The 41,421-nt window shown below is 59.3% G+C and carries 40 protein-coding genes and 2 pseudogenes; 32 read left to right on the top strand and 10 right to left on the bottom strand.

What is annotated here, in order from left to right:
- Positions 1-72: 72 nt before the first annotated feature.
- Positions 73-618 (top strand): Y-family DNA polymerase, encoded by a 546-nt coding sequence (locus HJ536_RS19705; RefSeq protein ID WP_228028831.1) that lies wholly within the window; start codon positions 73-75, stop codon positions 616-618.
- Here the strand turns inward: HJ536_RS19705 and HJ536_RS19700 are convergent.
- Together HJ536_RS19700 and HJ536_RS19695 are read right to left on the bottom strand one after the other, a co-directional pair.
- Positions 615-1,840, bottom strand: a pseudogene (locus HJ536_RS19700) (IS3 family transposase). The gene HJ536_RS19705 and the pseudogene HJ536_RS19700 sit on opposite strands and share 4 nt — an antisense overlap.
- A gap of 38 nt (positions 1,841-1,878) precedes the next feature.
- A complete protein-coding gene (locus HJ536_RS19695) occupies positions 1,879-2,121 on the bottom strand; it encodes a hypothetical protein (RefSeq protein WP_177159109.1) in 243 nt (80 codons plus the stop codon).
- Between the two features lie 373 nt (positions 2,122-2,494).
- Here HJ536_RS19695 and HJ536_RS19690 point away from each other — a divergent pair, with 373 nt between their 5' ends.
- Positions 2,495-3,121, top strand: a complete 627-nt coding sequence (locus tag HJ536_RS19690; RefSeq protein ID WP_177159108.1) for a class I SAM-dependent methyltransferase — start codon at positions 2,495-2,497, stop codon at positions 3,119-3,121.
- A gap of 53 nt (positions 3,122-3,174) precedes the next feature.
- Here the strand turns inward: HJ536_RS19690 and HJ536_RS19685 are convergent, their stop codons facing one another.
- Positions 3,175-4,929, bottom strand: a complete 1,755-nt coding sequence (locus HJ536_RS19685) for an FAD-dependent oxidoreductase (RefSeq protein WP_177159107.1) — start codon at positions 4,927-4,929, stop codon at positions 3,175-3,177.
- A 163-nt stretch (positions 4,930-5,092) separates the two neighbouring features.
- Here HJ536_RS19685 and HJ536_RS19680 point away from each other — a divergent pair, with 163 nt between their 5' ends.
- Positions 5,093-6,043, top strand: coding sequence for a LysR family transcriptional regulator (locus HJ536_RS19680; RefSeq protein WP_177159106.1), 951 nt, complete (start codon positions 5,093-5,095; stop codon positions 6,041-6,043).
- Here the strand turns inward: HJ536_RS19680 and HJ536_RS19675 are convergent, their stop codons facing one another.
- Positions 6,044-6,688 carry a TetR/AcrR family transcriptional regulator gene (locus tag HJ536_RS19675; RefSeq protein WP_177159105.1) on the bottom strand — a complete coding sequence of 215 codons (645 nt, stop codon included), beginning with the start codon at positions 6,686-6,688 and terminating at the stop codon, positions 6,044-6,046.
- Positions 6,689-6,969: 281 nt separating this feature from the next.
- Here HJ536_RS19675 and mhpA point away from each other — a divergent pair, with 281 nt between their 5' ends.
- The 9 genes from mhpA to HJ536_RS19630 all read left to right on the top strand — a co-directional run bounded on the left by mhpA (position 6,970) and on the right by HJ536_RS19630 (position 15,749).
- Complete coding sequence (mhpA, locus tag HJ536_RS19670) at positions 6,970-8,610, top strand: bifunctional 3-(3-hydroxy-phenyl)propionate/3-hydroxycinnamic acid hydroxylase MhpA (protein ID WP_177159104.1); 1,641 nt, start codon at positions 6,970-6,972, stop codon at positions 8,608-8,610.
- Between the two features lie 173 nt (positions 8,611-8,783).
- The gene (locus tag HJ536_RS19665; protein WP_177159103.1) at positions 8,784-9,848 is read left to right on the top strand and encodes a maleylacetate reductase; all 1,065 of its coding nucleotides are present in this window, start codon (positions 8,784-8,786) and stop codon (positions 9,846-9,848) included.
- Between the two features lie 41 nt (positions 9,849-9,889).
- Positions 9,890-11,155, top strand: a complete 1,266-nt coding sequence (locus tag HJ536_RS19660) for an ABC transporter substrate-binding protein (protein WP_177159102.1) — start codon at positions 9,890-9,892, stop codon at positions 11,153-11,155.
- A gap of 58 nt (positions 11,156-11,213) precedes the next feature.
- Complete coding sequence (locus tag HJ536_RS19655; protein ID WP_177159101.1) at positions 11,214-11,933, top strand: ABC transporter ATP-binding protein; 720 nt, start codon at positions 11,214-11,216, stop codon at positions 11,931-11,933.
- Positions 11,930-12,643 carry an ABC transporter ATP-binding protein gene (locus tag HJ536_RS19650; RefSeq protein ID WP_177159100.1) on the top strand — a complete coding sequence of 238 codons (714 nt, stop codon included), beginning with the start codon at positions 11,930-11,932 and terminating at the stop codon, positions 12,641-12,643. The genes HJ536_RS19655 and HJ536_RS19650 overlap by 4 nt, the downstream gene beginning before the upstream one ends.
- A complete protein-coding gene (locus HJ536_RS19645) occupies positions 12,640-13,503 on the top strand; it encodes a branched-chain amino acid ABC transporter permease (protein ID WP_177159099.1) in 864 nt (287 codons plus the stop codon). Before HJ536_RS19650 ends, HJ536_RS19645 begins: the two co-directional genes overlap by 4 nt.
- Before the next feature lie 9 nt (positions 13,504-13,512).
- Positions 13,513-14,535, top strand: coding sequence for a branched-chain amino acid ABC transporter permease (locus HJ536_RS19640; protein WP_177159098.1), 1,023 nt, complete (start codon positions 13,513-13,515; stop codon positions 14,533-14,535).
- Positions 14,536-14,570: 35 nt separating this feature from the next.
- The gene (locus HJ536_RS19635; protein WP_177159097.1) at positions 14,571-15,407 is read left to right on the top strand and encodes a dioxygenase family protein; all 837 of its coding nucleotides are present in this window, start codon (positions 14,571-14,573) and stop codon (positions 15,405-15,407) included.
- A gap of 9 nt (positions 15,408-15,416) precedes the next feature.
- On the top strand, positions 15,417-15,749 hold the full coding sequence (locus HJ536_RS19630; RefSeq protein ID WP_177159096.1) for a hypothetical protein: 333 nt from the start codon (positions 15,417-15,419) through the stop codon (positions 15,747-15,749).
- 233 nt (positions 15,750-15,982) lie between these two features.
- Here the strand turns inward: HJ536_RS19630 and HJ536_RS19625 are convergent, their stop codons facing one another.
- Positions 15,983-16,693: an IS6 family transposase gene (locus HJ536_RS19625; RefSeq protein WP_177159095.1), complete on the bottom strand. Its 711-nt coding sequence runs from the start codon at positions 16,691-16,693 to the stop codon at positions 15,983-15,985.
- Between the two features lie 57 nt (positions 16,694-16,750).
- Here HJ536_RS19625 and HJ536_RS19620 point away from each other — a divergent pair, with 57 nt between their 5' ends.
- Positions 16,751-17,824 carry a siderophore-interacting protein gene (locus HJ536_RS19620; RefSeq protein ID WP_228028830.1) on the top strand — a complete coding sequence of 358 codons (1,074 nt, stop codon included), beginning with the start codon at positions 16,751-16,753 and terminating at the stop codon, positions 17,822-17,824.
- Positions 17,825-17,893: 69 nt separating this feature from the next.
- On the opposite strand, the gene HJ536_RS19615 is transcribed toward HJ536_RS19620, so the two are convergent.
- Entirely contained in the window at positions 17,894-19,138 is a 1,245-nt protein-coding gene (locus tag HJ536_RS19615) for a DUF3500 domain-containing protein (protein ID WP_177159094.1), read from the bottom strand.
- A gap of 158 nt (positions 19,139-19,296) precedes the next feature.
- On the opposite strand from HJ536_RS19615, the gene HJ536_RS19610 reads away from it, so the two are divergent.
- From HJ536_RS19610 to HJ536_RS19580, 7 genes are all read left to right on the top strand, one after another.
- A complete protein-coding gene (locus tag HJ536_RS19610) occupies positions 19,297-19,986 on the top strand; it encodes a GntR family transcriptional regulator (protein WP_177159093.1) in 690 nt (229 codons plus the stop codon).
- A 20-nt stretch (positions 19,987-20,006) separates the two neighbouring features.
- Complete coding sequence (locus HJ536_RS19605; RefSeq protein ID WP_177159092.1) at positions 20,007-20,837, top strand: IclR family transcriptional regulator; 831 nt, start codon at positions 20,007-20,009, stop codon at positions 20,835-20,837.
- Positions 20,838-21,041: 204 nt separating this feature from the next.
- Positions 21,042-21,767 (top strand): dienelactone hydrolase family protein, encoded by a 726-nt coding sequence (locus HJ536_RS19600; protein ID WP_177159091.1) that lies wholly within the window; start codon positions 21,042-21,044, stop codon positions 21,765-21,767.
- A gap of 12 nt (positions 21,768-21,779) precedes the next feature.
- Positions 21,780-22,562 carry an SDR family oxidoreductase gene (locus tag HJ536_RS19595; RefSeq protein ID WP_177159090.1) on the top strand — a complete coding sequence of 261 codons (783 nt, stop codon included), beginning with the start codon at positions 21,780-21,782 and terminating at the stop codon, positions 22,560-22,562.
- A complete protein-coding gene (locus HJ536_RS19590; RefSeq protein ID WP_177159089.1) occupies positions 22,546-22,938 on the top strand; it encodes a nuclear transport factor 2 family protein in 393 nt (130 codons plus the stop codon). Before HJ536_RS19595 ends, HJ536_RS19590 begins: the two co-directional genes overlap by 17 nt.
- A gap of 44 nt (positions 22,939-22,982) precedes the next feature.
- A complete protein-coding gene (locus HJ536_RS19585; protein ID WP_177159088.1) occupies positions 22,983-23,867 on the top strand; it encodes a fumarylacetoacetate hydrolase family protein in 885 nt (294 codons plus the stop codon).
- Between the two features lie 19 nt (positions 23,868-23,886).
- Positions 23,887-24,300 carry a RidA family protein gene (locus HJ536_RS19580; RefSeq protein ID WP_177159087.1) on the top strand — a complete coding sequence of 138 codons (414 nt, stop codon included), beginning with the start codon at positions 23,887-23,889 and terminating at the stop codon, positions 24,298-24,300.
- Positions 24,301-24,380: 80 nt separating this feature from the next.
- Here the strand turns inward: HJ536_RS19580 and HJ536_RS19575 are convergent, their stop codons facing one another.
- On the bottom strand, positions 24,381-25,469 hold the full coding sequence (locus HJ536_RS19575) for an autotransporter outer membrane beta-barrel domain-containing protein (RefSeq protein WP_177159086.1): 1,089 nt from the start codon (positions 25,467-25,469) through the stop codon (positions 24,381-24,383).
- A gap of 376 nt (positions 25,470-25,845) precedes the next feature.
- Between HJ536_RS19575 and dctP the strand changes: the two genes are divergently transcribed.
- From dctP to HJ536_RS19520, 11 genes are all read left to right on the top strand, one after another.
- A complete protein-coding gene (gene dctP / locus HJ536_RS19570) occupies positions 25,846-26,868 on the top strand; it encodes a TRAP transporter substrate-binding protein DctP (RefSeq protein ID WP_177159085.1) in 1,023 nt (340 codons plus the stop codon).
- A 63-nt stretch (positions 26,869-26,931) separates the two neighbouring features.
- Positions 26,932-27,549 (top strand): TRAP transporter small permease, encoded by a 618-nt coding sequence (locus tag HJ536_RS19565; protein ID WP_177159084.1) that lies wholly within the window; start codon positions 26,932-26,934, stop codon positions 27,547-27,549.
- On the top strand, positions 27,549-28,847 hold the full coding sequence (locus HJ536_RS19560; RefSeq protein ID WP_177159083.1) for a TRAP transporter large permease: 1,299 nt from the start codon (positions 27,549-27,551) through the stop codon (positions 28,845-28,847). The genes HJ536_RS19565 and HJ536_RS19560 overlap by 1 nt, the downstream gene beginning before the upstream one ends.
- 186 nt (positions 28,848-29,033) lie before the next feature.
- The gene (locus HJ536_RS19555; RefSeq protein WP_177159082.1) at positions 29,034-30,053 is read left to right on the top strand and encodes a VOC family protein; all 1,020 of its coding nucleotides are present in this window, start codon (positions 29,034-29,036) and stop codon (positions 30,051-30,053) included.
- A 44-nt stretch (positions 30,054-30,097) separates the two neighbouring features.
- Positions 30,098-31,393, top strand: coding sequence for an FAD-dependent monooxygenase (locus tag HJ536_RS19550; protein ID WP_177159081.1), 1,296 nt, complete (start codon positions 30,098-30,100; stop codon positions 31,391-31,393).
- A 29-nt stretch (positions 31,394-31,422) separates the two neighbouring features.
- Positions 31,423-32,493 carry an amidohydrolase family protein gene (locus HJ536_RS19545; protein ID WP_228028829.1) on the top strand — a complete coding sequence of 357 codons (1,071 nt, stop codon included), beginning with the start codon at positions 31,423-31,425 and terminating at the stop codon, positions 32,491-32,493.
- Between the two features lie 197 nt (positions 32,494-32,690).
- The gene (locus tag HJ536_RS19540; protein WP_177159080.1) at positions 32,691-33,719 is read left to right on the top strand and encodes an MBL fold metallo-hydrolase; all 1,029 of its coding nucleotides are present in this window, start codon (positions 32,691-32,693) and stop codon (positions 33,717-33,719) included.
- A 121-nt stretch (positions 33,720-33,840) separates the two neighbouring features.
- Complete coding sequence (locus HJ536_RS19535) at positions 33,841-34,716, top strand: fumarylacetoacetate hydrolase family protein (RefSeq protein ID WP_177159079.1); 876 nt, start codon at positions 33,841-33,843, stop codon at positions 34,714-34,716.
- A 1-nt stretch (position 34,717) separates the two neighbouring features.
- The gene (gene hpaH, locus HJ536_RS19530) at positions 34,718-35,521 is read left to right on the top strand and encodes a 2-oxo-hept-4-ene-1,7-dioate hydratase (protein WP_177159078.1); all 804 of its coding nucleotides are present in this window, start codon (positions 34,718-34,720) and stop codon (positions 35,519-35,521) included.
- Between the two features lie 10 nt (positions 35,522-35,531).
- Entirely contained in the window at positions 35,532-36,332 is an 801-nt protein-coding gene (hpaI, locus tag HJ536_RS19525) for a 4-hydroxy-2-oxoheptanedioate aldolase (RefSeq protein WP_177159077.1), read from the top strand.
- On the top strand, positions 36,325-37,806 hold the full coding sequence (locus HJ536_RS19520) for an NAD-dependent succinate-semialdehyde dehydrogenase (protein WP_177159076.1): 1,482 nt from the start codon (positions 36,325-36,327) through the stop codon (positions 37,804-37,806). Before hpaI ends, HJ536_RS19520 begins: the two co-directional genes overlap by 8 nt.
- A gap of 91 nt (positions 37,807-37,897) precedes the next feature.
- Here HJ536_RS19520 and HJ536_RS19515 read toward each other — a convergent pair whose 3' ends face one another.
- The 3 genes and pseudogenes from HJ536_RS19515 to HJ536_RS19505 all read right to left on the bottom strand — a co-directional run bounded on the left by HJ536_RS19515 (position 37,898) and on the right by HJ536_RS19505 (position 39,360).
- On the bottom strand, positions 37,898-38,608 hold the full coding sequence (locus tag HJ536_RS19515) for an IS6 family transposase (RefSeq protein WP_177159075.1): 711 nt from the start codon (positions 38,606-38,608) through the stop codon (positions 37,898-37,900).
- 118 nt (positions 38,609-38,726) lie between these two features.
- Positions 38,727-38,834: pseudogene (locus HJ536_RS19510) on the bottom strand (IS5/IS1182 family transposase); the annotation flags it as partial.
- A 268-nt stretch (positions 38,835-39,102) separates the two neighbouring features.
- Entirely contained in the window at positions 39,103-39,360 is a 258-nt protein-coding gene (locus tag HJ536_RS19505) for a hypothetical protein (protein WP_177159074.1), read from the bottom strand.
- A gap of 611 nt (positions 39,361-39,971) precedes the next feature.
- On the opposite strand from HJ536_RS19505, the gene HJ536_RS19500 reads away from it, so the two are divergent.
- Positions 39,972-40,394, top strand: coding sequence for a hypothetical protein (locus tag HJ536_RS19500; RefSeq protein ID WP_177159073.1), 423 nt, complete (start codon positions 39,972-39,974; stop codon positions 40,392-40,394).
- Positions 40,395-41,421: the final 1,027 nt, after the last annotated feature.

Here is a 41,421-nt window from a genome sequence, read left to right as displayed (position 1 = left end):
TCATCTACTGGTTATGAATCCTGCCCCTAGCGCTTATGTCAGACAGGAAGGCACCAAGAGACCGGAGAAACGATGGAATACCCCACGGGCACCAACGATCTGCCTAAAGTCGAGCGCCTCTATCTCGACTTCGACAGTTTCTTTGCTTCTGCGGAGCAACATTTCAACGCTGATCTTCGAGGGCGACCCGTTGGTGTTGTCCCGCTGGATTCCCCGCACACAAGTTGTATTGCCGTTAGCCGAGAAGCAAAGGCACGAGGGGTCAAATTTGGAACCTCGATCCGAGAGGCGCGCAAGCTCCTCCCGGATATGGTCTTCGTGATTGCACGCCATGATGCCTACGTTCGGCTTCACAAGCGCATCCTTGTGGTGATCGAAGAAATCCTGCCGGTCGCTCATGTGCGATCGATCGACGAGGTGGTTTGCACCCTGACGACCTCTGAGGCGCTGCTGGGAAAGGCGCTAGCCGACCGGATCAAAGCCGCATTGGCGGAAGCCTTCAGTCCCGCGCTGACATGCTCTATTGGCATGGCCTCTACAGAGCTACTTGCCAAGATTGGCGCAGAGATGAACAAGCCAAACGGTTTCGCTCTGATTGAGGTGCCCCAAGTTTCCTAGACGCCTGCCTCGTTCAGTTTCTGCTGTCTAATTTCGAAGTCAACGGGTGACAGCATTCCGTTGTTCGTGTGCTTGCGTTTCGGGTTGTAAAACATCTCGATGTACTCGAACACGTCCTGCCGTGCGGCTTCGCGGGTTAAGTAGGTGCGGCGGCGGATCCGTTCTCGCTTTAGAAGCTGGAAGAAGCTTTCCGCGACAGCATTGTCATGGCAGTTGCCGCGCCTGCTCATACTGGCTTCCAGATCGTGCTGGCGAAGAAACAACTGCCATTCCCGGCTGGTGAACTGGGAGCCCTGATCGGAATGAACTGTTACCCGCCCCGCTGGCTTGCGCCGCCAGACGGCCATCAACAGGGCTTGGAGCGCAAGGTCCGTCGTCATACGGGATTGGGCGGACCAGCCGACGGTGAGCCATTGATGCGCCATTGGTTTGAGCACAATGGCGAACGCGTGAGAACAGATCAATGACAATGCAGAGATACAGCCAGCCCTCATGGGTTTTGATATAAGTGATATCGGTCACCCAGACCTGGTCAGGTTGCGAGGTGTGGAATTGCTGTTCCAGCTTGTTCTCAGCCACGATTGCAGGCTTGCCGCCATATCGGCCGGGGCGCCGCTTGTAGCCGACCTGGGCAGCGATCCCGGCCAGTGATGCCAGGCGCGCCACCCGGTTCTCTGAGATGCGCTCGCCCTGATCGCGGAGATCGTCCGTCAGCTTGCGATAGCCATAAACCTTGCCGCTGTCGGCCCACGCTTGCAGGATCATCTCGGTTTGACGGATGTCTTCCTGCGCACGGCTGCTCAACGGGTTCTTGAGCCATGCGTAGAATCCGGAGAAATGTACCCGCAGAACCCGACACATGGCGCGGATGCCAAACTCTTCGCGATGCGCCCGAATAAAGGCGTACTTCATTGGGACTCGCGCGCGAAGTACGCGCTCGTCCATGGTCCTCGGACCAATGGCGGACAATCAACTCGCCCTTTCGTAGAATATCGCGCTCCTCGGTCACCCTCGCCAACTCTCGCTTCAGGCGACGGTTCTCGGCTTCATGCTCGACGCCGGGCTTCTTTGGAGCGGGATCCCCGAAGAGCTTCATCCACTTGTAAAGGGAATGCGTACTGACCCCCAATCGCAGGGAAACCTCCCGAACCGGATAGCCCCGCACCGCAATCTGATGCACTGCATCCCGCTTGAACTCGTCGCTGTAATTGCTTGTCCCCATATCGGCCTCCTTGCCTCATAGTTAAGGGCGCAAAGCGTCTACAAAAAATTTAGGGGCACCTCAGTGTTGAACGCTTCGATAGACGACTTAAGCGAAGATGCTTCGCCCCGAGCACCTCTAATTTCGCCCTCTTTCTCCGAAACCTTCCCTTTCAACGCGGCCTCAACAGTATCCACCTTTTCTTGCGCGATCTTCACCTTCTTCCGGGCACGCAGCCAAAGCACCATCAGTAGGAAAGGAAGCAAAAGCCATACAACCATGGCGATCACAAATGGGTCCACAGCAGACCTCCTTGATTATCAAATTCTTTGGGGAAACAGGGAACATCAATGGCTTGCCACTCAACCCGAGCGAGCAACCACCATCTAAGAATGCTTAGCAACCTATCACAGAGCGACTGCTAATACAGGAAAACCATAGGTGTAGCAATGAGATAAGCGCTCCGTATTCGCTCGAAGGCAATCATTAACAGGCTGCTGAAAAACTTTGCTGTGAGGAACGGTTCCCTCTACGCGGATGCTGGGTGAGACTGCTTCAAGGGCCTGAACTGATGACACTTTGCAACCGAACGCTGCGAGACGAAGAGGGTATTGGTCCGATCGTGCCGCGACGTTCGATCAAGAACCGAGCCGCTGCATCGCTGACGGGGTCGAGATGCTGGCGTGGCGCAATTTGTTCACGCGGCATTTGGGGGCCGCGCGAGGAAGGCGTCTCTTGGATCTGGCGTCGGGCACCGGCGAGATCGCGCGGCTGTGTCGGAATCTCGGTTTCAATTTCACGGGTCTGGATTGGGCAGAGCCGATGCTGGAGCGCGCGCGGGCGAAATTGCCCGATGTCACCTTTATCCAAGCCGATGCCGAATGCACGATGCTGCCAGCGGCCAGCTTTGACGTGATTGTCACGCGGCATCTGGTCTGGACGCTTGTTGACCCTGGAGCCGCGTTTGCCGAATGGCATCGGTTGCTGGCCCCAAACGGCGTGCTGCTGGTGGTCGACGGCGACTTTGTCCACCGCAACTGGTTTGCACGGCTTTTGGCACCGAAATCTGCAACCAGCCAGCGCGCATCTCGCCATCAGGAAATCCTGAACCGCGTTTACTTTTCCAAAGGCGCGCGGGCCGACGCAGTGACGGCTCTGCTGTCGACCGCAGGGTTCAGAGAGATCAGCGTCGACTATAATTTGCACGGAGTACATCGAGCGCAAGCGCGCGCACTGGGGTGGCGCAAATCCCTGCTCAGGAGGTCCGAGCATCGCTACGTGATTACGGCGCGAAAGCATTAAAAGCATTAGGCGATGGCTTTGCCAACAAATGTGCTTCCGAAGCTATCTCACAATCATCGATCAAGGATTTGCTTTAATATCCGAATAAGTTCTTCCTCTGGCTTGGTCGGCAGCGCCATGCACCGCCAAGCGACATGCTGATCGGGTCGCACGACGAGGCAACCACTGTCAGAAATTTCGCTTGCGCGCGCCCAATCGCCACTGTGGTCCAGATAGGACTGTCGAGGACCAATAACATGAGTTTGCACCGTTATTCCGAGTGACTCGCCAACGACTTCGGCCGCTCTGGCCCATGGTTCACCGCCCAATCCAGTAATCAGCGTAAAGTGCCCCTTCCCACATAGATCAAGAGACGACACCCGCATTCCATTGGTGTCAAAGACCCACGCATGGGGCACGCGAGCACCCGGCCAAGTTGTTGGCTGATAGTGTAGATCGGCGTCAAGCTCCATAGCCGGTTCTATCTGGCCATCGGCCACAATCGCGTCAGACCGATAACGCTGGTTCATCTCAACGCCGTGGGCGTCGAACTCGTATTTCTTAAACGCAATTGCGCGCCGGATCGCATCGCGCTGCGTTTCTGCGGCAGAGCTACCGTCGCATCGGGCTTCGAGGTTTTTCTGCATCTGAACGGGATCGACCCCTTCGCCCATGCCCAAGGCCTCAAAAATCGGTCCGGTTTCTGTGATCGATTGGTTTGCGCGGGTGACGATCTGTTTAGCAATTGGAGTTCGCTCTTTATCATAGCTTTCCAGCAGCCTTTCCCCTGCTTGGCCCTTTAAAACCATTGCCAATTTCCATGCCAAATTGAATGCATCCTGAATGGATGTATTCGAACCGAGACCGTTCGAAGGAGGATGACGGTGGATCGCATCCCCCATGCAGAAGACACGTCGTTCAAAAATTCGAGTGGCGTAGTAATTGTTAACGGTCCAAGTGTTGGCGCTAACTAACTCGATCTCTAGCTCCGGATCACCGATCAGCTGGCGGGCGACGCCAGTGGCGAACTCTTCGGTGACTTCCGGCTCTGGCCCGTTGATGTCGTAGCCCCAGACGATCAGCCATTCGTTCCACGGGCGGACCATGCGTACCAGCCCCATACCAATCCCGCCTACATCCGCGCCGGGTTGCATTACCCAGTAAAGAACTGATGGACGATGCGCGACGTATTTCGACAAATCCGCGCGGAAGAGGATATTCATGGATCCGCCCACGGCCATTTGCCCCTCGAACGGTAGGCCCGCGTGTTCCGCAACCAGCGACTTACCACCGTCGGCGCCGACAAGATATTTTGAGCGGATACTCAATTCCTTGCCGGTCAGGCGATCAAGGCAGATGGTCGTCACACCCTCTGCATCCTGTTCATGACGCAGATATTCCGTGGACATCCGCGCCTGCGTGCCACGCGAACAGGCGGTTTTGAACAGTAGCGGTTCCATATAGGTTTGCGGCAAGTCGTTCATTCGACAGGGCGAGGACATTTCGTGCTCAGCCTTGGACAAAGGGTGATTTCCCCACGCCTTCATGCGCCCGATTTCTTCGCCGGCCAAGCTTTCGCAGAAGACGTTCTCGCCCATCAAATCCTGATGAGTTGCATGCATATAGGCTTCTGTCTCGACTTCAGTCCCCAGATCGCGCAGCACCTCCATCGTGCGCTGGTTGGTGATATGGGCGCGCGGTGTGTTGGCGAGCCAACGATAACGATTCACCACCATGTTCTCGATGCCATAGCTGGACAACAGCGCTGCCGTGGCCGAGCCAGCCGGTCCGGTTCCGATGATTAGTACATCGGTTGAAATATCTGCCATGAAGTCCTCCCTAGAATACCTTTCGGATATAAAACCCTTGGGATATTGCTGCGATCCGGCCTCCCAACCGGTGAAACACGCATCCATAGCCCAATACATTCGAGTTTAGTGCTGAAGAAAAAGGTGGTTTTCCAAAGAACATTCCCTAACATCGCTTTTTGTTATGAAGTTGGATAGCGAACACCTTGAGATACTGGCGATGATCGTCGAACGGGGAGGATTAACCGAAGGCGCAGAGGCCTTGGGTAAATCGCAGCCGTCGGTATCTCGCACCATTTCCAATTTGGAAAAAAGGTTAGGCATGCCTTTGTTCGAACTTGGCCGCCGTCCCCTGCAGCCGACACATTTTGGACGGGCTTTGGCTGAGATTGGGTTGCGTATTCACAATCTGAACAAAGAAGCACAGAGGTTGGCGTACCACTTCAGCAAGGGGTACGCGGGACATATCCGCATCGGGGGCACGCCAATCTTCATGGACGGGGTAATTTCCCACATGCTGGCCGATTTTCAGGAGCGGGCTGACGGTGTTCAATTCGACCAGAGCTACGGTTATCTAGACAGCTTGCTTGGAAATTTAAGGAATAAGACGCTAGATATGGCGATCCTACCCTTGCGCGATGACCAGACCCCGATGGATTGCGATTTCCGTCCCCTGATTCCCGGACGGAACGTCATCGCTTGTCGCTCAGGCCATCCGCTGGCCCGAAAAGGGCCGATCACGCTAAAAGAAATTGACGCATATTCTTGGGTCGCGCCTCCTGCCAACAGTCCTTTATTTCGTGATCTAAAGGGAGCTATTACCTCGATAGGGTCCGAAAATTTCAAGTTCACGTTCTCGGGCGGGACTTTGGCGTCGATCCAGTCATTTCTTGTCCGAACCGACTGCCTGACTGTGCTGCCCTATTCTGTGGTGTACCTTATGAAAAGCGCAGGGCAGATTGTGTCCTTACCAATTAAAGTCTCTCATCCGGACCGAAAACTCGGCATACTGACGCGCAAGGGCGAGGATCTGACGCCGATGCTGAAGACTTTCATCTCTTTCCTTGAAGAGCAGTGCGAAAATCTCGAATGTCGCATGGCTAGGGAAACACGCATCGCCCAAGGGCGCCCCTGATCACTCACCCTCAATATAGGGGGGAAGGTCAGGCAAGGGACGCGCCGCCAACTCAGACGCTGCATCCAGGTCCAATCCCGTCATACACAAAAGACGCGCGATAATCTGATTTTTAGCGGCCCGCGGAACCTCACCCTCGGTGATAGCCAGACTGGCGCCGATGATCGTGTGGGTCGTCATGCGCCAGACCAGTTCGGGATTTGAAACCCGAAATCTGTTCGCCGTTGACGCCATACGCAGATCGCGGATCGCGAACGGCCCCATGGTGCGGAAGATCGCGTCAGCAATCACCTCGGATCGGTGCAACATCTGCTCCCAGCGGGGGTCAGTGGTGGCAGTATCCAGCACCTTCCGGATTCCGAACGCGTAGACATGCGCGGGATCTTCGAATGTATCGGTGACCTTTTCAATGCGAACTGCCAACTCGTGCATCAGTGTTTCCAGCACGGCAACCGCCAGTTCATCCTTGGACCCGAAATAGTTGTAGACCGTGCCTGCGCCCACATCTGCGCGCTCCGCGATCTCTAACATTGTCGCAGCGTCGACGCCCTTGTCCGCCATCACGTCACGGGCTGCGCGGATCAGGGCTGCTCGGTTCCGGCGCTGCCTGCGGGCGACGCGGCCTTCGGGTTTGGGCTCTGTCATGGATGCTCTCTGAACGGATTCGAAGCTGAGTCTTATTCACTTTCCGAAGGTGATTCAATTCAGGGCGCTGCGCAGCGCTTTTGCGCGCCGGAGATTGTGCGCATCGGAAAAACTTCAACGGATCAGAGGGATAGGTGTCTTTGCAAGCGCAAAATTAATGACGGATTTTCAAAGTTGACGAACGTTCATTTTTAGCTCAGCCTTAGATCAGCACCGGATTTCCGGAGGAGGAGAAGCTGGCCGCAATTATCGCGGGGGCTGACGCTAGGGAGGAAAATACTATGACTGCATCGACCCATTCGGTCGGTTTCGACACCGACGTCGCCATCGTTGGCGCAGGGCCCGTAGGCACATTGCTTGCCATTTTGTTAGGCCAGCGGGGCAAGAAAGTGACCCTGATCGAACGGTGGTCCAAGCACTATCCGCTGCCTCGTGCTGTGACCTTCGACCACGAGATCGCGCGCATTCTCGCGACCCTTGGCATCAACGCTGAGGAAGACGAAGCCATTAATTACCACGACGAGCTGTACTACTGGCGCAACCGCGACGGGAAAAACCTGCAGATCGTGGATTGGCAGAGCCAGTCTGCATCTGGCTGGCGCGTCCGTTACTGGTTTAACCAGCCTTATCTTGAACGTCGCTTCCTTGAGATCGCAGCCGAGCTACCGACGGTAACTATTCTCCGAGGTTACGAGGGGAACGCTATGGAGCAGGACGCAGAAGGTGTCACACTCTCCATCAAGCAGAACCCCGAAGAATTTGGCCCCGATGGTGATCGAAAGACTCTGCGTGCCAAATTCGTAGCTGGAACTGATGGCGCCAATAGCTTTGTGCGCGAAACTTTGGGGATCGAAAACGAGGATAAGGGTTACTTCTTTGACTGGCTGATTCTCGATATGATCCCCAACTTCGACTATGTCGCTTCGCGTCCCGACCAACCCGCGCAGTGGCAACTATGCGACCCCAAGCGCCCCACAACCATCGTACCGGGTGGACCGGGCCCTGTCTCGGGTGGTCCTGATCGGCGTCGGTGGGAGTTTATGGTCCTTCCAACCGAAGACGCTGCAGAGATGCAGAAACCCGAAAACGCTTGGAAATTGCTAGAGCCGTGGGGCATCACCCCTGACAATGCAGAGCTTGAGCGTGCCGCCGTCTACCGTTTTCAGGCCCGTTGGGCGAAAACATGGAACAAAGGCCGCTGCCTTATCGGCGGCGACGCAGCCCACCTCATGCCCCCTTTTGCTGGTGAAGGCATGTGCGCGGGTGTCCGTGATGCCGTCGCGATGGCCTGGCGCCTGAACGGTATCCTCGAGGGCAAGCTGGAGATGGATGTTCTGGACACATACACCTCTGAGCGAATTGAACACGCGAAGCACTACATCAACTTCAGTCAGGAATTGGGTCAGATCATCTGCATCTCGGACGAAGATGCCGCGGCCGAGCGGGACGCCGCTATGATTGGCGCCCTCGCTGAACGCGACAACGCGCCTGTGCCAACAGACATTTGTCGTTTAGGCCATGGAATTTGGGATGATGCCAGCCCCCATGCCGGAGAGCTTTCGGTTCAGGGCGTGGTCGAGGCAAATGGGCACACTGACCGGTTTGACCAGATCGTAGGTCAAGGCTGGGTCCTACTAGGATACGACACTGATCCCACTGAAGCTCTGGCAGACGATCAACGCGCTCAATTGACTTCGCTCGAGGGGATCACCGTCCGTATCAGCCCTGCTGGCACGACCGGAGATGTGGTTGATACCGAGGGCACATTCGCCGCTTGGCTGTCAGAGATCGATGCGAAATACGTCCTGATCCGCCCTGACTTTTACGTGGCGCTGACCGCAAACTCACCAGAGGCACTCCGAACCAAGTTTGCCGCGATCATGGATCGTTTGCACATCACTGCTCCTGTCGCAGCGGAATAAGACCCGGACTCCGCGCTGTCCCCTATCCAGCGCGTAGCCTGCAAGCGGCGCAAGATAACCTAATGTTATGTTATTCGCGCCGCTTGCGATCCATGCCCCGATATTCGGGAGATAACGTCGATTTCGAGGAGAGAGCCTGACGCGTGTGTCCGCGCAGGCAAGCGGGAGGGCATATGGCCGACGCATCGAATTTTATTTGTACATTCAACCCAGCGCGCATTGTTTTCGGCGTGGGCAAACGAGCAACCATCGCCGAAGAACTTGAGGCACTAGGAGTCAGCCGTGCGCTGGTCCTTTCTACCCAATTTCAGAAGCAGGACGCCGAGGCGTTGGCTGCCGAACTCGGAGAGAAAGCAGTCGGCGTATTTCCTGATGCAGCCATGCACACGCCTGTTCATGTCACTGAAACTGCAATGACGATCTATAATGATTTGGGAGCGGATGGCGTCATCGCCTTGGGTGGTGGATCGACCATCGGTTTGGGCAAGGCGATCGCTTATCGCAACGACTGCCCGCAGCTGGTGATCGCCACGACATATGCGGGATCAGAGGTGACGCCTATCCTAGGGCAGACCGAAAACGGAGTGAAAACCACCGTGCGGGCCGCCTCGATCCTGCCGGAAACAGTGATCTATGATCCCGAGCTGACGCTGGGATTGCCCGTAGGAATGTCGGTGACTTCTGGCTTGAACGCCATGGCTCACGCGGTCGAGGGCGTCTATGCGCAGGATCGGAACCCTGTTGCAACCATGATGGCCGTGGATGGGGTGCGTGCACTGCGCGATGCCTTGCCGCAGATCGTAGCCGACCCGAAAGACGCCGCCGCTAGGTCAGAGGCGCTCTATGGTGCCTGGCTGTGCGGAACCGTTTTGGGATCGGTCGGCATGGCGCTGCATCACAAACTTTGCCACACGCTGGGGGGCTCGTTCGATCTGCCCCATGCCGAAACACACTCGATCATGTTGCCCCACACTGCAGCATTCAACGCAAGCGCGGCGGCCGAAGCGATGCAGCCTTTGGCCGATCTATTCGGTGGCGATATTGGAAAGGGTCTGTGGGAGTTCGCCAAGGGCCTTGGTGCGCCGATGGCGCTGAAGGATCTGGGTCTGAAGGAGACAGACTTGGATAAGGCAGCCGATCTAGCCGTCAAAAATCCCTACTGGAACCCGCGACCTGTAGAGCGGGATGCCATCCGCGCCCTTCTGGGCCGCGCATGGGAGGGGGCTGCGCCAGAATAGGCCACCCAACATAACGAAAAGTCATCTTAGGGAGGAGAAAGATGCTTTCACGACGTTCATTCCTGAAAACCGGCGCGGCGGTGACCGCAAGCGCCATCGCACTGCCCGCATTCGCAAAAGGCACAACGATCAAGATCGGCTATGTCAGCCCGCAATCTGGTCCACTATCGGCCTTTGCGCAGGCCGACGCCTATGTGATCGAAAGCTTCATCAAGGCCGCGGCTGCCGAGGGTATCTCGGTAGAGGTGATCGCCAAGGACAGCCAGTCGAACCCCAACCGTGCCGCCGAAGTGGCGCGCGAATTGATCGTGCGTGATGAGGTGCACATGATTTGCGTGGCCTCGACCCCCGAAACGACCAACCCCGTCTGCACCATCGCCGAGGCTGAAGAAATCCCCGTGATCTCTTCTGTCGCGCCGTGGCAGCCGTGGTTCATCGGCCAGCAGGGCAACCCCGCCGATCCGGCCTCGTGGCAGGCGTTCGACTACGTGCATCACTTCTTCTGGGGGCTTGAGGACAACGTTCAGGTCTTCATGAACATGTGGGACAAGTTTGACAGCAACAAGTCCGTCGGGGCCCTGTGGCCCAATGACGGGGATGGCAACGCGTGGGCGTCTGAAGTGGGAATGCCCTCTGCGCTGGCCGCAGCGGGCTACAAGCTGACCGATCCGGGCCGCTATCAGAACCTGACCGACGATTTCAGCGCGCAGATCAACGCCTTTAAACAGGCGGAGGCCGATATCATGGTCGGCATCCCTATCCCGCCGGATTTCACCACCTTCTGGACGCAGGCCAAGCAGCAGGGGTTCAACCCCAAGATGGTGTCGGTCGCTAAGGCGCTGCTCTTCCCTGAAAGCGTCGCTGCGTTGGGCGAACTCGGTCACAACATGACCTGCGAAGTCTGGTGGTCCCCGAACCATCCCTTCAACTCCAGTCTGACGGGCCAAAGCTGTGCCGATTTGGCAGGCGAGTTTGAGGATTATGCGAAACGCCAGTGGACCATGCCCTTGGGCTTTGTCCATGCCCTGTTCGAGGTAGCGCTGCATGCAATTAAGCGCGCCGAAGACCCCACTGACGGTGATGAAATGGCCGAACTGATCGGAGCCACCAGCCTTGATACCGCGGTGGGTAGGATCGAATGGAACCGCGACAACGTTCCGCCCGTTGCCCAGAAAAACATCTCGAAAACACCGCTGGTGGGCGGCCAATGGCGCATCCAGGACGACGGTAAGTTCGATCTGGTGATCGTCGAAAACGGTCTTGCGCCTGAAATCCCTCTGACAGGCGAACTCCAAACCCTGTCCTGAGGCCCACGTGCCAGCGGGCCCTCCATCCCGCTGGCACACCTTGATTAAGAGGCAACAGATGTCCCTTTTGAAACTCGACAACGTGTCGAAGTCCTTTGGTATGCTCAAAGTTACCGACAGCGTGTCCTTTGAGGTCGCCAAGGGCGAGGCGCTTGGCATCATCGGGCCGAACGGCGCCGGTAAATCGACCCTGTTCAACCTGATCACCGGTAACATCGCCCCCGACGAAGGCGCGGTTTATCTGGATGGCGTGGACATGACGCGCAAACCCGCCATGAGCCGCGTTCAGGCCGGAGTGGGCCGGTCCTTCCAGATCCCGCAGCCCTTTACCCATCTGTCGGTTTTCGAGAACCTTCTAGTTGCGGCAAATTTCGGCGGTGGACATCACGGCCATGCGGCGGATGAATTCTGCATGGATATTCTGGAGCAAACCGGCCTTGCGGGCGTGGCCGATGCCACCTCGGGCAGTTTGTCGCTGCTACAGCGGAAACGTTTGGAGCTGGCCCGCGCCATGGCGACCTCGCCCAAGGTCATTCTACTCGACGAAATCGCGGGCGGGCTGACCGAAGGCGAATGCGTGTCACTGATCCAGACGATCAAATCCATCCACGCCAGCGGCACTTCGATCATCTGGATCGAGCATGTGCTGCACGCGCTCACCTCGGTGGTGGAGCGGCTGATGGTGCTGAATTTTGGCAAAATGCTGATGATCGGTGATCCGGCCGAGGTGATGGACTCGCCGCAGGTCAAAGAAATCTATCTGGGGATCGAAGTATGACCGGACCCGTCTTATCTGTTGAAAACCTGACCGCCTACTATGGTGATTTCCAGGCGTTGTTCGGCGTTGATCTGGCCCTACAAAAGGGGCAGGCGCTGGCGATCATTGGCGCGAACGGGGCCGGTAAATCCACCCTGATGCGAGCGATTACCGGCATCCTTCCCAGTCCGCGGGATGCGATCCGCCTGAACGGCCAGCCCATCGGGCATCTGTCTGCGCCAGAGGTGCTAGAGGCCGGAATCTCGATGGTCCCCGAGGGACGCAAACTGTTCCCATCCCTCTCGGTCGAGGAAAACCTGTTGATCGGCGCTCATGTGCGGACCGGCAGCAAATATTGGACGCTGGACGGCATTTACGATCTGTTCCCCATATTGGCCGAGCGTCGCTACAACCCCGGCACAGCCCTTTCGGGGGGGCAACAGCAGATGGTGGCCATTGGCCGCGCGCTGATGTCGAACCCCGATGTGCTGCTGTGTGATGAGATTTCACTGGGCCTCGCTCCGGTTGTGATCCGCGATATCTATGCCTCTTTCCCAAAAATTCGAGAAAGCGGGGCGTCTGTTATCGTGGTGGAACAGGACATCGGGCAGGCCCTGAAAATCGCCGACCACGTCTGCTGCATGATGGAAGGCCGCGTGACCCTGTCGGGCGCACCGCACGAATTGTCCCGAGACGCCATCCACGACGCCTATTTCGGAGTAAGCGCATGATCTGGCTGGATACTATTGTACAAGGCATCCTGCTGGGGGGGCTCTATGCCCTGTTTGCGGCCGGTCTGTCGTTGGTCTTCGGGATCATGCGGCTGGTCAATCTGGCCCACGGCGATCTGATCGTGCTGGCGGCGTTCCTGATCCTGACGGTTGTCTCGGCCTTGGGGCTGAACCCCTTTGTCGGCGCGTTGCTGGCAATGCCGGTGATGTTCGGAGCAGGGTGGTTGCTGCAAACCTATGTGCTGAACCGCGTCCTTGGTGACGATATCTTGCCGCCGCTGCTGGTGACCTTTGGCCTGTCGGTCGTGATCCAAAACGGTCTGCTGGAAGGGTTCTCTGCCGACAGTCAGAAGCTATCCGCCGGACCGATCGAGGCCGCATCCTTGCCCCTAGGTCCCGTGACCGTGGGAGTGATGCCGCTGCTGACGCTGATCTCTGCTGTTCTGGTGATCTTCGCCCTGAACCAGTTGTTCTATCGCACCCGACTGGGCCGCGCCTTTCGCGCCACCTCGGATGATGCGGTGACCGCAGGGCTGATGGGCATCCGCCCGCGCAACGTCTTTGCGATCGCCACTGGTATCGCCATGGTCGTGGCCACCATTGCCGCGCTTTATTTGGGGATGCGGGCCAACTTTGACCCCACCATTGGCCCCGCCCGCCTGATCTACGCGTTCGAGGCAGTGATTATCGGCGGCCTCGGGTCCCTTTGGGGCACGCTTGCGGGCGGCATCGTGATCGGGGTGGCGCAGGCCTTGGGCGCGGCGGTGAACCCCGAATGGCAGATCCTGTCCGGCCATATCGCCTTTATCCTTGTGCTGCTGGTGCGTCCGCGCGGCCTTTTCCCCCGCGCTAATGACTGAGGAACACTGATGACACCTTCGATGAAATCCTCGGCCACCAAGATCGTGGCTCTGATCGCACTGATCGGGCTGGCGCTTGTGCCGGTGATCGGCAGCCGTGCGATGGTGCAAGACCTGTTCATGGTGCTGACCATGCTGGTACTGGCACTGAACTGGAACATGCTGGCTGGCTTTGCGGGCCTTGTGTCCGTCGGCCAGCAGGCCTTTGTGGGCATCGGCGCCTACGGCATGTTCGCCGCCGTGATCCTCTGGGGGCTGGACCCGCTGATCGGGATCGTGGTGGGCGGCGTTGTGGCTGTGGCCCTGTCGATCCCCGTGGCCTTCTTTGCCTTTCGCCTGAACGGTGCCTATTTCGCCATCGGCACGTGGGTCGCGTCCGAGACCGTGCGCCTGCTGGTGGCCCAGTGGAAGGCCCTTGGCGGTGGCACCGGCACATCCCTACCAAAAGGCACCACCAAAGAGATGTTCGGCGTCGATGTGGTCAAAGACCTGATCGGTGGCTCATCCAGCGCGGCGGCAGATGCGCTGACATACTGGCTGGCACTGGCGCTGGCGGCAGCAACCCTGCTGGCGGGCTACATGTTCCTGCGCTCGCGCATGGGTCTTGGCCTACAAGCAATTCGCGACAATGCCGAGGCTGCAAAGTCCGTGGGCGTAGACCCCACCCGCCTGAAGGCGCTGGTCTTTGTCCTTTGCGCTTTTGGTACTGGCATTTGTGGCGCGCTGCTGTTCATCCAGATCACGCGGGTGACGCCGGATGCGGCCTTCTCGGTGGTGGATTGGACCGCCTTTGTGATCTTTATCACCGTGATTGGCGGCATCGGCACGCTGCCCGGTCCCATCATTGGGGTGATCGTATTCTACGTGCTGCAGCGGGCGCTGGCTGATTACGGCACCGTCTACCTGATCGTTCTGGGGCTTATCGGTATCAGCGTCATGCTGTTCGCCCGAAAGGGGCTGTGGGGCGTGTTCAGCGGCCGCACAGGAATTGAACTCTTGTCTCTACGCCATCCCGCACCCCGTCGCCCCTGACTCCATTCTATCCGTCTGAATTGAAAGGATATCCAATGACCAAATACTTCTCCGAAGAGGGCTCGGTTCAGGCCGTCAACGCCCGCATGGGCCCCGAGATCAACCCGCGTCTGGCCACCGTCATGGCCGCGCTGATCAAGCACCTGCACGCCTTCGCCAAAGAGACCGAACTGACGCAGGAAGAGTGGGAATTCGGGATCGATTTCCTGACCAAGACCGGCCAGATTTGCAGTGGCGAGCGTCAGGAATTTATCCTGCTGTCGGACGTGTTGGGGTTTTCAATGTTGGTCGACGCGATCAATAACCGCCGCCCCGCTGGCGCCACCGAGAATACGGTCTTCGGCCCATTCCACGTGGCCGACGCGCCGATCCGCCAGATGGGGGAGTGTATCTCGCTGGATGGCAAAGGAGAAAGCTGCCGCTTTGTGGGACGTGTCATTGACGTGCATGGCGAACCGATCGAGGGCGCTTGTGTTGATGTTTGGTCCGATAATTCGGACGGTTTCTATGACGTGCAACAGCCCGACGTTCAGCCCAAGTGGAACAACCGTGGCCGCTTCATGACCAAGTCCGATGGCGCCTACGAGTTTGTCGGGATCAAGCCGGTATCTTACCCGATCCCCGACGATGGGCCTGTGGGCAAGATGCTGGGATCGCTGGGGCGTCACCCTTACCGTCCCGCGCATATGCATTTCATGGTCACCGCGCCCGGTTTCAAAACCATCGTGACCCACACCTTTGTGGGCGATGATCCCTATATTACCGATGACACTGTGTTCGGGGTGAAGGAAACGTTGGTCGCTCCGTTCGAGCACATCAAAGGTGACACGGAATGGCGGTCGCCGTTCGATTTCGTCATGGTTGCTGAATAAGGGACTGATATGCCGCTACTTTCTATCACCGTGGATGAGACCGTATGGCAAAACCGCAAAGACGATATGACGTCCGCATTGCCCAAGATCCGCGAGATGCTCTGCAATAAGCTTGATGTCGGACAGGAATTCGCCTCTCTAACCCTTACACCAGTGTTCGGACTCACTGATCAGACAAAAGTAAATGGTGATCTGCGAGTTCTTGGCAAAGAGTCCCGCGGACCAGAGGTCCTTCAAGACGTCGCCACGACGCTACAAACCATGCTCAGTGAGGCTGCAGCCGACCACGCTAGTGTTCGGATCACGACCATGGATCCTGCAAAATACATGGCGAAACGCTGAACGAAAGAAGGGTGCCGATCATGGCACCCTTTGACTGAATTGACGGCTTTGTCAGGTTGCAGACCGCCCGATCGCCGGATAGCGAAGGGCTATGCTGAATTTATCCGACCTGTCCCGTATCAAGGGCTTCCGATTTCCGCGCTCCGTGATCGGCTACGCCGTCTGGGCCTATCATCGGTTCAGGGATTGCCAACTTGTTTTCACCTGTTTGAGAGAGGCGAGACATCTGCCTGTCAGGCGGTCATTTCGGCAGCATAGCCTCTCCAGAGGTCGAAAGCATCGGACCTTGCGTGGCGGTATGAGACGGCGGAGAGTTGATAGCGTCGTGGGCGAAAAACGATGTTGATCTGATCATGGGCAGCCAGAAATCTTTGTGCCTGCCGGGGAGATTTAAACCGCCCCATCAACTTCTCGCGTTTCCGTGTTGGCCTGTGTGATCCTTCGATCCGGTTGTTCAAGCCCTTGTGCGCGCGATGATCTGCGCCCGGTGCGAGGTCTCGGATCGGCCTGAAATAACTGCGCAACTTGTCCGTGATGATGACACGGGGTTCACCGAACCGGTCGATCAGCCTTGCCAGAAAACGTCTTGCAGCATTGGCGTTGCGCTGTGGCTGAACGAGAATATCAAGGACGTCGCCGTTCGCGTCGACCGCCCGCCAAAGCCAGTATTTTCTGCCGTTGTTTGGGATGACGACCTCATCCAAGTGCCATTTGTCGCCCGCGGCCGGTCTGTCGCGCCTGATGCAATCGGCAAAGTGACGGCCAAAGCGGTTCACCCATTTTCGGATCGTTTCCCGGCTGACCATCACACCCCGATCGGCGAGAAGATCCTCGACATCCGCCGTGCTGAGCGCGAAGCGATGATAGACCCAGACGGCATATGCAACGATTTCACGAGGGAAACGGTAGCCTTTCAGGCGCGGCATGGAGGATGGTGTATTCATACCCAACGCCTAACCAAGCACCGCTCCGCAAACAAGTTGGCAATCCCGCTGGAAGACATGGGCTATATCACCGTCGAACCAGATGGTTCGGGACGCAAGCGGTCCAGCATCACGGCCGAAGGTCAGGCCTTTCTGACGGCCAATCAGAGGGCAGCCCAGGACCTGATGATCCGGACACCGCCGAGCGGGCGCGAGAACGCCCCCTCGCAAATCATCGCCGCGATGGACAAGCTCAAGAGCGCCCTGAAGACGCGGCTGAGCACCAGTACCCTGGATGCCTCCGGAATCGACAGCATCGCAAGGGATATTGCCATGGTGGCCGACCAGATTCTGGGAGACATCCCGGCCTCGTCCCCTGCCCAGAGCTCGTCACCCGCCCCATTCGACAGCGCTCCGGTGATCACCCGCCACAAGTTCGAAACCCGTCGCCGCGCGCTGACGGTGCAGTCGGTCGACTATCTGACGCCTCACATGATCCGGGCGGTTCTGCACAGCCCGGAGCTGTCCGATTTCACCAGCCTGGGCGCTGATGACCATATCAAGCTGTTTTTCCCCGGCGACGGAGAAAAGCCCCAGATGCGGGACTATACGCCCCGCGCCTATGACACGGACGCCTGCAAGCTGACGCTGGACTTTGCCGTGCACGAGGCCGGTCCGGCAACCGCCTGGGCGACCCAGGCCAAGGTTGGCGATACGCTGAACATCGGCGGACCGCGGGGATCCAGCGTGATCGCGCCGGTATTCGACTGGTACCTGCTGATCGGTGATGAGACCGCCCTGCCCGCCATCGGACGCAAGGCCGAGGAGCTGGGCCAAGGCGTTCAGGTCATCACGCTGGTTGCAGTGCCCGACGCGGCCGATGAGCAGACCTTCGACACCAAGGCTGCAGGCACGCACCATTGGGTGCATCGCCCGGTCACACAGGCCGCCGATCCCGCCTCCCTGCTCGCCGCGGCGCAGGGGATCACCTTGCCCGAGGGTAAGGGCTTCATCTGGATCGCCGCCGAAGCCGGGGTCGCCCGCGCGCTGCGCGATCACTTCGAGGAACGTGGACACCCCAAGGTCTGGACCAAGGCCTCTGGCTACTGGGTCAAAGGGTCTGCCGCGACCAGCGACAAATCCCTGTCCTGATCATCGCTCCCCTTGCAAGACAAAGCGCGGACCACCGGCCCGCGCTTTTTTATGTGCCCGGTATAGGCGTCAGGCCGCAGACTGGCTTTCGGCCTGTTGGTGCAGGGCCATCAGCGCCCGACCGTAATCATTGCCGTTGGGAATGCGGGTGATCGTGTGGATATGGAACTTCTCGGGGTGCGCGTTCGTCAGCCACATTCCCGAGTGGTGGTCGAATTCGATCAGCAGGACCGGGCTCTGGATCCGGTAGTAGAACGGGTCATCATCCCCGTGCCCACCGATCCAGTTCCACCAGGTCTGCTCCAGGTGCGCTTCGATCAGCGCCATCCGGGCGGCACGGGGACCGTCGGGCAGATGCTCCAGAAAGCTTTCGATGGTCCGCAGCAGCAAGGCTTGCTGCTCGGTCGAGAACTCGGAGACATTGACGCCCTCCAGCGGTACGACGCGGTTGTCCTGAAAGGCCCCACCGTAATGCCGCTGGTCAGCAAAGTTGAAACGGTCCGGCGGCATGCTCGGATCTTCCATGTCGGCATAGATCGTTGCCCGAGCCTGCTGATCGGCCGACAGCGACTGCATCAGCCGGAGCCCGAGCGCTTCTTCATCCGTGAACAGGGCATAGGCCGCCCCGTCCCCACGGTCGATCACGTTGGGTTCCACACCGCCGAACGTAGGTGAAATCACCATCTGGCGCCCCAAAATAAAGACGTTGAAGCAGGCATGGTGGCCGTAGATGTTCCACCCCCAGGGCTCTGTCCCCGAAGGCGTTCCGAACATCAGGAAATGGTAGCTCCATTCGTTCATGATGTTCAGAAGGTCGTAGATCTCGCCCAGATAGCGATTGGCATCCAGAAGCTGCAAAACCTTTTCGTACCCGCGCGCGCTGGTGCAGGAGGCAAGCAGCGTCAGGAAAGCCTCCCGCGCCTCATCGCTGAAATGCTCCAGCCGGACCCCCTCATCATTGAAGGGAATTTCGGGATTGTACCAACCACGCCATGCGTTTGAGTCGACCGGATAGGCTATGGCTGCGCGCTGTTCCGGCGTCAGAAGCGACAGCAGGCTCTCGGCAGCCTGGACTGCGGGGAGCGGGTCGAACCCTTCATCGACCAGCGAGAACAGCCCCTCCTGCACAGTGCCATCCGCCGTGATGCCCTTGAACTGTTCGGACTGCAGTCTGGCCCATTCGGCCTTCAGGCCCACGGCCTTTTCCGTGGCCAGCATTTGCGCCCCGTAGGACTCAACCGAATGCCCCCGCCCCATCAGGATGCGGGGATGGTCCTGCGGTTTCAGGAATGCATGAAAATCCTTGCTGCTCATTGGTCTGTCTCCTCCAAGGGGGTGGCGCGCGGCCGTGAACGGTGTCCTCCCACCGCTCTGAAAAATCTTCTCTAGGCTAAAAAATATATTTTTTCTTGTAAATATTTTTATATGGAATTACCATTTTTATCCAGATCGTGAGAAACTACGAGGTCTCCATGGCCGTCAGCCGAACTGCAGCCATCTACGAAGCGCTGAAAGAAGAGCTTCTCGACAGCAAGCACCCCGCAGGCAAAAAGCTGGGCATTGATCAGATTGCCCAACGGTTCGGGGCCAGTGCGGGCGCGGTGCGCGAGGCGCTGGCGCGGCTCACATCGGATCGACTGGTCATTGCACAACCGCAACGGGGCTTCGTCGTGACACCTGTGTCGCGGGCGGATCTGATCGACCTGACCCAGGTGCGGATCGACATTGAAACCCGGTGTCTGGCCAATTCCATCGAACGCGGCACGCTGGAATGGGAAGGACAGATGCTGGCGATCTGGCATAAACTGTCGAATACAGCATCGGGCAGGGACGATCCGCACCAGCATCGCAAATGGTCGGCGCTTCATGCCGACTTTCACGATGGCCTGATTGCCTGCTGCGACAGCCCCTGGTGGATGCATCTGCGCGACCAAATGTACATGCAGGCAGAACGCTATCGCCGCATGATCTTTCCGCATGTGCAGGTCAAGCGCGACATCAACGCCGAGCACGGGCAGATCCTGAATCTGGCCCTGGGCCGGGACACCCAAGGCGCCTGTGACGCCCTGGCGAAACATCTTCAGTTCACGACGGACATTCTGCTGGCGGCCCATGTGCCGGGCCTTTCGGAGGAAGAGGCCAAAGCCGACGTCCGGAGTTAAACATGGGTCGGGAGGAAACCATGGACCACCAAGGAGAAGACGGCGATGCCGGGGCACTGGCATCATCCGCGCGCAAAAGCGGCACACAATGCATTCACAGATCCTTGGGGGTCCTGCGCCTGTTGGCGGGCAGCCCGCCCGAAGGCGTCAAGCTGACGGACATTGCCAACGCGTTGGATCTGTCACACCCGACCGCCCACCGCATTCTCAAGGCCTTGGAGGAAGAGGGCGTCGTCGACCGTGTCCGCGGATCGCGTCGCTACACCATCGGGTCCGAAGCCATCTGGCTGGGGTTGCCCGCCGCGCAGCGGTTTCCCATTGCTTCCATTGCCGGCCCTGCGCTCGACCGGCTGTGCGAGACGGTCGGCGATAGCATCTTTCTGGCCGTGCGCTCCCGCAACGACAGCGTTTATGTCGACCGCCGCATCGGCAGCTATCCGATCCAGGCGACACGGCTCAGCCTGGGCGCGCGGCGCCCTTTGGGGGTTTCCGTCGCCGGGCGTGCGATGATGGGGTTTCTGTCCAAGGCAAAGGTCGACGCCATCCTCGACGAGAACGAAGGGGCCTACAGCAAGTTCAAACTGAGCCGTGATAAGGTCGCCGAAGATCTCGGCCTGGCAAGGGAGCGCGGCTACCTCCTGTCAGGCAGCCTGGTGAACCGGGAGCGCCGGGTACTGTCTGCGCCCGTTCTCGACATTGTCGGATCGCCCGTCGCTGCGGTCAGCATCATCGCCTCCGTGCACCGACTGCCTGCCGAACGCATCGACCGGGTCGTGCCGCAACTGAAGGCCGCCGTGCGGGAAATCGGCGACAGCCTCATCCAGAACGGACGCAAGCAGATCGCCTGCTGATCTGCGCATTTCGCGGTCAGTCCCCTGATCCGTCCCCTTCTTGCGGGGGGCGGATTTTTGGCGTGTCACCAGGACCAAGAAACCGTCTGCGACGAAAAACCCAAGTTTTCGCCATGTGAACAAACCCGCGCTCTCGCCTTGTCCAAAACCATCGACACAGGGGAAATCGGAGGAAATCCAAGCCCTGTGAAGGACCCCCCGGACATGAGCACGCTCGTCTCCAGAGACATTCCCTATTCCGATGGCGAGGCCGGGATGATCGGCTATTTCTGCCGCCCCGACAGCCCCGCCCCCCTGCCCGGCATCGTCATGCTGCATGGCGCGCATGGGCTGAACGATTTCATCATGGGCTGCGCCAACCAGCTGGCCGAGGCCGGGTTCGCCGTGCTGGCCGCAGATCTCTGGGGCGGGCGCAAGCAGCCGGGACACCCTGACGAGATCGGACCGATGCTGGGACAGATGCTGTCCAACCGCGCGATCTGGCAGGCACGGATGCAGGCGGCCTGCACGGCGCTGAGCGCGCAGGACGGGGTGGTTGCGGGCAGGATGGGCATGGTCGGCTATTGTTTTGGCGGAGCCTCGGCCCTGGAATTCCTGCGGATGGGCGCGCCCCTGAATGCCGTCGTCAGCCTGCATGGCGGGCTCGACATGGTGGCGGATGACTGGTCGGGCGCGACCGCCTCTCCGGATGTCTTCATTGCCACCGGCAGCGCCGACCCGATGGCCAAACCCGGCGATCTCGCCCGGGTGCAGGCGGGCCTGTCTGCGGCAGGCATCCGCTGGGACACCCATGTTTATGGTGACGTGAAACACGCCTTCACCGAACCCGATGGCCCCGGCCGCCCGCCTTTCGCCGCCTATGACGCCCGCGCCGACCGCAGGTCCCGCGCCGCCATGCTGGCCGTGTTCAACGAATCTTTGAAAGACTGAGGGAGAGAGCAGATGGATCTGGGATTGACGGGGAAAACGGCCCTTGTCTGCGGGTCGTCACAGGGACTGGGGCTTGCCTGTGCCACGGCCCTTGCGCGTGAAGGGGCCAGCGTGGTCCTGAATGGCCGCGACGCCGGGAAACTCGAGACCGTGGCTGCAAGACTGCGCTCCGAACTGCCGGACGCCGGCGTGGACTATGTGGCCGCCGACCTGACCACCGAAGCTGGCCGCGCCGCCATCCTCAAGGCATTTCCCGAAACGGATGTCCTGGTGACGAACAATGCGGGCCCGCCTCCGGGAGCCTTGGAAGACTGGGACGAAGCCGCGCTGCTGTCAGCCATGGGGGCAAACTTCATCCCCGCCGCGCTGCTGATCCGGGCCTATGTTCCCGGGATGCGCGCGCGCAGGTTCGGGAGGATCGTCAACATCACTTCGGCGATGGTGAAATCTCCGCACTACATGATGGGCCTGTCGACCTCGGCCCGTGCGGCGCTGACGGCCATGTGCAAGGCCATCAGCCGCGAGGTGGTGGCCGACAACGTGACGATCAACAACCTGCTGCCCGAGCGCATCGACACGCCGCGTCAGGAGTTCATGATCCAGCGCCGGATGAAAGCCGAGGGCATCGATTATGACGCGGCGCGCAAACGCACCGCCGAAACCATCGCCGCCAAGCGACTGGGCCGCCCCGAGGAATTCGGCGACGCCTGTGCGTTCCTCTGTGCCGCGCAGTCCGGCTTTCTGTCGGGGCAGAACATCCAGCTGGATGGAGGCTCCTATGACGGTCTCATCTGACGGGCTTGCCGCGATCCGCAGGGCCGAAGAAACCCGCAAGGCCGCTCTGGTCTCCGCAGACCCGGCGGCGTTGGACGCCATCCTGTCGGAAAACCTGGTCCACGTGCATTCGACAGCGCGCGTCGACACGAAACAGGCCCTGATCGATCACGTGGGCAAGATGGGCGGGTTCATCTCGATCGTGCGTGATGCCGTCGACGTGGCTCTCATCGGTGAGCTGGCCATCGTCACGGGTCCCACGGTCAACACGGTGCGATCGCGCGAAACCGGCGAACCGCTGGCGCTCAAAGGGTTCCAGACCACGATCTTTCGGCAGGAACAGGGCGTGTGGCGGGTGCTGCTATCGCAGCTCACCCCGGAACGCAGCCACGCTTGACCTGCACACATTACTGAATCCAAAGAACAATCGGGAGGAAAATCATGAAACTGGCTCGGTTTACACAAGGTGGAAACACACGCATCGGCAAAGTTGAAGGGGATCGTGTCGTCGATCTGTCCGGTTTGCCGGGCGTGGGCACGTCGATGCGCGCCCTGATCCGCGACCTGGAAACGCTGCGCCCCGCGCTCGAAGCGGCGACAGCGCCGTCCTACGCACTGGCCGAGGTCGTGCTGCAAGCGCCGGTCAACGATCCGCAGAAATTCCTGGCCATCGGCATGAATTACCGCAAACACGCCGAAGAGGCACGCCAGGCGGGCATTCCCGTTCCGGACAGCCAGTTCTGGTTCACCAAGCAGGTGTCCTGTGTCAACGGCCCGACCGGCGACGTGGTCAAACCCTCGTTCAGCAACCAGATGGACTACGAAATCGAGCTGGGCATGGTCATCGGCCGCGCCTGCCGGAACGTGACCCGCGAAGAGGCTCCCTCGGTCATTGCCGGCTACATGATCGTCAATGACGTGTCCGTTCGGGACTGGCAGAAACCCTCCTTCACCATCGGCAAATCCTTTGATACCTCCGGCCCGACCGGCCCCTGGCTGACCACGGCAGACGAGGTGGCCGATCCGTTGGCGCTGGAAATGGTCGGCACGGTCAACGGCGAAGAACGCCAGCGGTCGATGACCGGGGACATGATCTATGACATCTATGATCAGATCGTGCACCTGACCCGCGTGATGACCCTGATGCCAGGCGACATCATTGCGACCGGCACGCCGTCGGGGATCGGGGCTGCACAGGGCAAGTTCCTCAAATCCGGTGACGTGATGCGGATGGAAATCACCGGGCTGGGCCAGATCGAGAACCGCGTGATTGCCGATGCCGGTGCGGAGGCGCCCTCGTCTTGTGACGCGACTGTCCCTGCCTGAGTGTGCAAAGGTGATCCCGATGCGCAAGTCAGACGACATCCGGCAAAGCATCTACATCGACGGAATGCGCCACAAGAACCCGGTGCCCGTGGCCAGCCGCATCGGCCAGATGGTCTATTCCGGCGGGATTCATGGCTATGACCCGGATCTGGGCCGGACGGCGGACGGGTTTCCCCGTCAGTGCGAACTGATGTTTCGTCATGTCCACGATACGATCATCGCGGCGGGCGGCACCCCGGATGACATCATCAAGATGACCCTCTGGATGCATGACCGCTCGCATGAGACACGTGCCCTGATCAATCCCTACTGGGAAGCGTTGTTTCCCGACCCGCAGAGCCGCCCGACGCGCCACGCCCTGCAAACCTCTGAACTGGGCAGCGGCATGCTGATCCAGTGCGACTTCATAGCCATCCTCAGGCCCGAGGCCTGATCAGCATCCGGTTCTGACCAGAGGACAAAAAAACACCCGCCCCGATGGCTCGGAGCGGGTTTTTTCTGGTCCAAGAAAGATCAGAACGTCTTGGACAAGGCCACGGTCAGTACCTTGAGGTCCTTCTTGCCTTTGGTGCCATGCTCGATCCCCAGCCCGGCATCAATGAACAGGCCGTTTTTCATCATGCTCGAGACACCGGCCTTGGCATGCAGGATGTTCGGATCATCGACCACCAGATCCAGGTCATTGATGACTTCACGCTCATAGCCCCCTTCGACGTAGAATCCCGTCTGGCCAGGGCGGAAGACCGGCTGCAAAAGGCGGACCTTGGCCTGCACTGTTGCGTATTCATCGCTTTCGCCGACGGTCCCCTCGTTCGTCCGGCCAAGGCTGTTGGTGACGCTTTCAAACCGGGTCTTGGCGTAAACCGCACGGACACGCGGCCGGAACAGCCAGCCTTCAGGCACCCAAGACAGCGAGTCCTGCTCGTAATTGCCGACCATGGTCCATTCCGTGTAGAACACATCCGACCCCTGCTCTGTTTCCAGATCGGCAAAGCCCAGCGGAATGACGGTATCGCTTTCATTGTGGCGATAGATCGCGCGGCCGGCGAGCCCCCAGTGTTCGCTGAGGGTCTTCAGCAGGTCGAACTGCACCCCCCAGTTCGATGCCGTGATGCTGCCGTCATTGTGCTGGATATCCACGTCGGTCTTGCCTGTCATCACGCCGAACCCCAGCATCAGGTCCGACGACGGCATTGCCATGAGTTCGACCAGCCCGGAAGGACCGCTCGAATTCGCGTAGGTCATGTTCTCATCGGCCTGCGTGTTCGAATAGGTTCCCTTGAAACGGACCCCCATCGTGTTGCCGGGCAACGAAAAGCTGAGGGTGACGGGCATGTTCAGCTTGCGTGCACTGTCTGCATATCCCGTCCAGACGTTATCGGCAGCCGCGGCCGCAATTTCCGACCGCGCCCAGGCCTGCCGCGTCTGGAACGATCCGTAGCTTTCGTTCTGGCCGAATTCTGCGATCAGCCCGGTCGGGCCAAAGCTGCGCGCCATCTTTGCCATGAAGGGCATTCCCCCCTCCTGTGCCAGCACAGGGGACGCACCGAGTGTGACCACGCCCGTGAGCGCAGCCGCTTTCAACATGGATCCAAGGTCCATGGTTCCTCCCTTTAGGTAAGTTCGTCTCCGATTTCGGAGTGCATCTGAACGCCCGGTCCCCCTCCCAGGGACATGTTCCGGGCCTGGGGATCCTAGCAGTTTCCCATGCCATTTGACCCCGTGCAGGCCGCGCCAATGACCGCGATTTCCAGATAGTGGAAATCTTCGGGATCCCCCGAAGCCGCTCTGACAGCGTCAATCTCAATAGCTGAAATTTATGGTACCCGATGCGTTTCCAATGATCATTGCCCAACCGTGTCCGTAATGTGAAAACTCGCATGTTCTCGTGTTGATGGGCTGGGGAGAGTCCAAGCACAGTCAGGGACACACGACGCCGGCGCGTGGGGAGAAAAGCCGGACCCAAGGGAGGAAAACCATGAAACATCTCAATGCGCTTGGCGCAGCCGCTTTGCTGTCCGTGGGGGCACCCCTGCTGGCGAATGCAGAAACCACGCTGATTTATAACAGCTTTTTGCCACCATACGACGAAATGTATCAGGTCGCGGTCAAGGATTTCGCCGCCCGGATCGAAGCAGAGAGCCAGGGCGACATCCACATCCAGATCCCGGACAGCAGCCTTGCCCCCTCCGATCGCCAGTATGAAATGGTGCGGGACGGGATCGCGGACATGGCCATCGTGTCCTCTGGCGCAGTCCCCCAGCTGGTGACGCTGAACCGCATCGCCGACCTGCCCTTCAGTGCCCCCACGGCCGAAGCCGGCGCCGTGGCCCTGTGGGAAACCTACGAAAAGTACTTTGAGCCGATGAACGAGTTCAAAGGCGTGAAAGTGCTGTCGACCCATGTCCTGCCAGGACGCCAGATGCTGTCGACCAGCGACAGGGAAATCACCGATGTGCCCTCTCTGTCGGGCTTCAAGCTCTGGTCGCCTCCGGGTACGCTGACCAAGACCGCCGAAGCGCTGGGGGCGGTTCCGGTCAACTCCGAATTCACGGACCTGCAGGAATACGTGACCAAGGGCACGGTCGACGGCGTCATCCTGACACCGGGCTCCGCCGACGGCGCGCGTATCCTGGAGAACGTCAAGAGCTACACCAAGATCCCCGGCGGTCTGGGGTCGCTGTCTTTCGCAGTGTTCATCTCGCAGGAAAGCTGGGAGGGCCTGACCGCAGATCAGCAGGGCGCGATCCTGCGCGCAGCCGACGGCCTGCCGGGCCGGACCGGGGCCGCCGCCGATGCGGCCGAGGCCGAACTGTCCGAGATCGTCGCCCAGATTCCCACGACCGAAGTCTCGGGTGCGGCGCTGGCGTCCTTTGAGGATGTACTGAACGCCCAGATCGATCTGTGGAAGGAAAAGGCTGCCGCCAAGGGCCTGGAAAACCCGGATGAGGTCTATGACTTCTACCGCGCCCGCCTGGATCACGCCCTCGCGGCCAACTGATTTGCTGAGACTCGGCTGCGTGCTTCCGTCTGACGGGAGCACGCCCTTCGTGGAGCGTGTAACATGATCAAAACCATCGACCTCTGGCTGGGGCGGTTCTGTCTTGCCGTCGCCGGCCTGTCCATCAGCGCCATGGCCCTGGTGGCCTTCGTGGACAGCATCGGGCGCAAGTTCGACATGCCGCTCTACGGCGGCTCGGAATACGTCATCTTTGCCTTGCTGACCTTCTTCTTCTCCGCCCTGCCGCTTGTCGTGCGGGACAATTCACATATCCGCGTCGGCCTGTTTGCCGACCTGTACAAGGCCCGCCTGTCCCGGATCGAAGCCTTGTTTACCGGAACGCTGGAGGTGCTGGCCCTGTGCGCCTTTACCTACATGATCTTTGACCAGGCCAACCGGCTGGAACGGTTCGGCACCTTGTCGGTGTACTTCGAACTGCCGATGGCTCCGCTGGTCTACATGGCTTCGCTGTTTTGCCTGATCGCCATCTGGTTTGCCTCGCACAATGTCTGGCTGATGCATTCCGATGCCACGCTGAGGCCCCATGCCATTCCCGACGACAGCGAAGATGAGCCCGGTCACCAGGAAGGCATCCGCAAGATCCTGCGCGATACGGGCGACTATCCCGAAGACGAAACGCCAAACATGCGTCCGCAAGGCGCTGTCAAGGAGGCTGGGTGATGTTGGAATTTCTCGTTCTTGGGTCCGTGGTTGGCATCATTGCCTTTACCCGTCTGCCCCTTGGGTTTGTCATGATGTTCTGCGGAGCTGCGGGCATTGCCGCGCTGCACCCGCGTGGTCTGTCCGCGGCGATGGCCATCTCGGAACAGCAGATCATGAACCTTGCCATGAACTACCAGTTCTCGGTCCTGCCGTTGTTCATCCTGATGGGCGTCTTCGTCGTGCAGGCCGGTCTGGCCAACGAGCTGTTCGAGGCAGCCCGCCGATGGGTCGGACATTACCCCGGTGGGCTTGGCATGGCGACAATCCTGGCCTGTGGCGGGTTTTCGGCCATGTCGGCTTCGTCCTCGGCGGCCTCGGCCACCATGGCGCATATCGCCGTCCCCGAGATGAAAAGCGCAAAATACGATGACGGCTTTGCCGCTGGCTCCATCGCGGCAGGCGGCACGATGGGCATCCTCATTCCTCCGTCATCGGCCCTGATCATCTACGCGCTTCTGACGCAGGAGAGCGTATCGGAGCTCTTCGTCGCGGGCATCATTCCGGGCCTCATGCAGATCGGCTTTTATATCATTGTCATGGCCATCGTCGCCCGTTTCCTGCCTTCCTGGGCCCCCAGGGGAACGGTCTACACGATGAAGGATCGCTTTGCCGCACTCTGGAAGATCTGGGGCGTACTCTTCCTCTTTGGTCTGGTCATGATCGGGCTGGTGTGCGGTTGGTTCACCGCAACCGAGGCCGGCGGGATCGGCGCAGGGGGCGCGTTCCTCTTCGTGCTGGCGCGCCGCAAGCTGACCTTCAAGGTCTTTGCCCGCAGCTTGCTCGATACGGCGCGGATTTCGACGATGATCTTCATCGTGGCTTCGGGGGCGCTGGTGCTCAACCAGTTCATCAACCTCTCAGGGGTGCCCGGCGATGTGGTCCGTTTCATCGAAAGCATGCATCTCAGCCCGCCGATGGTGATCCTCTGCCTGATCGTGTTCTACACGTTGCTCGGTTGCCTGATGGATGGCTACGCCATGATCTTCCTGACGGTTCCCATTGTCGCGCCTATCGTGTCCGGGCTGGGATATGACCTGGTCTGGTGGGGGATCGTGACGGTTCTCGTGGTCGAAATCAGCCTGATCACGCCCCCTGTCGGACTGAACGTCTTCATCCTCAAGGCGCTTTTGCCAGAGTTGCCGATCGTGAAGATCTTCAAGGGGATCATGCCCTATCTGGTGTCCGACGTGGCCCGTCTGCTCCTGATCCTGGCCTTTCCCGCCGTCACCTTGCTCCTGCCCTCGCTGATCACCTGACGTGTCGGAAAATAAACCTGAAAACAAAATCTTAAAGGAACGCCTGTCGCAGCAGCGGCGGGCGTTCCTGCGTGCCCGATCCCCCCTGAAACTTGCTTTTCGCAATATGAACAATTCGCCATGGTTTTGTTGTCGGAATCCCGCCCCTTGGCCAATCTCGGGACAAGAGTTCAGGGAGGGATCGAGATGAACTTTGACAAGCCGGTGCTTTTTCCGCCGTTCAACATTACACGCGCCAGCCACACCATCCTGTCGGCCCGGGATCTGGAAGCGAGCAAACATTTCTACACCGAACTCGTGGGACTGGTTGTCAGTGACGAAGACGAGAACACGCTGTACCTGCGCGGCCGCGAAGAGCGGGGCCACCATTCCCTGGTCCTGAAAAAATCGACAGGCCCGCGCGTCTGCCACCGTCTCGGCATGCGGATGCTGACGGACGATGACATCAAGGCGGCCTACGACTGGTTCAACGAAAACGGCTTTGCAGCGACCTTTGTCGATGTGCCGTTCCAGGGCCTGACCCTGCATGTGCGTGACGCCATGGGCCTGCCTCTGGAATTCGTGGCCGACATGGATGCCATGCCGCGCCAGATGTACGGCTACGACCAGTACAAGGGCGCCTCTGCCCAGCGGGCCGACCACTGGCAGACCCAAAGTAGCGATGTCGCAAAGTCGATGGCCTTTTACCACACCCTCGGCTTCCGCACCTCGGAATACACATATTCCGACAATGACGCCGGCGGGCAGGATCTTTGGGGCGGCTGGATGCAGCGCAAGGGCAACCCCCATGACATCGTCTTTACCAATGGCCCCGGCCCGCGCCTGCACCATTTCGCCTACCTGCTGCGCGATGCGGCCGACACGGTCCATGCCTGCGACGTTGCAGGGGCGCTTGGCTTCAACCATGATCTGGAACGCGGACCGGGCCGTCACGGCATTTCGGGCGCCATGTTCATCTACTTCCGCGACCCCGACGGGCACCGGATCGAACTGTTCAATACCCACTACCAGCACATCGACCTGGAGCCGCCTCTGGCCTGGAGCCTGTCGGATCCAAAACGCGCAGACCAGTGGGGCATGCCCGCTCAGGAAAAGTGGTTCACCGAAGCCACTGAATTCGAAGGCGCCGCCCCCGATGCCCCGATCCTGAACGCGCCGCTGCCGACGCTGGAGAAATTCCTGGACAAACAGAAACAGCCTGCCTGACCGGCAGCAGAAGGGGGACCGAAGCCCCCATGAGGAGGAAAACCATGTTGGATATTGCGATTATCGGCGCAGGACCGGGCGGATTGGCCACTGCGCTTCGCCTGGAACAAAAAGGCTTCAGACCCACGATCTACGAAGCGGCGCCGGAACTGAAACCGCTGGGTGTCGGCATCGACATCAAGGTCTACGGCGTCAAAGAAGTCACCGAGATGGGCTTGCTGGAGGAATTCCGCGCCATTTCCGTCGAGGCGAAGGACAGCACCTTCTTTACCGGCCATGGCCAGCAGATCTTTACCGAACGCTGCGGCAAGCATATCGGCTATGAGCACGAGCAGCGTTTCGTGCATCGCGGGACCTTCCAGTTCATGCTGCTGGACGCGGTCAAGGCCCGCCTTGGCGCGGACGCGGTTCAACTTGGCCGCAAGTTCGAACGGTTCGAGCAGGATGCAGACGGCGTCACCATCACCTTCGCCGATGGCAGCACCGTACGCCATGACGTGATGATCGGCGTCGATGGCATCCATTCGCGTGTCAAACGCCAGCTGCACCCGGACGCCTCGCGCACCCATTATTCCGGCATTGCCATGTACCGCGGCGTGACCGTCATGCCGCCCTATGCCAATGGCGGAACCATCCTGCACATCGGCGACCCGATCCGGCAGGGATCGCTGATCGTCTACCCGATCGCCAACAACGAAGACGGCAACGGCAACCAGTTGATCAACTGGGTCTGCGAACAGTCCGGCAAACCCAAAGGCGCTGAAGACTGGTCCGTGCAGGTCGGCCCCGAGGATATCCAGGACGTGTTCACCGACGTGAAACTGGATTTTCTCGACGTGAACGAGATGATCCGCAATGCGCGTGAAATCTACGTCTACCCGCTGATCGACAGCGACCCGTTGGATCGCTGGTCCTTTGACCGGGTGACGCTGCTGGGCGACGCGGCGCACGCGATGTACCCGCGCGGCGGCAACGGCGTCTGCCAGGCGCTGGTTGATGCGCGTGTCGTGGCCGAAAAGCTCGCCACGATGGACGACCCGGTCGAGGCTTTCCAGGCCTATGAAGCCGAACGCCGCGACTTCGTGAACCGCCTCGTCATCGCCAACCGGGGCGAAGGCCCCGAAGTGATCCGCCGCCTCGTCGAAGAGGCCTCCGGCGGCAAGCCCTTCGACAACATCGACGACGTGATCTCCCGCCAGGAGGTCGAGGATCTGTTCATGGAATACCACGTCAAGGCGGGCATGAAGCGCCCCGATGACGTGCGTGACGGCCAGCGCGCCAAGGAGGTGTTCACCGAAGCCACCTCGCGCCGCGTCGCTGCCGCAGAAGACATCCGATAACCCGTAATCCGTATCCGAAAGAAGACGTTATGACCGAGATGACCAAACACCGCGTGATCGATGCCAACATGCACTGGCTGCCCGACACGCTGTTCACCGACGACGACCTGCGTGAAAAGATGATGCTGTGCATCCCGCGCCAGCACAACGTCCACGTCCGCATGGAACCCGTGAAGGACAAGGACATCCGCCAGATCATCATCGAGGAACCCAAGGGCGTGGTGAACATCAACTACGCCGAAGGCCAGTACAATATCGACAGCCAGCTGGCCGACATGGACAAGGCCGGGATCGACCACGCCGTATTCCGCATTCCCGTCTGGCAGGAATGGCTGGATCTGGAATGCTCGAAGAAGATCAACGACGGCCTGGCCGAATATGTGGCCAAATCCGGTGGCCGCTTTACCGCGCTGGCGGTCTGCCCGCCCTGGGGCACCGATGCCATGATCAAGGAAGTCGAACGCTGCGTGGATCAACTGGGCTTCAAAGGCGTGCAGATGGCCTGCAAGTACGGCGACATCTACCTTGATGACGAGGCCTTCTACCCGTATTTCGAGTTCATCAACGACCGCAAGCTGCCGGTTGTTGTCCACCACACGCCGCTGCCGGTGGATCACGGGTCGATCCTGGATTTCAACAACCAGCGCCGCCAGTACGGCCGCTGCATCGCGCAGGGCACCGCCGTGGGCCGCGAACTGTTCTCGGGTCTCTTCGACCGCTTCCCGAACCTGAAACTGTCCCATTCCATGCTGGGTGGCGGGTTCTTTGCCTTTGCCGACATGCTGGTTCCGAAACCGCGCCATTCCTACGGCGATGCGGTCGACCGGTTCGACACCGGCAATTCCAACCTGCGTGAAAAGTTGACCAACAACCTGTTCTTCGACATTTCCGGCCCGCCGCAGTGGGGCAAGAAACAGCTGGAATGCGCACTCGAAGTGCTGGGCGAGGACAACATCCTCTACGGCGCCTCCTACCCGATCCGAAAGGACTGGTTCTTTGACGGTGTGCCGACGATCGAAGGTCTCGACGTGTCGGACGAGGTCAAGGCCAAGGTGTTCCATAAGAACGCCGAGAAGTTCTTTGGTCTCGACCCGAAGTAACCGCTGACCGGCGGGGGCGCACCGGTGCCCCTGCCCTCCCTGCCCTTTGCCAGATGTCTGCATCCGCGAGGGCGGCAATTCCAAAAGACAAGACAGCGGACGTGTCGGCACAGGTTGGAGGGCCTTGCCGATGCGGCTGATCTTGCAGGCAGCCCGAGGCACCTCGAGCAGCACACTGATTTCATGGGAGGAAAAAAATGTATAAACGTCAAACACAGGGGCGATCCCCCCAAATCCTTGGCCGTCTGCGGCAATCCTTGCGCGTGTCGGTCCTGGTGGCCATCTGCGCCGCATTGCCTGTCGCCGCGACGGTTTCCCAAGCACAGGACACGGCCGCGACATCCCCCGAACTGGTGGTCACACTGCTGGGCACGGGCACGCCCTCGGCCGACCTACGCCGCGCCGGTTTTGCCAATCTCGTGCAGGCCGGAGGAACGACACTGCTGTTCGATGCCGGGCGTAATGTCGTCACGCGCCTCCAGCAGATGGACCTTGCCATCGGCGCGGTGGACGCCGTCTTCATCACGCATTTCCATTCTGATCACGTGAACGGTCTGGACGACATTCTGATGTCGGGCTACCTGACAGGTCCGATCGGCGGCCGCAAAGGCCCACTGGGCCTTTATGGCCCGCCGGGGGTTGCTGCGCTTGCCGAGGGCATCCGGACCGCACATCAGGGCGATATCACCACGCGCATGGCCGATGAGGGCGTTGACGAAGCCGCCACGCACTTTGACGTCCATGAAGCCGCCCCAGGCGTCGTCTTTGACGCGGACGGGGTGAAGGTGACCATGTTCCCGGTCAACCATGGTGAGCTGATCGATCCTTCTGTAGGGTATCGCGTCGATTATGCAGGCAAGTCCGTAACATTTTCCAGTGACACGAAATTTGATCCGGCTGTCATTGAGGCTGGCCGAGGAACTGACCTGCTGGTGCATTCGGTCGGAACGGCCCCGGACCAGATGCTGGACCTGCCGTTCGTACGTCGCATCCTGAACCATCACAGCTCCCCTCAGGACGTCGGGCGCGTCTTCTCCGAGGCCGCCCCGAAAATCGGCGTGCTGTCGCATGTTGTCCGGCTCGAAAACCCCAAATTCGACCGGGTGCGCATGTCCGATATCGTGACGCGGGTGCGGGAGACCTACGACGGTCCGATGATCGTGGCCGAGGACCTCATGCAATTCCGGATCGCGGACAATGTGTCCGTGCTGATGGCCGATCAATGAGCCTTCCCGGAGCGCGAGATCGCCACACCGTGGACATCGCGTCTCCGGGATAAAAACAGAACACGCCGCACGCGGGGCGCTGCGCGGTAACGCGCAGAGACAGGGATAAACAGGACAAACCATGCAGACCACGAAACTGGTGCGTTTCAGCACGCAGGATAAAACCTCTTTCGGCCTCGTGCGTGACGCGGGCATCACCGACCTTTCCGGGCTCGACCCCGCCCGTTGGCGCGAACTGGACGAGGTCCTGCAAGGCGGCGAACTCAGCGCCCTTTTGGCCGCCGCCGAGGCAGCAGACCTGCCCGTGACACATGCCCTTGAAGATGTGTCGATCGAAAGCCCCCTCGCCCGCCCACAAAAGATCATCTGTGTCGGCGTCAACTTTCCCGACCGCAATGCCGAATACGAGGATGGCAAGGATGCGCCGCCGAACCCGTCGCTGTTCATTCGTTTTCCCGGATCCTTCACCGGCCACGGCCAGCCCCTGATCCGACCCGCCGAAAGCGACCAGCTGGATTACGAAGGCGAGATCGCCATTGTCATCGGCAAGCAAGGCCGCCGCATTCCTGAAGCTGACGCCTATGACCACATCGCCGCTGTGACCCTATGCAACGAAGGCACGCTGCGCGACTGGGTGCGCCATGCAAAATTCAACGTCACTCAGGGCAAGAACTGGGACAAATCCGGGTCTATGGGCCCCTGGCTGGTGCCACTGACTGACCCCGCCCAGATCAGCGACATCACCCTGACCACCCGCGTCAATGGAGAGATCCGCCAGCAGGACCGCACGGGTCGGATGATCTTCTCCTTCCCGAAGATCCTGAATTACATCTCGACCTTCACCACGCTGTTGCCCGGCGACATCATCGTCACCGGCACGCCAACCGGCGCAGGCGCCCGGTTCGATCCGCCGAAATGGCTCAGACCCGGCGACGTGATCGAAGTCGAGGCAGATGGGCTTGGCACCCTGCGCAACACCGTCGCCGACGAGGCCTGAGATGCTGTCTTCCGATACAATTACCGCCGCCGCCGCCGCGCTGGATCATGCCGAACGGACCCGCGTCCAGACGGCTCTTTTGTCACTGTCCAATCCCGACATGACCATGGATGATGCCTATGCCATCCAGTCCGCCTGGATGAAGGAAAAGCTGGCGCAGGGGCGCCGCCAGATCGGCTGGAAGATCGGCCTGACGTCGCGGGCGATGCAAAGCGCGCTGAACATCGACATCCCCGACAGCGGTGTGCTGCTGGACGACATGGTGTTCGAAGACGGCGCAACCATCCCGGCCGACCGTTTCATCCAGCCCCGGATCGAAGCTGAAATCGCCTTTGTCATGAAACACGACCTTGCCGGTCCGGATGTGACCGTCTTTGACGTGCTGGATTGCACCGACTACATCACGCCGGCGCTGGAAATCCTCGACACCCGCATCCTGCGGGTCGATCCAGCGACCAAAAAGACCCGCAATGTCCTTGATACGATATCCGACAATGCCGCCAACGCAGGCATCGTCACCGGCGGACGTGCCATGCGCCCGTCCGAGGTCGACATGCGCTGGATGGGCGCGATCGTGTCGCGCAATGGCGTGGTCGAGGAAACCGGTCTGGGGGCCGGTGTCCTGAACGATCCCGTGCGCGGCATCGCCTGGCTTGCCAACCGGCTGGCGCAATATGGCGACCGGATCGAGGCAGGCCAGACGGTTCTGGCCGGGTCTTTCATCCGCCCCGTCGAATGCCCGCATGGCACGACGATCACCGCCGATTACGGGCCCTTCGGCACCGTGTCCCTGTATTTCGAATGAGGACAGCACGATGCCCGCACCCGTGAATCCTTTCAAACAAGCGCTTCTGGACAAGCGTCCCCAGATTGGCCTCTGGCTGGCCCTAGCCAATGACACAACGGCAGAGATCTGCGGCAGCGCCGGCTTTGACTGGTTGCTTATCGACGGCGAACACGCGCCGAATGACCTGCCGCTGATCCAGTCGCAACTGCGTGCACTGGCCGCCAGCCCCGCCCACGCAATCGTCCGCATTCCCGTGGGCGAGGCCTGGATGATCAAGCAGGTTCTGGACATCGGCGCGCAGACTGTTCTGGTCCCGATGATCGAAACCCGCGACCAAGCACAGGCCATGGTGCGCGCCAAGCTGTACCCGCCGCACGGGATACGCGGCGTCGGCGCAGCGCTGGCGCGGGCCTCGGCCTATAACCGCATTCCCGATTATCTGGCCACGGCCAATGACCAGACCTGTCTGCTGCTGCAGATCGAAAGCATGGCCGGCCTTGCCGCACTGGACGACATCGCCTCGGTCGAAGGGATCGACGGCATCTTCATCGGCCCCGCAGACCTTGCAGCCGACATGGGCTACCTCGGCAAACCTGGTGCCCCTGAAGTGCAAGCCGCGGTCGAGGACGCCCTCCGCCGCATCCTCAGCCATGGCAAGGCGGCGGGCATCCTGACCGGGGACCAGACCTTGGCCCGGCGCTACCTCGCGCTGGGGGCAACCTTTGTTGGCGTCGGCAACGACGTGGGCCTGCTCGCTGTCAGCACTGCCGCGCTGGCCCGCGATTTCAAGAAGAACACCGAAGTGGAAACGGGAGCAGCCTATGCTTGAAACCATCTCCAAGACGCAAGGCCCCCTGTCTGTCAAGGACCCGGCCCTGCTGGAAACACGGGCCTACGTGAATGGTCAATGGCTGGACACCGGGGTCACGTTTCCCGTGACAAACCCGTCAACCGGCGCGCTGCTTGCCCATGTGACAGACATGGGTGCCGACATCGACAGCGCGATCGATGCCGCCTACGCGGCCAAACGCGCTTGGGCAGCCCGATCGGGCAAGGACCGCAGCGCGGTCCTCCGCCGCCTGTACGACCTGATGATCGAAAACGCGGACGACCTTGCCACCATCCTGACCGCGGAAATGGGCAAACCCTGGGCGGAGGCCCGCGGCGAGATCCTTTATGGCGCCGCCTACGTCGAATGGTTCGCCGAGGAGGCCAAGCGTGTCTACGGCGACATGATCCCCGGCCCGGCCCGCGACAAGCGCATGGTGATCCTCAGGCAACCGGTCGGCGTCGTGGGGGCGATCACGCCGTGGAATTTCCCCAATGCCATGATCGCGCGCAAGATGGCCCCGGCCCTGGCTGTCGGCTGCACGATGCTGCTGCGGCCAGCAGAACTGACGCCCTTGTCGGCACTGGCGCTGGCCGTGCTGGCGGAGCGCGCGGGCCTGCCTGCGGGCGTATTCAACGTGATCCCGTCCAGCAAGTCCTCTGCCGTGGGCAAGGCGCTTTGCGCCTCCGACAAGGTGGCCAAGCTGACCTTCACAGGATCGACCCGTGTGGGCAGGATCCTGATGGAACAAGGGGCTGCGACGATCAAGAAGCTCTCTCTTGAACTGGGCGGCAACGCGCCCTTCATCGTCTTTGACGATGCCGATCTCGACGCCGCCGTCGAAGGGGCGATGCTCGCCAAGTTCCGCAACAACGGCCAGACCTGTGTCTGTGCCAACCGGATCTACGTCCAGTCCGGGGTCTATGATGCCTTCGCCGAAAAACTGGCCGCCGCGATGACGCAGCTCACCCTTGGCGATGGTCTTGCAACCGGCGTGACCACGGGCCCGCTGATCAATGCAGGCGCCATGGCAAAGGTTGAGGAGCATATCACCGATGCCCTGTCGAAGGGCGCTAACCTGCATCAGGGCGGCAAGCGGTCCGACCTTGGAGGCACATTCTTTGAACCTACGCTGCTGACCGGCGTCACGCAGGATATGCAGGTTGCCACCGACGAAACATTTGGGCCGCTGGCCGCGCTGATCCGTTTCGAGGACGAACAGCAGGCCATCGACTGGGCCAATGCCACCGAATTCGGGTTGGCCGGGTATTTTTACACCCGTGACATCGCGCGCAGCTGGCGCGTCGGAGAACAGCTCGAAGTCGGCATGGTGGGGATCAACACCGGGGCCATATCGACCGAACTCGCCCCCTTTGGCGGAGTCAAGCAATCGGGCATGGGCCGCGAAGGGTCAAAATACGGGATCGACGATTATCTGGAAATCAAGAATCTCTGCTTCGGCGGGCTCGACTGACGTCCATGCTCCTGCGTCATCCGCCATGACGCGCCAGCCCGGGATTGCCAACTTGTTTTCACCTGTTTGAGAGAGGCGAGACATCTGCTTGTCAGGCGGTCATTTTGGCAGCATAGCCTCTCCAGAGGTCGAAAGCATCGGACCTTGCGTGGCGGTATGAGACGGCGGAGAGTTGATAGCGTCGTGGGCGGAAAACGATGTTGATCTGATCATGGGCAGCCAGAAATCTTTGTGCCTGCCGGGGAGATTTAAACCGCCCCAACAACTTCTCGCGTTTCCGTGTTGGCCTGTGTGATCCTTCGATCCGGTTGTTCAAGCCCTTGTGTGCGCGGTGATCTGCGCCCGGTGCGAGGTCTCGGATCGGCCTGAAATAACTGCGCAACTTGTCCGTGATGATGACACGGGGTTCACCGAACCGGTCGATCAGCCTTGCCAGAAAACGTCTTGCAGCATTGGCGTTGCGCTGTGGCTGAACGAGAATATCAAGGACGTCGCCGTTCGCGTCGACCGCCCGCCAAAGCCAGTATTTTCTGCCGTTGATTGGGATGACGACCTCATCCAAGTGCCATTTGTCGCCCGCGGCCGGTCTGTCGCGCCTGATGCAATCGGCAAAGTGACGTCCAAAGCGGTTCACCCATTTTCGGATCGTATCCCGGCTGACCATCACACCCCGATCGGCGAGAAGATCCTCGACATCCGCCGTGCTGAGCGCGAAGCGATGATAGACCCAGACGGCATATGCAACGATTTCACGAGGGAAACGGTAGCCTTTCAGGCGCGGCATGGAGGATGGTGTATTCATACCCAACGCCTAACCAAGCACCGCTCCGCAAACAAGTTGGCAATCCCGCTACGGCTCCTACGTTTCGAGGTCTGTCCCCCGCCAGCCCTCGGCCCCTAGCCCTTATGAGGGCCACGACCTATTCCATTCGTAGCCAGCGAATGACGATAGCGGCCAAGGCGATGACTGAGAGGAAGATGACCGGGTTTCTGTCGTACCGCACCGCGACCCTCCGCCCGTCCGTCATTAAAACGATCCCCCTCCTCCGAACTTTGGCCCGCAAGTTGGAGGCCGTGCGATGCGCCAGTCACCCACCCTTGTGCCTCAAAGGCGCCTCGGGAAATGAACGCAGACGCGCAACTTGTTTCTCTGTGAGCCGGAACAGATCGCTCATGGAGCAGGTCTCGACGACACCCGTGCGTCACCTTGTCCGTCAAATCTTACTGAGGACTGAGCCCAAGCAGGTGGAAGATGGGGAAATCAAAGGCGGTTAGACCGCCCTGTAGCTTTCGCAGTCACTTTTCCTCTATATACGAAGTGCAGTCCTCATCAATGAACATGACGTACTGATGTGGGTCATCGAATTGGACTTCGATATTCACAAAGCCGTATTTCTCTCCGCTCGGGTGGAATTCAATTTTATCCACGCGGGATGACATGAGAATAGGCTCGTCGTATTGTGAACGCGCCGAAATACGAAATTCTCGTTCAGCAATTTCCAAAAGCTCAGATTCCCCCTTGAAACTGCAGCTGGCGAGTGCGCCGTCTGACACGGTCCGTCCAATTAGCGCAGATAAGATCAATGCGAAAAGTGATAGTGTTAAAAGCGAAGCTAAAAGGTATATCGTGCGCGTTTTTGTAATTATCACTCTTACTCCAATACTCGCAAATGTCGCTGCGATTTAAATTATTCATATCAGCCTCTCGATCTTGTTTTTGCAAGGAGGGGCTTCAAGATCAGAACGGCTTAGGTCTCAAGCGGCTTGGAACTGGAAATTGCGTGGATGTATATTTTTTCTGGGCCGCGGTCGTCCTGTCGTCGTTCATGTTCGGGTTTCGTTTTCGTAGGGCCGTCGTCGCTCGGTTGCAATCTGCGCATTGCCGCCGTTGGCCTCTCAAAAATGCTGCGAGATGCCTCGCAAGTCCGGTTTGGTGAAGCTGCGCTGCGCCGCCGCAAGTCTGCTCTCAGCCCAATTTGGGCATTCGTTCTGCAACTGCATCGAATGGCTTCGCCTGCAGGTCGGGCGGAGAGCTGACTTTCGCTGCGCCAATCATGAATGTCCCCGATGCTCAGTTAGCATATCTGGCTCTTCAGAAACCATTTCTCGAAAGCGGCCTCTCAGGCAGAGCGCAGCGATCGGCCGCGAAGAGCCCGGAGTCACGGATGCTGCACGATGTGAAAATGTCTGATATCAATGTGTATGCATCCACAGAGGAAATTAGTATGTTAAAAAAGGTGCTTCGTTGGGGCTTTGTCCTATTGGCATTGATTGCAGTAGGCGGTTACCTGTTTCTCTTTCCGCCGCTTCCAAGGCCGCCTGAACTTGGCCGGGGACTTCCGAATAATTTTGCCGCGGCTGATGAAGAGTTCGGCCGGCGAGTTTTAGCAGCATTCCCAGCACCTCTTACGGTGGAAGCACTTATCTCTCGCCTGCGCGAACAAGGGTTCACAGTCAATGAAGAAGCCAAATATGCTATATTTGAAAAGAACCAATTTCCCTGCACCTTGATGTGGAGGATTGATTGGACGGCGGAAGGGGATTCTGTTGAAAACCTGACCTCAAAGTACGGTGGAGCATGTCTTTAGAACGAACGAGAGCAGCCATCGGCACAGTCGGAGCGAATTGACGCTTTGTCCGCTCATTGGTCATTCAATGACCCTGGGATGAACGTCTAATTCCTGCCCTTTCTATCTCGTCTTTAACGAGGCCCGCATTTTATGTTGGGCTTGGTCAATTTGAAGGAAATTGGCCTTTATCGCGCCAGAAATCCATCATACTGTTTCTGGCTCGACCTTCACTTTAAACCAGACGCCACAATTTCCTTTTTCCTGCCCACTGTTTTTCACCTTCAGTTTCTGAATGCACGCAAGAAAATAAAAAACTGGAAATCTATGCTCATTGATGGAAGCCAGACATTAAGTTCCTACTTTTTCTTCTTGAACACGCTTGAATCCCGACGCAACCAAGGCAATGCATTTTCTCTATTTCGAATTGAACCACATTCGAATCCTCACTTTGTTAAGCTCCTCAATCAAACCTTCCGCCTCTTCAGGTGTAATCTTGTAATAAAGAACGGTAGTTCCACGGGAGAACTTCACAAGAATTGGAACATCTTTTGAGGACGTGTGAAGTACGCTAAGATACTCTGAAATATGACAAATTTCTATAATTTTGTAGCGGAATAGCAAAATTCTGTCTATGAAGCTAAGCTTCACCATCGCGCATCTCCAAGAAACACGCATCCAATCTGATGACAGCCTCGTTTGGATCGAGCTTTAACTAACACACTCACCATCCGTAACTTGTTTCATGAGCTTACTGTTTGCTCATATGATTTTGCAAGACAACATTGCGCGTATTGCGGGGGTTGGGCTTGGGTAGGTGACCATATAAACACGATGTATCGGAGTGCCATCGCAATTGAGTGGGGGAAAGGAAGATCTATCCAGAGCAGCACAGCATCTCCCAAACGATGCAGCATTCTGCACCGATTGCAATTCAACTACAGCTGCGCCATGCTGTGCCTGCCGAATCTGGACCACCCGAAGCTGGAGTTTCGGTCCCTTGATCACGATGACGGGCTGGTGACGTCATCTGGAAAGTGCAGTGCGT

The sequence above is a fragment of the Donghicola mangrovi genome (genome assembly GCF_013377535.1).
GTDB classification, from domain to species: domain Bacteria; phylum Pseudomonadota; class Alphaproteobacteria; order Rhodobacterales; family Rhodobacteraceae; genus Donghicola; species Donghicola mangrovi.
This window is presented reverse-complemented; position numbering and strand designations above follow the sequence as displayed.

What these genes read in the sequence shown, in the direction of transcription:
- HJ536_RS19705 (WP_228028831.1), top strand. Translation starts at nt 73, where the DNA reads ATGGAATACCCCACGGGCACCAACGATCTGCCTAAAGTCGAGCGCCTC.
- HJ536_RS19690 (WP_177159108.1), top strand. Translation starts at nt 2,495, where the DNA reads ATGCTGGCGTGGCGCAATTTGTTCACGCGGCATTTGGGGGCCGCGCGA.
- HJ536_RS19685 (WP_177159107.1), bottom strand. Translation starts at nt 4,929, where the DNA reads ATGGCAGATATTTCAACCGATGTACTAATCATCGGAACCGGACCGGCT.
- HJ536_RS19680 (WP_177159106.1), top strand. Translation starts at nt 5,093, where the DNA reads ATGAAGTTGGATAGCGAACACCTTGAGATACTGGCGATGATCGTCGAA.
- HJ536_RS19675 (WP_177159105.1), bottom strand. Translation starts at nt 6,688, where the DNA reads ATGACAGAGCCCAAACCCGAAGGCCGCGTCGCCCGCAGGCAGCGCCGG.
- mhpA (WP_177159104.1), top strand. Translation starts at nt 6,970, where the DNA reads ATGACTGCATCGACCCATTCGGTCGGTTTCGACACCGACGTCGCCATC.
- HJ536_RS19665 (WP_177159103.1), top strand. Translation starts at nt 8,784, where the DNA reads ATGGCCGACGCATCGAATTTTATTTGTACATTCAACCCAGCGCGCATT.
- HJ536_RS19660 (WP_177159102.1), top strand. Translation starts at nt 9,890, where the DNA reads ATGCTTTCACGACGTTCATTCCTGAAAACCGGCGCGGCGGTGACCGCA.
- HJ536_RS19655 (WP_177159101.1), top strand. Translation starts at nt 11,214, where the DNA reads ATGTCCCTTTTGAAACTCGACAACGTGTCGAAGTCCTTTGGTATGCTC.
- HJ536_RS19650 (WP_177159100.1), top strand. Translation starts at nt 11,930, where the DNA reads ATGACCGGACCCGTCTTATCTGTTGAAAACCTGACCGCCTACTATGGT.
- HJ536_RS19645 (WP_177159099.1), top strand. Translation starts at nt 12,640, where the DNA reads ATGATCTGGCTGGATACTATTGTACAAGGCATCCTGCTGGGGGGGCTC.
- HJ536_RS19640 (WP_177159098.1), top strand. Translation starts at nt 13,513, where the DNA reads ATGACACCTTCGATGAAATCCTCGGCCACCAAGATCGTGGCTCTGATC.
- HJ536_RS19635 (WP_177159097.1), top strand. Translation starts at nt 14,571, where the DNA reads ATGACCAAATACTTCTCCGAAGAGGGCTCGGTTCAGGCCGTCAACGCC.
- HJ536_RS19630 (WP_177159096.1), top strand. Translation starts at nt 15,417, where the DNA reads ATGCCGCTACTTTCTATCACCGTGGATGAGACCGTATGGCAAAACCGC.
- HJ536_RS19625 (WP_177159095.1), bottom strand. Translation starts at nt 16,693, where the DNA reads ATGAATACACCATCCTCCATGCCGCGCCTGAAAGGCTACCGTTTCCCT.
- HJ536_RS19620 (WP_228028830.1), top strand. Translation starts at nt 16,751, where the DNA reads ATGGGCTATATCACCGTCGAACCAGATGGTTCGGGACGCAAGCGGTCC.
- HJ536_RS19615 (WP_177159094.1), bottom strand. Translation starts at nt 19,138, where the DNA reads ATGAGCAGCAAGGATTTTCATGCATTCCTGAAACCGCAGGACCATCCC.
- HJ536_RS19610 (WP_177159093.1), top strand. Translation starts at nt 19,297, where the DNA reads ATGGCCGTCAGCCGAACTGCAGCCATCTACGAAGCGCTGAAAGAAGAG.
- HJ536_RS19605 (WP_177159092.1), top strand. Translation starts at nt 20,007, where the DNA reads ATGGACCACCAAGGAGAAGACGGCGATGCCGGGGCACTGGCATCATCC.
- HJ536_RS19600 (WP_177159091.1), top strand. Translation starts at nt 21,042, where the DNA reads ATGAGCACGCTCGTCTCCAGAGACATTCCCTATTCCGATGGCGAGGCC.
- HJ536_RS19595 (WP_177159090.1), top strand. Translation starts at nt 21,780, where the DNA reads ATGGATCTGGGATTGACGGGGAAAACGGCCCTTGTCTGCGGGTCGTCA.
- HJ536_RS19590 (WP_177159089.1), top strand. Translation starts at nt 22,546, where the DNA reads ATGACGGTCTCATCTGACGGGCTTGCCGCGATCCGCAGGGCCGAAGAA.
- HJ536_RS19585 (WP_177159088.1), top strand. Translation starts at nt 22,983, where the DNA reads ATGAAACTGGCTCGGTTTACACAAGGTGGAAACACACGCATCGGCAAA.
- HJ536_RS19580 (WP_177159087.1), top strand. Translation starts at nt 23,887, where the DNA reads ATGCGCAAGTCAGACGACATCCGGCAAAGCATCTACATCGACGGAATG.
- HJ536_RS19575 (WP_177159086.1), bottom strand. Translation starts at nt 25,469, where the DNA reads ATGGACCTTGGATCCATGTTGAAAGCGGCTGCGCTCACGGGCGTGGTC.
- dctP (WP_177159085.1), top strand. Translation starts at nt 25,846, where the DNA reads ATGAAACATCTCAATGCGCTTGGCGCAGCCGCTTTGCTGTCCGTGGGG.
- HJ536_RS19565 (WP_177159084.1), top strand. Translation starts at nt 26,932, where the DNA reads ATGATCAAAACCATCGACCTCTGGCTGGGGCGGTTCTGTCTTGCCGTC.
- HJ536_RS19560 (WP_177159083.1), top strand. Translation starts at nt 27,549, where the DNA reads ATGTTGGAATTTCTCGTTCTTGGGTCCGTGGTTGGCATCATTGCCTTT.
- HJ536_RS19555 (WP_177159082.1), top strand. Translation starts at nt 29,034, where the DNA reads ATGAACTTTGACAAGCCGGTGCTTTTTCCGCCGTTCAACATTACACGC.
- HJ536_RS19550 (WP_177159081.1), top strand. Translation starts at nt 30,098, where the DNA reads ATGTTGGATATTGCGATTATCGGCGCAGGACCGGGCGGATTGGCCACT.
- HJ536_RS19545 (WP_228028829.1), top strand. Translation starts at nt 31,423, where the DNA reads ATGACCGAGATGACCAAACACCGCGTGATCGATGCCAACATGCACTGG.
- HJ536_RS19540 (WP_177159080.1), top strand. Translation starts at nt 32,691, where the DNA reads ATGTATAAACGTCAAACACAGGGGCGATCCCCCCAAATCCTTGGCCGT.
- HJ536_RS19535 (WP_177159079.1), top strand. Translation starts at nt 33,841, where the DNA reads ATGCAGACCACGAAACTGGTGCGTTTCAGCACGCAGGATAAAACCTCT.
- hpaH (WP_177159078.1), top strand. Translation starts at nt 34,718, where the DNA reads ATGCTGTCTTCCGATACAATTACCGCCGCCGCCGCCGCGCTGGATCAT.
- hpaI (WP_177159077.1), top strand. Translation starts at nt 35,532, where the DNA reads ATGCCCGCACCCGTGAATCCTTTCAAACAAGCGCTTCTGGACAAGCGT.
- HJ536_RS19520 (WP_177159076.1), top strand. Translation starts at nt 36,325, where the DNA reads ATGCTTGAAACCATCTCCAAGACGCAAGGCCCCCTGTCTGTCAAGGAC.
- HJ536_RS19515 (WP_177159075.1), bottom strand. Translation starts at nt 38,608, where the DNA reads ATGAATACACCATCCTCCATGCCGCGCCTGAAAGGCTACCGTTTCCCT.
- HJ536_RS19500 (WP_177159073.1), top strand. Translation starts at nt 39,972, where the DNA reads ATGCTGCACGATGTGAAAATGTCTGATATCAATGTGTATGCATCCACA.